General features: G+C 64.7%; 52 protein-coding genes and 1 pseudogene (2 of these 53 running past the window's edge). 38 read left to right on the forward strand and 15 right to left on the reverse strand.

Features of this window, described 5'->3' with window-relative positions:
* Both DM868_RS06745 and DM868_RS06750 read left to right on the forward strand, forming a co-directional pair.
* A protein-coding gene (locus DM868_RS06745) for a hydantoinase B/oxoprolinase family protein (protein WP_137276102.1) crosses the window boundary here: on the forward strand, positions 1 to 1,345 show its 3' portion. The gene continues 452 nt to the left of window position 1, outside the view; the window shows 1,345 of its 1,797 coding nt (coding positions 453-1,797); the start codon falls outside the window, past its left edge; it ends in the stop codon at positions 1,343 to 1,345.
* A gap of 43 nt (positions 1,346 to 1,388) precedes the next feature.
* Positions 1,389 to 2,156, forward strand: a complete 768-nt coding sequence (locus DM868_RS06750) for an enoyl-CoA hydratase/isomerase family protein (RefSeq protein WP_137276103.1) — start codon at positions 1,389 to 1,391, stop codon at positions 2,154 to 2,156.
* Between the two features lie 22 nt (positions 2,157 to 2,178).
* On the opposite strand, the gene DM868_RS06755 is transcribed toward DM868_RS06750, so the two are convergent.
* Positions 2,179 to 3,000 (reverse strand): enoyl-CoA hydratase/isomerase family protein, encoded by an 822-nt coding sequence (locus DM868_RS06755; protein ID WP_137276104.1) that lies wholly within the window; start codon positions 2,998 to 3,000, stop codon positions 2,179 to 2,181.
* Between the two features lie 130 nt (positions 3,001 to 3,130).
* Between DM868_RS06755 and DM868_RS06760 the strand changes: the two genes are divergently transcribed.
* From DM868_RS06760 to DM868_RS06770, 3 genes are all read left to right on the forward strand, one after another.
* Positions 3,131 to 4,507, forward strand: a complete 1,377-nt coding sequence (locus DM868_RS06760) for an FAD-dependent oxidoreductase (protein WP_137276105.1) — start codon at positions 3,131 to 3,133, stop codon at positions 4,505 to 4,507.
* Positions 4,508 to 4,963: 456 nt separating this feature from the next.
* The gene (locus DM868_RS06765) at positions 4,964 to 5,872 is read left to right on the forward strand and encodes a dihydrodipicolinate synthase family protein (RefSeq protein ID WP_137276106.1); all 909 of its coding nucleotides are present in this window, start codon (positions 4,964 to 4,966) and stop codon (positions 5,870 to 5,872) included.
* A complete protein-coding gene (locus DM868_RS06770; protein WP_137276107.1) occupies positions 5,872 to 6,591 on the forward strand; it encodes a maleate cis-trans isomerase family protein in 720 nt (239 codons plus the stop codon). The genes DM868_RS06765 and DM868_RS06770 overlap by 1 nt, the downstream gene beginning before the upstream one ends.
* A gap of 43 nt (positions 6,592 to 6,634) precedes the next feature.
* Here the strand turns inward: DM868_RS06770 and DM868_RS06775 are convergent, their stop codons facing one another.
* On the reverse strand, positions 6,635 to 7,399 hold the full coding sequence (locus DM868_RS06775) for an SDR family NAD(P)-dependent oxidoreductase (RefSeq protein WP_137276108.1): 765 nt from the start codon (positions 7,397 to 7,399) through the stop codon (positions 6,635 to 6,637).
* A gap of 123 nt (positions 7,400 to 7,522) precedes the next feature.
* On the opposite strand from DM868_RS06775, the gene DM868_RS06780 reads away from it, so the two are divergent.
* The 8 genes from DM868_RS06780 (at position 7,523) to DM868_RS06815 (ending at position 16,295) form a co-directional block, all read left to right on the forward strand.
* Positions 7,523 to 8,386, forward strand: coding sequence for a branched-chain amino acid ABC transporter permease (locus DM868_RS06780; RefSeq protein ID WP_137276109.1), 864 nt, complete (start codon positions 7,523 to 7,525; stop codon positions 8,384 to 8,386).
* A 4-nt stretch (positions 8,387 to 8,390) separates the two neighbouring features.
* Positions 8,391 to 9,401: a branched-chain amino acid ABC transporter permease gene (locus DM868_RS06785; protein ID WP_137276110.1), complete on the forward strand. Its 1,011-nt coding sequence runs from the start codon at positions 8,391 to 8,393 to the stop codon at positions 9,399 to 9,401.
* 93 nt (positions 9,402 to 9,494) lie between these two features.
* Positions 9,495 to 10,244 (forward strand): ABC transporter ATP-binding protein, encoded by a 750-nt coding sequence (locus tag DM868_RS06790; protein WP_137276111.1) that lies wholly within the window; start codon positions 9,495 to 9,497, stop codon positions 10,242 to 10,244.
* A complete protein-coding gene (locus DM868_RS06795) occupies positions 10,237 to 10,938 on the forward strand; it encodes an ABC transporter ATP-binding protein (RefSeq protein WP_137276112.1) in 702 nt (233 codons plus the stop codon). Before DM868_RS06790 ends, DM868_RS06795 begins: the two co-directional genes overlap by 8 nt.
* A 164-nt stretch (positions 10,939 to 11,102) precedes the next feature.
* Positions 11,103 to 12,422: a substrate-binding domain-containing protein gene (locus tag DM868_RS06800; RefSeq protein ID WP_137276113.1), complete on the forward strand. Its 1,320-nt coding sequence runs from the start codon at positions 11,103 to 11,105 to the stop codon at positions 12,420 to 12,422.
* A 115-nt stretch (positions 12,423 to 12,537) separates the two neighbouring features.
* The gene (locus tag DM868_RS06805; protein WP_137276114.1) at positions 12,538 to 14,190 is read left to right on the forward strand and encodes an AMP-binding protein; all 1,653 of its coding nucleotides are present in this window, start codon (positions 12,538 to 12,540) and stop codon (positions 14,188 to 14,190) included.
* Positions 14,191 to 14,249: 59 nt separating this feature from the next.
* The gene (locus DM868_RS06810) at positions 14,250 to 15,380 is read left to right on the forward strand and encodes an acyl-CoA dehydrogenase family protein (RefSeq protein ID WP_137276115.1); all 1,131 of its coding nucleotides are present in this window, start codon (positions 14,250 to 14,252) and stop codon (positions 15,378 to 15,380) included.
* A 147-nt stretch (positions 15,381 to 15,527) separates the two neighbouring features.
* Positions 15,528 to 16,295 (forward strand): SDR family NAD(P)-dependent oxidoreductase, encoded by a 768-nt coding sequence (locus tag DM868_RS06815; protein WP_137276116.1) that lies wholly within the window; start codon positions 15,528 to 15,530, stop codon positions 16,293 to 16,295.
* 51 nt (positions 16,296 to 16,346) lie between these two features.
* Here the strand turns inward: DM868_RS06815 and DM868_RS06820 are convergent, their stop codons facing one another.
* Positions 16,347 to 16,682, reverse strand: coding sequence for a HalOD1 output domain-containing protein (locus DM868_RS06820; RefSeq protein WP_137276117.1), 336 nt, complete (start codon positions 16,680 to 16,682; stop codon positions 16,347 to 16,349).
* Positions 16,683 to 16,882: 200 nt separating this feature from the next.
* Here DM868_RS06820 and DM868_RS06825 point away from each other — a divergent pair, with 200 nt between their 5' ends.
* The 4 genes from DM868_RS06825 to DM868_RS06840 all read left to right on the forward strand — a co-directional run bounded on the left by DM868_RS06825 (position 16,883) and on the right by DM868_RS06840 (position 22,028).
* A complete protein-coding gene (locus DM868_RS06825; RefSeq protein ID WP_137276118.1) occupies positions 16,883 to 18,085 on the forward strand; it encodes a CaiB/BaiF CoA transferase family protein in 1,203 nt (400 codons plus the stop codon).
* Positions 18,086 to 18,166: 81 nt separating this feature from the next.
* The gene (locus DM868_RS06830; protein WP_137276119.1) at positions 18,167 to 18,943 is read left to right on the forward strand and encodes an enoyl-CoA hydratase/isomerase family protein; all 777 of its coding nucleotides are present in this window, start codon (positions 18,167 to 18,169) and stop codon (positions 18,941 to 18,943) included.
* Between the two features lie 78 nt (positions 18,944 to 19,021).
* On the forward strand, positions 19,022 to 20,620 hold the full coding sequence (locus DM868_RS06835; protein ID WP_137276120.1) for a long-chain-fatty-acid--CoA ligase: 1,599 nt from the start codon (positions 19,022 to 19,024) through the stop codon (positions 20,618 to 20,620).
* 88 nt (positions 20,621 to 20,708) lie between these two features.
* Positions 20,709 to 22,028: an MmgE/PrpD family protein gene (locus tag DM868_RS06840; protein WP_137276121.1), complete on the forward strand. Its 1,320-nt coding sequence runs from the start codon at positions 20,709 to 20,711 to the stop codon at positions 22,026 to 22,028.
* A 10-nt stretch (positions 22,029 to 22,038) separates the two neighbouring features.
* Here DM868_RS06840 and DM868_RS06845 read toward each other — a convergent pair whose 3' ends face one another.
* The gene (locus DM868_RS06845) at positions 22,039 to 22,929 is read right to left on the reverse strand and encodes an NAD(P)-dependent oxidoreductase (RefSeq protein ID WP_170964441.1); all 891 of its coding nucleotides are present in this window, start codon (positions 22,927 to 22,929) and stop codon (positions 22,039 to 22,041) included.
* Positions 22,930 to 23,032: 103 nt separating this feature from the next.
* Here DM868_RS06845 and DM868_RS06850 point away from each other — a divergent pair, with 103 nt between their 5' ends.
* Positions 23,033 to 23,848 (forward strand): enoyl-CoA hydratase/isomerase family protein, encoded by an 816-nt coding sequence (locus DM868_RS06850; protein WP_137276123.1) that lies wholly within the window; start codon positions 23,033 to 23,035, stop codon positions 23,846 to 23,848.
* 39 nt (positions 23,849 to 23,887) lie between these two features.
* Positions 23,888 to 25,090, forward strand: coding sequence for an MFS transporter (locus DM868_RS06855; protein ID WP_137276124.1), 1,203 nt, complete (start codon positions 23,888 to 23,890; stop codon positions 25,088 to 25,090).
* 12 nt (positions 25,091 to 25,102) lie between these two features.
* Here DM868_RS06855 and DM868_RS06860 read toward each other — a convergent pair whose 3' ends face one another.
* Positions 25,103 to 25,756: a cyclase family protein gene (locus DM868_RS06860; RefSeq protein ID WP_137276125.1), complete on the reverse strand. Its 654-nt coding sequence runs from the start codon at positions 25,754 to 25,756 to the stop codon at positions 25,103 to 25,105.
* A 94-nt stretch (positions 25,757 to 25,850) separates the two neighbouring features.
* Here DM868_RS06860 and DM868_RS06865 point away from each other — a divergent pair, with 94 nt between their 5' ends.
* Positions 25,851 to 26,234 carry an SCP2 sterol-binding domain-containing protein gene (locus DM868_RS06865; protein ID WP_137276126.1) on the forward strand — a complete coding sequence of 128 codons (384 nt, stop codon included), beginning with the start codon at positions 25,851 to 25,853 and terminating at the stop codon, positions 26,232 to 26,234.
* A complete protein-coding gene (locus tag DM868_RS06870) occupies positions 26,231 to 27,127 on the forward strand; it encodes an alpha/beta fold hydrolase (protein WP_137276127.1) in 897 nt (298 codons plus the stop codon). The genes DM868_RS06865 and DM868_RS06870 overlap by 4 nt, the downstream gene beginning before the upstream one ends.
* A 246-nt stretch (positions 27,128 to 27,373) precedes the next feature.
* Here the strand turns inward: DM868_RS06870 and DM868_RS06875 are convergent, their stop codons facing one another.
* From DM868_RS06875 to DM868_RS06885, 3 genes are all read right to left on the reverse strand, one after another.
* A complete protein-coding gene (locus DM868_RS06875) occupies positions 27,374 to 28,255 on the reverse strand; it encodes a 3-hydroxyacyl-CoA dehydrogenase family protein (RefSeq protein WP_137276128.1) in 882 nt (293 codons plus the stop codon).
* 69 nt (positions 28,256 to 28,324) lie between these two features.
* The gene (locus DM868_RS06880; RefSeq protein ID WP_137276129.1) at positions 28,325 to 29,248 is read right to left on the reverse strand and encodes an NAD(P)-dependent oxidoreductase; all 924 of its coding nucleotides are present in this window, start codon (positions 29,246 to 29,248) and stop codon (positions 28,325 to 28,327) included.
* 55 nt (positions 29,249 to 29,303) lie between these two features.
* A complete protein-coding gene (locus DM868_RS06885; RefSeq protein WP_170964442.1) occupies positions 29,304 to 30,455 on the reverse strand; it encodes an iron-containing alcohol dehydrogenase family protein in 1,152 nt (383 codons plus the stop codon).
* Positions 30,456 to 30,579: 124 nt separating this feature from the next.
* Between DM868_RS06885 and DM868_RS06890 the strand changes: the two genes are divergently transcribed.
* The 9 genes from DM868_RS06890 (at position 30,580) to DM868_RS06930 (ending at position 39,861) form a co-directional block, all read left to right on the forward strand.
* Positions 30,580 to 31,689, forward strand: a complete 1,110-nt coding sequence (locus DM868_RS06890; protein ID WP_137276131.1) for a Gfo/Idh/MocA family protein — start codon at positions 30,580 to 30,582, stop codon at positions 31,687 to 31,689.
* A 62-nt stretch (positions 31,690 to 31,751) separates the two neighbouring features.
* On the forward strand, positions 31,752 to 32,963 hold the full coding sequence (locus tag DM868_RS06895) for a CaiB/BaiF CoA transferase family protein (RefSeq protein WP_137276132.1): 1,212 nt from the start codon (positions 31,752 to 31,754) through the stop codon (positions 32,961 to 32,963).
* 77 nt (positions 32,964 to 33,040) lie between these two features.
* Entirely contained in the window at positions 33,041 to 33,595 is a 555-nt protein-coding gene (locus tag DM868_RS06900) for a MaoC family dehydratase (protein ID WP_137276133.1), read from the forward strand.
* A 323-nt stretch (positions 33,596 to 33,918) separates the two neighbouring features.
* Positions 33,919 to 34,689, forward strand: a complete 771-nt coding sequence (locus DM868_RS06905; RefSeq protein WP_137276134.1) for an IclR family transcriptional regulator — start codon at positions 33,919 to 33,921, stop codon at positions 34,687 to 34,689.
* Positions 34,690 to 34,891: 202 nt separating this feature from the next.
* Complete coding sequence (locus tag DM868_RS06910; RefSeq protein WP_137276135.1) at positions 34,892 to 35,875, forward strand: LLM class flavin-dependent oxidoreductase; 984 nt, start codon at positions 34,892 to 34,894, stop codon at positions 35,873 to 35,875.
* An 86-nt stretch (positions 35,876 to 35,961) separates the two neighbouring features.
* Positions 35,962 to 36,699, forward strand: a complete 738-nt coding sequence (locus tag DM868_RS06915; RefSeq protein ID WP_137276136.1) for a polysaccharide deacetylase family protein — start codon at positions 35,962 to 35,964, stop codon at positions 36,697 to 36,699.
* 49 nt (positions 36,700 to 36,748) lie between these two features.
* Complete coding sequence (locus DM868_RS06920) at positions 36,749 to 37,879, forward strand: NAD(P)/FAD-dependent oxidoreductase (RefSeq protein ID WP_137276137.1); 1,131 nt, start codon at positions 36,749 to 36,751, stop codon at positions 37,877 to 37,879.
* A gap of 7 nt (positions 37,880 to 37,886) precedes the next feature.
* The gene (locus DM868_RS06925) at positions 37,887 to 39,038 is read left to right on the forward strand and encodes an NAD(P)/FAD-dependent oxidoreductase (RefSeq protein ID WP_137276138.1); all 1,152 of its coding nucleotides are present in this window, start codon (positions 37,887 to 37,889) and stop codon (positions 39,036 to 39,038) included.
* 55 nt (positions 39,039 to 39,093) lie between these two features.
* On the forward strand, positions 39,094 to 39,861 hold the full coding sequence (locus DM868_RS06930) for an MBL fold metallo-hydrolase (protein WP_137276139.1): 768 nt from the start codon (positions 39,094 to 39,096) through the stop codon (positions 39,859 to 39,861).
* An 11-nt stretch (positions 39,862 to 39,872) separates the two neighbouring features.
* Here the strand turns inward: DM868_RS06930 and DM868_RS06935 are convergent, their stop codons facing one another.
* On the reverse strand, positions 39,873 to 41,306 hold the full coding sequence (locus DM868_RS06935) for an FAD-dependent oxidoreductase (RefSeq protein WP_137276140.1): 1,434 nt from the start codon (positions 41,304 to 41,306) through the stop codon (positions 39,873 to 39,875).
* 122 nt (positions 41,307 to 41,428) lie between these two features.
* Between DM868_RS06935 and DM868_RS06940 the strand changes: the two genes are divergently transcribed.
* The 6 genes from DM868_RS06940 (at position 41,429) to DM868_RS06965 (ending at position 47,164) form a co-directional block, all read left to right on the forward strand.
* Complete coding sequence (locus tag DM868_RS06940; protein WP_137276141.1) at positions 41,429 to 42,526, forward strand: zinc-binding dehydrogenase; 1,098 nt, start codon at positions 41,429 to 41,431, stop codon at positions 42,524 to 42,526.
* Between the two features lie 452 nt (positions 42,527 to 42,978).
* Positions 42,979 to 43,761, forward strand: coding sequence for an SDR family NAD(P)-dependent oxidoreductase (locus DM868_RS06945; protein WP_137276142.1), 783 nt, complete (start codon positions 42,979 to 42,981; stop codon positions 43,759 to 43,761).
* Positions 43,762 to 43,800: 39 nt separating this feature from the next.
* Positions 43,801 to 44,259 (forward strand): MaoC family dehydratase, encoded by a 459-nt coding sequence (locus tag DM868_RS06950; RefSeq protein ID WP_137276143.1) that lies wholly within the window; start codon positions 43,801 to 43,803, stop codon positions 44,257 to 44,259.
* A gap of 76 nt (positions 44,260 to 44,335) precedes the next feature.
* Positions 44,336 to 44,719 carry a hypothetical protein gene (locus DM868_RS06955; RefSeq protein WP_137276144.1) on the forward strand — a complete coding sequence of 128 codons (384 nt, stop codon included), beginning with the start codon at positions 44,336 to 44,338 and terminating at the stop codon, positions 44,717 to 44,719.
* A complete protein-coding gene (locus DM868_RS06960; RefSeq protein ID WP_137276145.1) occupies positions 44,716 to 45,609 on the forward strand; it encodes an alpha/beta fold hydrolase in 894 nt (297 codons plus the stop codon). The genes DM868_RS06955 and DM868_RS06960 overlap by 4 nt, the downstream gene beginning before the upstream one ends.
* Positions 45,610 to 45,844: 235 nt before the next feature.
* Entirely contained in the window at positions 45,845 to 47,164 is a 1,320-nt protein-coding gene (locus DM868_RS06965) for an RNA-guided endonuclease InsQ/TnpB family protein (RefSeq protein WP_137276146.1), read from the forward strand.
* A gap of 59 nt (positions 47,165 to 47,223) precedes the next feature.
* On the opposite strand, the gene DM868_RS06970 is transcribed toward DM868_RS06965, so the two are convergent.
* Both DM868_RS06970 and DM868_RS06975 read right to left on the reverse strand, forming a co-directional pair.
* Positions 47,224 to 49,287 carry a hydantoinase/oxoprolinase family protein gene (locus DM868_RS06970; RefSeq protein ID WP_137276147.1) on the reverse strand — a complete coding sequence of 688 codons (2,064 nt, stop codon included), beginning with the start codon at positions 49,285 to 49,287 and terminating at the stop codon, positions 47,224 to 47,226.
* Positions 49,284 to 51,077 carry a hydantoinase B/oxoprolinase family protein gene (locus DM868_RS06975; RefSeq protein ID WP_170964443.1) on the reverse strand — a complete coding sequence of 598 codons (1,794 nt, stop codon included), beginning with the start codon at positions 51,075 to 51,077 and terminating at the stop codon, positions 49,284 to 49,286. The genes DM868_RS06970 and DM868_RS06975 overlap by 4 nt, the downstream gene beginning before the upstream one ends.
* 223 nt (positions 51,078 to 51,300) lie before the next feature.
* Between DM868_RS06975 and tcuA the strand changes: the two genes are divergently transcribed.
* Positions 51,301 to 52,704: an FAD-dependent tricarballylate dehydrogenase TcuA gene (gene tcuA / locus DM868_RS06980; RefSeq protein ID WP_137276149.1), complete on the forward strand. Its 1,404-nt coding sequence runs from the start codon at positions 51,301 to 51,303 to the stop codon at positions 52,702 to 52,704.
* 19 nt (positions 52,705 to 52,723) lie between these two features.
* On the opposite strand, the pseudogene DM868_RS15450 reads toward tcuA, so the two are convergent.
* Positions 52,724 to 53,053: pseudogene (locus DM868_RS15450) on the reverse strand (hypothetical protein); the annotation flags it as partial.
* Positions 53,054 to 53,330: 277 nt separating this feature from the next.
* Entirely contained in the window at positions 53,331 to 53,546 is a 216-nt protein-coding gene (locus DM868_RS06990) for a hypothetical protein (protein WP_137276150.1), read from the reverse strand.
* Positions 53,547 to 53,798: 252 nt separating this feature from the next.
* Between DM868_RS06990 and DM868_RS06995 the strand changes: the two genes are divergently transcribed.
* Positions 53,799 to 54,935 (forward strand): acyl-CoA dehydrogenase family protein, encoded by a 1,137-nt coding sequence (locus tag DM868_RS06995; protein WP_137276151.1) that lies wholly within the window; start codon positions 53,799 to 53,801, stop codon positions 54,933 to 54,935.
* A 22-nt stretch (positions 54,936 to 54,957) separates the two neighbouring features.
* Here DM868_RS06995 and DM868_RS07000 read toward each other — a convergent pair whose 3' ends face one another.
* Entirely contained in the window at positions 54,958 to 56,631 is a 1,674-nt protein-coding gene (locus DM868_RS07000) for an aldehyde ferredoxin oxidoreductase family protein (RefSeq protein ID WP_137276152.1), read from the reverse strand.
* Positions 56,632 to 56,730: 99 nt separating this feature from the next.
* Positions 56,731 to 57,092, reverse strand: partial view of a PaaI family thioesterase gene (locus DM868_RS07005; protein WP_137276153.1) — the 3' portion only. 37 nt of this gene lie beyond the right edge of the window; the window shows 362 of its 399 coding nt (coding positions 38-399); its start codon lies off the right edge, out of view; it ends in the stop codon at positions 56,731 to 56,733.

The raw sequence follows: 57,092 nt of genomic DNA on the forward strand, positions 1-57,092 counted from the left end.
CCGCGCCCACTGGGTCGACATCGGCGGCTCCTCGCCGACGAGTTACTCCACGGAGACCGGCGAGATCATCAAGGAGGGGCTGCGGGTGCCACCGGCGAAGTTGTACGACGGCGGCGAGCTGAACGCCGCCCTTCGGAACGTCATCCTCGCGAACACCCGCGACCGCGACGAGCGCGTCGGCGACATGAACGCCCAGATCTCGGGCGTCCGACGCGGCCACGACCGCCTCGTCGAACTCGCAGGCAAACACGGCGTCGAATCGCTTGCGGCGGCAATGGACACCGTGTTGAGCAACGACGAGCGCCTGATGCGAAACCGGATCGCCGAGCTCCCGGACGGGACCTACGAGGCGGCGGACTACCTCGACGGCGACGGGATGACCGACGAGCTCATTCGGATCGCCGCGAGTCTCGAAGTCGACGGCGACGAGATCTCGGTCGACTTCGCGGGCAGCGATCCGCAGGTCTTGGGCGGCGTCAACTCCCCCATCGCCTGCACGCGCACCGCGACGTACTACGCGGTGAAGGTGACGCTCGATCCCGGAAAGCCCGGAACCACGGGCTCGTATCGCCCGATATCGGTCAGCGCACCGTCTGGGTCGGTCGTCAACCCCGAGTATCCGGCTCCCGTCGTCGCCGGGAACCACGAGACCGCGACGCGCGTCCACGACGCGGTGCTGAAGGCGATCGTCGAGATCGACCCCGAACTCGGCTTCGGGGCGGGCGACGGGAGTTCGAACGTGTTCAACTACAGTTCCCTCGAAAGCGGCGCGCTCAACTACACCTGCATGGGCGGCGGGATGGGCGCGTGTCCCGGCCGCGACGGGATCAACGCGATCCGCTCGGGCGTCGGCAACACCGGAATCCAGATGATAGAGCGCGTCGAGGAGACCTACGACTTCGTCACGGTCGAAGAGTTCTCGCTCGTCACCGACACTGGCGGCCCCGGCCGGAATCGGGGCGGCTGCACCGTGCGACGGGTGCTCCGGTTCGACGATCCCACGATGGTCGTCACCACCGGCGAGCGCGCGAAGACGCAGCCATTCGGCGTCGACGGCGGCGAGGGCGGCGCGTCGGCCGTCCACCGACTGTTCCACCCCGACGGCAGGGAGGAAACGCTTCCCTCGAAGGTGACCCGCGAGGTCGCGCCCGGCTCGCGCGTCCACTTCCAGCCGGCCGGCGGCGGCGGCTTCGGCGACCCGACCGAGCGACCCCCGGAGAACGTGGCGGAGGACGTTCGGAACGGTTATGTGAGTCTCGCGGCCGCGCGCGAGGCGTACGGCGTCGTCCTCGACGAGGAGACGCTGGAGGTCGATCGGGAGGCGACCGAGGAACTGCGCGGATAGAAGTACCGTAAACCTTTATTTGTGGCTTTGCGGACCTGATGGTATGGGATTCGAACTCATAGAGACGAGCGTCGAGAACGGACAGTACCACGTCGACCTCGCGAACCCGGACAAGCCGAACCCGATCAACGACCAGTTGCAGGCCGAGCTGGGCGAGATCATCGACGAGATCGAAGCCGACGAGGACGCGAAGGTCCTCACGATCGCGAGCGCGGGCAAGCACTTCGCCGTCGGCGCGGACATCGCGCGGATGAACGAGTGGTTCCAAGAGGGCGAGTGGGACGAACTCATCACCTTTTTCGGGGCCGGCCAAGAGCTCATGAGCCGGATCGCCGAGCTCGACGTGGTCACGATCGCCGGCATCAACGGCTACGCGCTCGGCGGCGGGCTGGAACTCGGACTGGCCTGCGATATCCGCATCGCGGGCGAGTCGGCGACCGTCGGGTTCCCCGAAGTCGACCTGGGCATGATCCCCGGCTGGGGCGGCACCCAGCGGCTGCCCCGCGTGGCAGGCGAGAGCACGGCGAAGGAACTGCTCGTGACGGGCAGACACGTCGACGCCGACGAGGCGTTCGATCTCGGCATCATCGACCGCGTCGTCGCGGACGACGGGATCGGCGACGAACTGGCCGAGTACCGCGAGACGCTCGCCGAAAAGCCCGATCACATCCTGCCGTACTTACTCGACGCCGTCGAGACGGGCGCGGAGAGCCCGATGGAGACCGGGCTCAGCTACGAGCTCTTCTGCAACACCTTCGCGAGCTTCGACGAGGAGACGAGCGAGCTCATCGCCGAGTTCGCGGACCGATAAAAAGAGAGATCGAAGCGCCGATTCAGGCGTTGTCGCGGTCGGGCGACGAGCCCATGAACGGGAGCTGTTCGGCCTCCTCTTTCGCCATGAACGCCTCGGCGCGCTCTTGGAACTCCTTCGAGCGCCAGACAGAGGCGGTGAGTTCGCGCTGGGACTCCCAGCCGAGCATCGCGATGTTGCTCCACTGTTTCATGATGGACTTCATCACGCGGTAAGCCTGCGGGCTGCTGTTCTCGACGACGTCGAGCATGAGCTCGGTCGCCTCGTCCTCGACGTCGCCATCGTCGACCAGCCGGTTGATGAGGCCGATGTCGTAGGCCTCCTGCCCGTCGATCAGGCGGCCGGTGAGGAGGATCTCTCGGGCGCGGCGCTCGCCGACCATGAGCGGGAGCATCTGGAGGCCACCGCTGCCGGCCGTCGAGCCGACGAGGACCTCGGGCTGGCCGAACTTCGAGGACTCGCCGGCGACGATGAGATCGCAGCCCATGATGAGCTCTTGGCCGCCTGCGACGCAGGGGCCGGTGACGGCGGCGATCGTCGGTTTGCCGGTATCTTTCAGCACCTCGAGGTTGTCGTAGTAGGCGTTGAGCCAGCGTGTCCCCGTCTCGAGATCGCTGCCGGCGATCTCGCTGAGGTCAGCACCCGAGCAAAAGATGTCGCCGACGCTGCCGAGGATGATGCCGTCGACCTCGTCGTCGCGGTCGGCCGTGCGGAGCGCCTCGTTCAGATCGAGGATCGCCTCGAGGTCGAGGACGTTGTTCTTTTCTTCGTTGTCGATGCGGATGTAACAGATCGTCCGGTCGTCCGAATACTCGACGGAGACCTTGTCGTACTCAGCGGCCATCGTGCGCCAATCGACCGGACAGCTTCTTAAGTCTTTACAGCGCTCTCGGGGCGAGAGCGATCCGAGGCGACGCCGGCCGAGCGCCACGAACGGGGAGACAATTTAAGACGTCTCCGGGGAAGGTTTGGACATGGCAGACTCAGAGACAGCCGACGCGGTAGTCGTCGGTGCCGGCATGGCCGGCCTCGTCGCCGGACTCGAACTAGCCGAATCGGGCGCGGACGTGACCGTCCTCGAGAAAGCACCGACGCCGGGCGGCTCGATGCGGATCTCGAACGGCATCGTCTGGACGTACGGCTCCTTCGAGGAGCTTCGCGAGCGCTCGCCCGACGGGGAGCCGGCGCTGCAGCGGCTGCTCGTCGATCGGATCGAGGACGACCTGGCGTGGCTCGAATCAGTCGAAGCGGACCTGGTAACGCCGGAGTTCGACGTTCCCGGGCCGGGAAAGACGATCGATCCGCCGGCGTTCACCGACCACATGGTCGAGCGGATCGAGGCGGCGGGCGGCTCGGTGCGACTCGAAATGCCCCTCGACTCGCTGGCAGTCGAAGACGGGACGGTTGTCGGCGTCGAGGCCACCGGCCCCGACGGGAAGCGCGTGACGATCGATGCCGACGCCGTCGTCGTCGCGACCGGCGGCTTCCAGGGCAACGAACAGCTCGTCGAACAGCACGTCACCGACGCGACCGAGAATCTCTATCTGCGCTCGAACCCCTGGAGCACCGGCGACGGCCTGCTCGCGGCGACCGAGGTCGGTGGAAAGACGACGGCCGGGTTGGGAACGTTTTACGGACACACGATGGCCGCACCGCCCGCCGACATATCGCCGGACCGGTTCGCGGACGCGACGCAGTACTACGGCTTCGCGGCGGTCGCGCTCGACCGGACGGGCGAGCGGTTCACCGACGAGTCCGAATCGGCGCTGGAGGAGACGCTCACACAGGACATCGCGACCGAGACCGACGGCCGGGCGTACTACGTCTTCGACGAGACGATCGCGGACCGGGTCTTCGGCTCGAAGACCGCCGACGAGATATTCGAGACCGCTGGCGAGCTGGGCGGTCGAACCGCGCTCGTCGACTCGCTCTCGGAACTCGGCGCGACGCTTGACGAGTGGGGCGTCGACGGCGACCGGGCGATCGAGACGGTCGAGGCGTTCAACGACGCGATAGAGGGAGACGAGCGGTTGCACCCCTCCCGCGAGAACGAGCGTATCCCGATCGACGAGCCCCCCTACCGACTGGTCGAGGTCCAACCGAGCATCACGTTCACGATGGGCGGCGTCGCCGTCGACGAGTCGATGGCCGTCAAGCGGCGCTCCGCATCACCCTCTGGGATGGCGATCGGCGCGGACGATGCCGCGGACGGGACGGTCGAGGGACTGTTCGCGGCCGGCTCCGACGTCGGGGCCATCCACCGTCGGCGCTACGTCGGCGGGCTGGCGGTCGGACTCGTCAGCGGCCGGATCGCCGCGCGGAGCGCGCTCGAGCGGATCGGAAACGCGTAAAACGGGTGAAGCCAGCCGGCCGATCGCGGAGCCGTATATAAATGCGATCGGGGTTCGACCACACACGTATATAAACGCCGTCGGGTGGAGCGAGGAGAGATGTATACGCAGTCGGCGGGCAGATCGCGGATCAGCGTCGATAAACTATTTAAAAGCACACGGTGGCGCGCGCTCGGTGGCCGCCGTGAGCGACGGCGAGCGGCGGCCACGGACCCACGTGCGAGGGATGAGCGACGCGGAACGGCCAGTTCCGCGAGCGAATCGGCTAGGGAGGCGTGAGGCGGGGGCGGTCGCGGTCCGTGGATGTATATAAATACGCGCCGATAATATATAAACCCGCAAGAAGAGTTTATAAATACCGGACGATCGCGGCCACGAGAGCCATATATAAACGACCCACAAACGCCGCCCGTCGCGGGAGAATATCTATTACCCCTCGCCCGAGTGTGATAGGACATGACGATCGATCTATCCGGGGTCAACCCGGCGAACGTCGTCCCGATGACCGAAGACGGGGCGGCGATCGACGAACCGGGACTGAAACGGCACCTCGACGAACTCGCCGCGCTCGACTGCGTCGACGGGATCGTGACCAACGGCCACGCGGGCGAAGTGTACGCGCTCGACTCAGAGGAGCGCGCCCGCGTCACCGAACTGGCCGACGAGGCGACCGACGACGACACACCCGTCGTCTCCGGCGTGGTCGGCGGCTCAACGGCCGACGTGATAGCGGCGGCCGATCGGATGGAGGCCGCGGGCGCGGACGGCCTGCTCGTCGTGCCGCCGCACACCCCGATCCACACCCGCGAGGACGCCGCGATCGGCTTCTTCGAGGACCTGTCGGCGGGCACCGACCTCCCGCTCGTCATCTTCCAACACCCCCACTGGGCCGGCGGGAACTATCCGCCCGAACTGCTCGGGAAGCTCGCGCGGATCGACGGCGTCGCCGCGGTCAAAGACGCCGTCTGGGACGTCGATCACTTCCAGGAGGACCTGCGCGCGATCCGGGGCGCGGACGTCCAACTGCTCGTCGCCAACGACGAACATCTCCTGCCCTCCTTCGCGCTCGGCGGCGACGGAACGATCCTCGAACTCGCCGCGGTGATCCCCGAGCTGATCTCGGAGTTGTTCGAGGCGGTAGAGGATAGTGATATCGCGCGCGCAAGAGAAGCTTACGACCGGATGGAACCGTTCATCGACGCGATGTACGAGCCGCCGGTCAGCGATTCCCACACCCGGCTGAAGGTCGCCCTCGAGATCCGGGGAACGATCGACAGCGCCGCGCCGCGACCGCCGACCGCGCCAATCGGCGAGGCGGAGAAAGCGTCGATCGAGGCCGCGATGGATGCCTCGGGGGTGCTGTAATGTACGGCTGGCGCGCGCGGATCGGGCTGTTAGTCCCCTCCTCGAACACGACGAACGAACTGGAGTTCCAGCGGGTGCTCCCGGAGGGCGTCAGCCTCCACACCGGCCGGCTCCCGCTCGAAGACGTCAACGCCGACGAACTCGAACGGATGGCGGGGACCGCCGAGCGCATCGGCGAGCGGCTGAAACACGCCGCCGTCGACGTGATCTGCTACGGCTGCACCACCGGTAGCCTCGTGAAGGGCCACGGCTACGCCGAGGAGCTCGAATCGACGCTCGCGTCGGTGACCGACGTGCCGGCCGTGGCGACGGCGCTCTCGGTCGAGCGCGCCTTAGCGGCGCTCGACGCCGAGTCGGTGGCCGTCGTGACGCCCTACATCGACGACATCAACGAGCGCGAGCGGCGGTTCCTCGAGACGGGCGGCTTCGAGGTCGAGTCGATCTCGGGACACGGCATCGAACGGAACACACAGATCGGAGCGCTGACGCCCGAGGAGGCCTACCGGCAGGCCGTCGGCGCGATCGAGGAGTCGGGAACCGACGCCGATGCCGTTTTCATCTCCTGTACGAACTACCGGACCTTCGAGGCGATCGAACGGATCGAGGCCGACACCGGCGTCCCTGTCGTCACCTCGAATCAGGCGACGCTCTGGGACGCGATGACCAATCTCGAGATCGATCGGTCGGGGATGCCGCTCGGGCGGCTGTTCGAGACATAAAAGTCGAATCCGAGCCGTTTTTGCTTCGCGTTTTGCGACCGATTCAGCACATCGTCAGGCCGCCGCTGACGCTGAGGACCTGCCCGGTAATGTAGTCGGCGTCGCCGCTGGCGAAGAAGGCGACGCCGGCGGCGATGTCCTCCGGTTGGGCCTTCCGGCCGAGCGGGACCGCGTTCTCCATGCCCTCGTGGATCTTGCGCGCGATTTCGGTTTCGTGTTGCATCTCCTCGAGCAGCGGCGTATCGGTCGGCCCTGGCGCGACGACGTTACACTGGACATCGAAGCGGGCCAACTCGCGCGCGAGCGTCTTTGTGAAGCCGATGACGCCGGCTTTCGTCCCGGCGTAGACGGCCTCGCCCGTGCTGCCGACGCGGCCCGCATCGGAGGAGATCCCGATGATCTTGCCGCTCTCTTGGTCTATCATGTAATCGGTGACCGCGCGGGCGGAGTTGACCTGCCCCTTGTAGTTGATGTCGATGATCCGGTCCCACACCTCGGGATCGTTGTCCTTGAACAGCTCGACGCGGTCCCAGCCGGCGTTGTTGACCAGGATGTCGATGCGTCCCTGTTCGTCGACGATATCGTCGACGGTCGACTGCATGTTATCGAGATCGGTGACATCTGCCGGGGCTGCGATCGCGTCGTGACCCTCCTCGCGGAGCTCCGCGGCCGTCGTTTCCGCGCGTTCGGCGTCGATGTCGTTGATCGCGACCGTCGCGCCCTCTTCGGCCAGCCGTGTGGCGATTCCGCGCCCGATACCTCGTCCCGAACCGGTGACTAACGCAACGTTATCGCTAATGCCTCGCATGGTCGAAAAATCGATATCTGTCGATAAATAGGTTATGACATCGACCGCCACACGGTTCTGCCGTCTCGGGTTTCGCCGGACCGCAGAGTTAGATTCATATAGGGACCGGCTGATTGGCATTGTATGCCGGTTACAGCAGGCGAGATACTGGTTCAACTCCTCAATGGTATATCCATTGGCCTGTCGATCGCGTTGATCGCTGCAGGCCTCACACTCATATTCGGTGTCATGGACATCGTCAACTTCGCCCACGGTGAGTTCTACATGCTCGGTGCGTACGGGACCATCGTGATACTCCCGCTCGTTGGGAACTTCTGGCTCGGGCTCGTGCTCGCGGCCCTCGGCGTCGGGCTGTTCGGGGCGGCGCTCGAACGGCTCACGCTCAAACCGATCCGGGAACGGGATCCGCTCCAGTCGCTCATCGTCACGTTCGGATTCATTCTGGTGTTACAACAGCTCATCCTTGAGATCTTCGGGGGCTCCCCCCGAGGGATGCCGACGCCGATCAGCGGCACGATCAACGTCGCCGGCATCACCTACCCGTGGGTCCGGATCGCCGCGATCGTCGGGGCGCTCGCCGTGCTCGCGGCGCTCTTCGTGTTCCTCTCGAAGACCCGCCTCGGCATCCATATGCGCGCTTCCGCACAGGACCTCGACGCCGCCCGGACGCTGGGCGTTCGATCCGACCGAGTGTTCTCGACGAGTTTCGCGATCAGTACCGCGCTGGCCGCGCTCGCGGCCGGCTTCATGGCACCCATCCGCGGCGTCTCCCCGACGATGGGCGTCGGCGTCATCATCGACGCGTTCATCGTCGTCATCGTCGGCGGACTGGGAAGCGTCGTGGGCGCGATCGTGGCGGCGCTGATCATCGGGCTCACGCAGTCGATGACCGTGCTCGTGTTGCCGCCGTACATGTCCCAGATCATCGCGCTCGGACTGTTGGTGATCGTCCTGCTTGTCAAACCGACCGGTCTCTTCGGAGAGTGATACCATGTCAATGAAACAACGTCTCTCGGCGAAAGTTGCAGCGGTGAAAAACAACCCCCAACGGCTCGCGGTCTACCTGCTCCTCGGGGTGTTGTTCGTCTTCGTGTTGCCGGCCGTACTGCCCAACTCCCGGATCAATCTCCTGAACCGGATGCTCATCTGGGGACTGTTCGCGATGGCGTACGACTTCATGTACGGATACAGCGGCATGGTGAGTTTCGGTCACGCCGCCCTGTTCGGTCTCGGGGGGTACTCCGTCGCGATTCCGCTGAAGGAGTTCGGTGAGGTCAGCATCTGGGCGCTGCTCATCCTGGCGATGGTGGTCTCCGGTGTGTACGCGCTGATCGTCGGTACGATCGCGATCCGAACGCGAGAGGTGTACTTCGCGATCCTGACGCTCGCGTTCGGCGAAATGATCTACATCCTCGTGCTCAACTTTACTGATTTCACGGGCGGCTTCGACGGGATGACCATCCTCCTGCCACAGTTGACTGTCATCCCCGGCGTCATGCAGGTCTCGCTGTACGAGGCGGGCACGTACTACTACATGCTCATCGCCATCGTCGCGGCGGCGTACTTCATGCTGCGCCGACTGGCGAACTCGCCGATGGGAACGATCCTGCGCGGGGTTCGCGAGAACATCGAACGGCTGGAGTACATCGGCATCGACGAGCGCCGATATCGGATCGGGGCGTTCAGCATCTCCGGAGCGGTTTCGGGACTCGCCGGCGCGCTGTACGCGATCGATCTGAGTTTCATCGGCGCGGAGGCGCTCGAGGTCATCGTCTCCGGTGAGGTCATCGTCTGGACGATCCTCGGCGGCAAGGGGACGCTGCTCGGGCCGCTGTTCGGCGGCGCGGCCGTCTACGCCATCGAGGAGATCGCGAGCGGCATCATCACGTGGTGGCTCATCCCGGTCGGGATCCTGTTCATCCTGATCGTGATCTTCCTGCCGGACGGCGTGGCGGGACTGGTCAAGAGCGGTCTCAAGCGCATCCGAAACACCGACGCCTGAACCGGCGTTTCGTCGCTAAACAGCGCTTTTTCGGCCGTCGATCGGCGATCCATGCATGTAGTTTTATATCACTCCCCCTCATTCGGGAGAGACATGAGCGCGGTACTGCGCACGGAAGGCTTAACAAAAGAGTTCGGCGGACTGACCGCGGTCGAGGATGTTGACTTCGAACTCGAGGAGAACGAACTCCACTGCATCATCGGCCCCAACGGGGCTGGAAAAACGACGTTTTTCAACCTCATTACCGGTGGGTTGGAACCGACTGAAGGATCCGTCTATCTCAGCGGCGAGGACATCGTCGGAAAGGAGCCGAGGGAAATCGTCGATCAGGGGCTCGCACGTTCGTTCCAGATCTCGCAGCTGTTCAACGGACTGACCGTGATGGAGAACATCCGCCTCGCGCTGTTGGGTGCCAGAGAGCGCGGCTCGATCTTCAAGTTCCTGTTTTCGAACATCGAGAGCGACGAGGAACTGAAAGCGGAGGCGTACGATATCGTCGAGCGCGTACGCCTCGGAGAGGAGGCCGACAAGGAGGTCAGTTCGCTCGCACACGGCAAAAAGCGGAACCTGGAGATCGGCGTCGCGCTGAGTACGGGCGCGGATGTCCTGCTCCTCGACGAGCCGGCGGCCGGACTGACGACGGCGGAGACCGAGGAGCTGATGGACCTCATCCGGGAGATCGGAAAGGATCGGACGATCCTGCTCGTCGAGCACGACATGAATCTCGTGATGGGGCTCGCGGAGACGATCACCGTGCTGCACAACGGTCGCGTGCTCGCGCAGGGGTCGCCGGATACGATCCGGAGCGACGAGACGGTCAAGGAGGTGTATCTCGGTGAGTAACGATTTCCTCGACGTCAACTCGATCAACACCTACTACGGGGACGCACACGTCATTCACGACCTCTCGCTGGAGGTCGGGGAGGGCGAGGTCGTCGGGCTCGTAGGGCGAAACGGTGCCGGCAAGACGACGACGCTCAAATCGATCATCGGACTCCAGCCGCCACGAACCGGAGCGATCTCCTTCAAGGGCGAACAGATCAGTGGGATGGCCCCCGAGGACATCTACCGCAGGGGGATCGGCTACATCGCGGAGGACCGCAGCATCTTCCCGAAGCTCACGGTCCGCGAGAACCTGATCGTTGGATTGAGCTCGGGACAGGATCCCGAGTTCGACGAGATCTTCGACTACTTCCCGCGTCTCGAGGAGCGGTTGGACCAGAAGGCGGGCACCCTCTCCGGTGGCGAACAGCAGATGCTCGCGATCGGTCGGGTGCTGGTCTCGGATCCGGAGGTCCTGCTGATCGACGAGCCGACGGAGGGGCTGATGCCCACGCTCGTCGACAAGATCTCGGAGGTCGTCGCCCAGCTCAACGAGGACGGACAGACGATCCTCCTCGTCGAGCAGAACATCGATCTCGTCCTCAACAACGCCGACCGGGTCTACGTGATGAGCCACGGCGAGCGGCAGTTCACCGGAACGCCCGAGGAGCTGCGCGAGAACGAAGAGATCATCGACGAACACCTCGCGGTGTAACCGCCGTCGTACTCGTCGGTGCCGCCGTGATCGCACGCTTTGAATTATAAACCGACCTCTTTGACCGACGAATCGGGTGATTGAGGCCGCGCCGCCGCGTTATTTTCACAGAACGGTCGTCTTTTGCGAAATGTTTAAGCATAGTTAATGACTAAAGAGGTACGATGCGTCCTACAAACCGTCGAACATTCTTGAAAGGAGCAGGCGCGGCAGGAGCGATTACCCTGGCCGGCTGTACCGGTAACGGCAACGGTGGCAACGGCAACGGTGGCAACGGCAACGGTGGCAACGGCAACGGTGGCGGTAACGGCAACGGTGGCGGCGACGGCGGCGACACCATCCACATCGGGTTCGTCGAATCGCTGACCGGCCCGTTCGCTGCGCCCGGCCAACGGCGCCTGTGGGCGACGGAAGCCGCGGTCGACAAGGTAAACGAGGAAGGCGGGATCAACGGCCGACAGATCGAACTGCACGTCGAGGACACCGAGACGGACCCCGGCGTCGCGACGACGAAGGCCCAGCGACTGATCCAAAACGAGAACATCGAGCTGATGTGCGGGACGTTCTCGAGCAGTGTCTGTCTGGCACTCGCGCCGCTGTGTGCCCGAAACGAGATCCCGTACTCGGCCGGCTACTGTGCGACGGACCGACTGACCGGCGCGGACTGCACGCCGTACTCGTTCCGCGGCACACGGAACAACCCACCGAGCCAGTGGGCAGGGCTCGGCCCCTACCTCACCGACGAGGGCTACGAGTCTGCATCCATGCTGTACGCCGACTACGCGTGGGGCCAGTCCGAGCTCAACTACTTCCAGCAGTACTTCGGTGAGGAGGCGGGCGGGGAGATTCTGAGCGAAGTGCCGGTACCGGCCGGGACCTCCGACTTCAGTCAGTACCTGACGAACCTCGACACGTCCGCTGACATCATGGTGTTCATCCAGGCCGGCGGCGACTCGATCAATCTCCTGCAGGATGTCGGGTCGTTCGGTCTACAAGAGGAGTTCGATCGCATCGTCACCGTCGGTGCCGGTGTCGGTGAGTTCCTCGAAGAGGGCGGCGTCGACGAAGAGGTCGCCGACTCGCTGTACGGCATCAACTACTACCCGAAGGTCTTGTCCGGCCCCCTCGACAACCAGGCGAACCGCGAGTTCCACGAGATCTACTCGGAGTACGCCGACGAACCTGCCCCGACGCGATCGAGCTCGACGGGCTGGGAGGCCATCTGGCTGTTCAAGGCGATCGCCGAGGAGATCGACTACACCGGACCGAGCCAGTCGCGAGACTTCGTCGACACGTGGCGCGGCTTCGAAATGGAAGCGTCGCTCGAGTTCCCGCAGGGCGACAAGTACTACCGAGAGGACAACCAGACGATGCTCGAGCAGTACGTCTTCGACAACGACGGCTACACCGAGGAGATCGTCGGTACGATCCCGATCGACGTTGCCGAAGGGACCGAGATCACCTGCGAAGGCGACTGGATCTAATCCGGCTCGCGGGCGACCGACACGCACATTTTTATCGCGATCGCAACGGTGTGAGCCGTGGCCGCGTGCGGCGCACGAAGCAAGAGTTTTAGTCCGTCCTCGCCGAGCATCGACCATGCGACCCGATCGCTGGTCCGAGCAGCTACACGAACAGTTTACCGAAGCGGGACAGTGGGTCGACCGGACGCTTCTCGAGTACGTCGAGACGGCCGTCGAGTCGACGCCGGATCGAACCGCCATCGTCGACAGACGCGGGACACACACCTACGTGGAGATGGTCGAAGCCGCCGACGAACTCGCTCAAGGACTCGCCACGATGGGGGTCGGCACCGACGACGTGATCGCCTCACAGATTCCGAACCGCGCCGAGGGGGCGATTCTCCACCTCGCCGCGCTCAAACTCGGCGCGGTGTACAACCCGATCGTCTCGATCTATCGCGAGAGCGAGGTCGGCTACATGATCGAGAAGTTGGAAACCACGGTGTACGCGGCTCCGTCGTCGTTCAGCGGCTTCGAGTACGTCGAGATGGGCCTCGATCTGGCCGACGAACACGACTCGCTCGACCACGTCATCAGCGTCGGCGGCGAGATCGACGACGGCCGCGTGACGAGCTTCGAGTCGATCCAAGAGCGCGGCGGCGATGCCGACTCGATCGCCGCGTCCGACGCACTCGGACCGAACGATCTCGCGCTCATCCAGTTTACCTCGGGGACGACCGGCCAGCCGAAGGCGGCGATGCACACCGAGAACACGCTGTTGGCCTCCCAGAACGGCCAGATCGACCGACTCGGCCTCGAATCCGACGACGTCGTGTTCACCCCGTCGCCGATCGGCCACCTCACGGGGATCCAACACGGCTACCGGCTCGCGTTCATGCTGGGGACGACCTGCGTCTTCCAGGAGAAGTGGGACGCCGAAACCGGGCTCGAGTGGATCGAGTCGGAGGCCTGTACGTACATGGCCGGCGCGACCCCATTCGTCCGTGATCTCTCGCTGCACGAGGAGTTCGACGCCTACGACACGTCGAGTCTCCGGCGCATCATGACCGCCGGCGCGCCGTGTCCGGCGGAAGTGGTCCGACAGGCTCACGAGAACTTCGAGAACGTGACCGTCTGTCGCGGCTGGGGGCAAACCGAGAACACGCTGCCGACGGTCAACCCGCCGGACGCGCCCGCGGAGAAGCTGGAGACGACCGACGGCAAGCCCTACGGCGGTATGGAGGTCCGGATCAGAAAGCCCGGCGAGTTGGAGGACGCCCTCCCCGGCGAGGAGGGCGAACTGCAGGTCAGAGGGCCGTTCCTCTTTTTGGGTTACCTCGAGGATCCCGAACGGACCGCCGCCTCGTTCACCGACGACGAGTGGTTCAAGACGGGCGACAAGGCGATCGTCGACGACGACGGCTACGTGATGATCAAGGGACGGATCAAGGACATCATCATCCGCGGCGGGGAGAACATTCCCGTCCGGGAGATCGAGGAGTACCTTCACCAGCACCCGAAGGTCGCCGACGGCGCGATCGTCGCGATGCCGGACGAACGGCTGCAAGAGCGCGGCTGTGCGTACGTCCTCTCGACGGATCCGGACGATCCGCTGACGTTCGAGGAGATGGTCGAGTACCTCAAATCGCAGGGCATCGCGACCCAGAAGCTCCCAGAGCGGCTCGAGATCGTCGACGAGCTCCCGATGACCGCGAGCGGGAAGGTCCAGCGGTACAAGCTCCGCGAGGATATCGCCGACAAACTGGGCGTCGATCCGGTCGTCCGATAGCCGGACGCGAGGCGGCGACGGGACAGCGACTTTATTATCCCGAAGTCCCAACGTGTGGTATGACTGTTCCACTCGACGGAGAGTATCGCGCAGTGCGGCGGACAGCCCGCGATTTCGCGGAGAACGAGCTCCGACCGATCGTCGACGAATGGGAGGACAAAGGCGAATTCCCGAAGGAGGTCCTGAAGGGCCTCGCTGAGTACGACATGCGCGGCGCGCAGGTCGACTTCGAGTACGGCGGCGGCGGCATGGACATGCTGAGCCACGCCGTCGTCATGGAGGAGGTATCGAAGGTGTGGCCATCCGCAGGCATGAAACTCGACGAGGGGCTGCTCCGGTTCATTCGCCTGTTCGGCACCGACGAGCAGAAAGCGCGCTGGCTCCCGGGGCTGTGTTCGGGCGAACTCGTCGACGCGATCTCGCTGTCGGAGCCCGCGAACGGCTCCGACCTGGCCGGCATCTCCTCGACCGCCGAGCGGGAGGGCGACGGTTACGTCCTCAACGGCAACAAGATGTGGGTCACCGGGGCCGGCGCGGCCGATCTCGTCGCGGTGTTGGTGAAGACCGACCCCGGCGAGCGCTACCGCGGCATGAGCGTCTTCGTCGTTCCGACCGACAGCGAAGGGTTCGACGTGCAGGAACCCGAGGACCTGATGGGCTATCGGGCGTCGAACACCCACGAGGTCGTGTTGAACGACGTGTTCGTCCCCGAGGAGAACCTACTCGGCGAGGAGAACAAGGGATTCTACCACACGATGGAGATGCTCGAGGAGAACCGGATCGCCGTCGCCGCGCGCGGGCTCGGCGTCGCGGCCGGCGCTTACGAGGCCGCGAAACGCTACGTCGACGAGCGCGAGCAGTTCGACCAGAAGATCTCGGAGTTCCAAGCCATCCGCCACAAGGTCGCGGACATGGCCGTGGAGGTCGAAAACTGTAAGCACCTCGTCTACAACGCCGCGAAGCAGTGCGACGCCGGCGAGCCCTGCGAGACGGAGGCCTCGATGGCGAAGCTGTACACCTCCGAAGCGGCCCGCAGGGTGTCGAACCAGGCGGTCCAGGTCCACGGCGGCTACGGCTACACTCGCGATTTCCCCGTCGAGATGCTCTATCGGGACGCGAAGGGGCTCGAGATCTACGAGGGAACGAGCGAGATCCAGCGAAACATCCTCGCGGACAAAGTGCTCGACTGAGGCGGTCGACACATCGCTGACGGTGGGTTTCTGACGGCGAGCATCGGGTTATATGAGATCCCGTGTAGTAGCCTCGCCCATGTGCGCCGAATTGACTGCCGGAGCGGTATCGACGGGATCGAACGAGGAGAATCGGGAGGCCGACCGATGACGATCGCCGATCTCGGGATCACGGCCGATTTGGACGGACAGGTCGCGGCAGTGGTCGGCGGCACGACCGGTATCGGGCGGGCGATCGCGGAGGCGTTGGACGAGGCCGGTGCCGACGTCGTGCCGACGAGCCGAACCGAATCGAGCGTCCGCGAGGCCGCGGAGGCGGTCGACTGCGACGTGGTCTGTCCGACGGACGTGACAGACAGGGAGAGCGTCGAGGCGTTCTTCGAGCGCGTCGAGCGCGAGGTGGGCCCGATCAACGTCTTGGTCAACAGCGCGGGCGTCATCCAGGAGTCCCAACCCGTCGCTGACCTCACCGACGAGGAGTGGGAGCTGATCCTCGACACCAATCTCTACGGCGTGTTCATCGGCTCGCAGTTGGTCCCCGAGTACATGCCCGAGGAGGGGAACCGCGCGATCTTGAACGTGAGTTCGATGAATGGCGATCAGGCGGTCAAGGGGCTGACCGCGTACGTCGCGAGCAAGTTTGGCGTCAAGGGGCTCACCCAGAACTTCGCGCTGGAGTACGCCGGCGACGACATCCGCGTGAACGCGATCGGCCCCGGATACGTCGAAACCAGACAGAACGAGGCGGCGCTGAACGATCCCGACACCAAGGCGGCGATCCATGGTCGGACGCCGCTGTCGCGCTATGCGAACCTCGACGAGGTCGCCGTGAGCGCGCTGTACATGGTCTCGCCGGCCGCGTCGTTCATCACGGGCGAGACGCTGCTCATCGACGGTGGCTTCAGCCTGAAATAAGTACGCTCGCGTCGTCTCTTCTGTGGTGATCCGGTCGACGGTTCGTCGGATTCAGACCGTGGTACCGTCGAAGACCGGCTCCGGGTCCGTTGGACGAGTCACATCGCAGACACGGATTTTCCCGTCGGCGCGAACGAAGACGTTCCACGTGTCGATCGTGAAGCTGAGAAGCGCGTTCGTATCTCCGCCGTGGTTGTCGAAGAGATTGTTGAGCGCGTCGGGATCGACGAACTCGTACAGCGGCGGAAGATCGAGCGGGTCGACGCCGGCGGCGGTCGCGACCGCGTCGACGACGACTTCGGATGGTAGTTCGTTGTTCGATTTGTCGTACTCCGTGTCGAGAACCGGTGTGCAGCCACGAAGGACGATCCGGTCTGCCATCGTCATATCGCGTGATAGCGGGGACTCCGTTAAGAGAATACCGTTCGCGTCTCGCGAGCCGAAAGCATCGGTAGCACCCGTTTCGGGGCGTATCGGCACTTCTGAGGGGTTCCCATCGTGAACGTCTCGATTGCGGATAGCTCCCGAACATCGAGAACGTCGAGCCGAGCGAGGCCTTAATTACCCATCGCACAAAGGGGCAACTGATGACACGACTACCACTGGAAGGCGTTCGCGTGTTGGATCTCACGCGGCTGCTGCCCGGTCCGTATGCGACCCAGCTTCTCGGCGATCTCGGCGCGGACGTGATCAAGATCGAAGAGCCCCGAATGGGCGATTACTACCGCGAAGAAGAGCCGAAACTCGCCGACGGCAACAGCCGGATATTCGCGATGCTCAACCGCAACAAACGGAGCATCGCGCTCGATCTGAAGGACGAGCGCGGCCACGAGGCGTTCATGCAGCTCGCCGAAACCGCCGACGTGATCGTCGAGGGGTTCCGACCGGGCGTGGTCGGGCGGCTGAACATCGACTACGAGTCCGTCAAAGCGCGCAACGAATCCATCGTCTACTGCTCGCTGTCGGGGTACGGCCAGGACGGCCCCTACGAGCAGTGGGCCGGCCACGACGTGAACTACATCGGCATCGGCGGGCTGCTCCACATGACCGGCGAACCCGACGAGGACCCGGTCATCCCCGGTATACCGGTCGCCGACTTCGCGGGTGGCATGATGACGACGATCGGCGCGATGGTCGGCCTCCGGAGCGCCGAGGCGACCGGCGAGGGCGAGTACTTCGATCTCGCCATGACCGACATCATCGTCTCGTGGCTCACGCTGTACGCCCCCTACGTCTTCGACGAGACCGCCTCGCCGCCGGAGCGGGGCGGGACAATGCCCGCCGGCAAGTATCCCTGCTACGCCGTCTACGCGACTGCCGGCGGTGGCCACCTCACGCTCGGAGCGATGGAGTACAAGTTCTGGGAGGCGACCTGTGAGGCGCTCGGATTGGAGGAGTACGCGAACCCCGACGATCACTTCCCCGAGGGGAAACGGAGCGCGGAGATCCGCGCTGCGCTGGCTGAGGCGTTCGCCGAGCGCACCCGCGAGGAGTGGCTCGATCGGCTCGATCCCGAGGCGATCCCGGTCGCCCCGGTGAACGATGTCGGCGAGGTCTGGGACGATCCACAGGTCCGACACCGCGAGATGGTGACGGAGATGGAGACCGAGGACGAATCCGTGCCCGTCGTCAACACGCCGATCCGGCCCGAGGGCGATCACGACTACGTTCGCTCGGAGCACCCGGGGCTGGGCGAGCAGTCCGCGGAGCTGCTCGCGGAGCTGGACATCGACGGCGAGACGATCGAATCGATGTTCGAAGACGGCGTGACGACCGAGCCGGAGCGGTAGTCGACGCAGCCCCGTATCCGGCGAATCGACCGAGGAGAACGGGAAAGATGGCTTTTTATCATTCCCTGCTAACCCCTGTGTATGGTTAACGCCACATTCAGCGTCGCCGACGGTATCGGACGAATTAGCATCGAACGCGAAGAGGCGCTCAACTCGATCGATCTCGAGACGAAGGAGGCGATCATCGAGCGACTGTCAGACTACGAGGACGATGAGGACGTACGAGCCGTCCTCTTCGAAACCGAGGGCGACCGCGCGTTCACGGCGGGCGGCGATCTCAAGGAGGTCGTCGATCTGGACTTCGAGCTCGAACCGTTCACCGAGAGCTGGGATCGGTTGTTCACGCGGATGGTCACCCTCGACACGCCGACAGTCGCGAAGGTCGACGGGTTCACCTTCGGCGGCGGCTTCGATCTCGTGTTGCACACCGACATCGTCGTCGCCGCGGAGGACGTACAGATCGGCCAACCCGAGGTGAACCTCGGTATCGTCAACCACTTCAGCCCCGCCCTGCTGCCGGGGACCGTCGGGCTGAACAAGACGCTCGATCTGCTCTTGACCGGCGAGCCGATCACCGGAAAGCGCGCGGCCGAACTGGGGCTCGTCGCCCGCGCCGTCCCGGCCGATGAACTCGACGAGGAGGTCGAGTCGGTGCTCTCAGCGCTGAAGTCGCACAGCCCCGAGATCCTCTCGCGGATCAAGTCTGTCGTCTACGAGGGCACGGAGATGTCGCCGTCGGCAGCGCTGACCCACGCCGAGCGGGTCGCCCACGAGACGGGCGAAGGGCCGTGGATGCGTGAGGGCGTCGAGGCGCAACTGGAAAAACGCGATCCCGAATGGGCCTACGATGGGGAGTAACCCGGCGACAGCGGTCGGATGCGACCACCGGAATAGTCAAGTACGAACATACCACCATACACAGACGCACACCCGCACATGAACGTCCCAAACGTCACTCCGTCCTTTCTGGATCGTGCCGAGGAGTACTACTCGGACGTGGTCGGCGTCGTCGCCGACGACGGCACCGAGTACACTTACGGCGAGCTCACCGAACGCGTCAATCGGCTCTCGAACGCCCTCGCCGAGCTGGGCGTCGAACAGGGCGACCGGGTCGCGGCGATCAGCCCAAACACCCACTGGTACATCGAGACGGTGTTCGCGACCCAACAGCTCGGTGCCGTCGTCGCGCCGTTGAACTACCGACTCGTTCCGGACGACTACGAGTATCTGCTCTCCGACAGCGGGGCGACGGTCGCAATGGTCGACTACGAGTACGCCGACCTGATCGCCGACATCCGCGAAGACGTGCCGACCGACGCGTTCGTCTGCTACGAGGCGGACCGGGCCGACGGCGAGTGGCTCGACTACGAGGCGCTCCTCGCGGAGCACTCCCCCGAACCGCCCGAGCGCCCCGATATCGCCGAGACGGACCCCGCCGCGATCAACTACACCTCGGGGACGACCGGCGATCCGAAGGGCGTCGTCCGCTCGCACCGCACCGATTTCTTGAACGCCGTCAACCACGCGTACAACGCCGAGTTCAAGGACGACGGCGTGTATCTGTGGACGCTCCCGATGTTCCACGTCCACGGCTGGGGCGCGCTGTACATGGTCACCGGGACCGGCGGGACGCACGTCTGTCTGCGGAGTTTCTCCGCGGAGAAGGCCTTCGAGCGAATCCGCGAGTACGACGTCTCGTACCTGTCGGGCGCGCCGACCGTGTTGAACCGGCTGCTCGAACACAACCGCGAGACGGACGATCTCGTCTCCTCGGGGGCGAACCCGGTGACGATCTCGACCGCCGGTGCGCCCCCGCCGGCCGCGACCATCGAGGCCGTCGAGGACGACTTCGGCTGGGAGCTGTTCCACTTCTTCGGCCACACCGAGTCCGGCCCGTACACGACGAGTCACTCGCCGCGTCGGATCAAAGAGAAGGGTCGAATGCAGATCAAGCCGAAACAGGGTATCCCCGCGATGGGCAACTACATGCGCGTCGTCGACGAGCACGGCGAGGACGTCCCCCGCGACGACGAGACGATGGGCGAGGTCATCCTGAAGGGCAATCTCGTCTTCGATCGCTACTGGAACAAACCCGAGGAGACTAAGCAGGCGTTCAACGATCGCGTCGAGGGGTGGTTCCACAGCGGCGATCTCGGCACCGTCGACGAGAACGGCTTCGTGACGATCAAAGACCGAAAGAAGGACGTGATCATCTCCGGCGGCGAGAACATCTCCTCGATCGAACTCGAGGACGCGATCTACGACCTCGACGGCGTCTCGAAGGCGACGGTCATCCCCGTTCCCCACGAGGAGTGGGGCGAGACGCCGAAGGCGCTCATCGTCCTCCAACCGGGCGCGGATCTCACCGAGGAGGCCGTGATCGCCCACTGTAAGTCAGTGCTCGCGAGCTACAAAGCGCCCACCGCGGTCGAGTTCGTCGAGGAACTGCCGACGACCGCGACCGGCAAGGTCCAAAAGCACGTTCTGCGCCAGCGCGAGTGGGACGACGAGGACCGCATGATCGGCGGCGGATAATCGTGGCGGACCGTCGTCGATCGACCGCGCGTGAGTCAGATTTTTCGATCCTCCGTATTTAAGCCGGTGCGCTGGAAACACACGGTCGATGACCGAAACAGACGATCTCGTCGACCTCGTCGTATCGACCGACGAACTCGACTCGGCGCTCACGGAGCGGTCGATCCGCGCCGTGCGCGATTGGATCGGCGCCGCGATTCGCGGCGCAACGGGCGACACCGGCGACGTTCTACGGGCGTATGCGATGGCGTCGCCCGCCGATGGAAGCGCAATGACGTTCGACGGAACGACCGCCGGCCCCGAGCGCGCGTGTTTACTCAACGGCGCGTTCGGCCACACACTCGATTTCGACGACACCTTCTCGGCGTTCCCGCTGCACCCGACGACCGTCGTCACACCGGCGGCGCTGTCGGCCGGCGAACTGGCCGACGCCGACGGCGAAGCGTTCCTCCGCGCGTACGCGGTCGGCGTCGAGGTGCTCCACCGCGTCGGCAAGAGCGTCTTCCCGACGCAGTACGGCAGAGGGTTCCACAGCACGGCGGCGGTCGGACCGATCGGGGCGGCCGCTACCGCCGCGGTTGTCCTCGACCTCGACGAGGACGAACTCCGGAACGCGATCGGTATCGCGGCCTCGTCGGCTGGGGGGCTGCGAAAGAACTTCGGGACGACGACGAAGCCGCTACACGCCGGCTTCGCCGCCAGCGCTGGACTCAGAGCCGCCTTGCTCGCGCGCGAAGGCGCGACGGCGCACGAGAACGCGCTCGGGGGCGAGAGCGGCTACGGGGAAGCGATGGCCGGCGAGGCGTTCGATCCGTCGGAACTCGTCGGCGACGAGTTGTCCGGCGTCGCGGACATCGCGCTGAAGCTCTTCGCCTCGGCGCACATCACGCACGGCTCGATGGAGGCGCTGCGGCGACTGCGCGAGCGCGAGAGACTGTCGCCCGAGAGCGTCGCCTCGATGACCGCGACGATGCACCCGGGCGGTCGCGAGGTGTTGATCCACAGCGATCCGGACGACGCGCTCGAAGCCAAGTTCTCCATCGAGTTCTGTCTCGCCGCCGTGTTGCGGTCGGGGAAGGCCGGGCTCGAGGAGTTCACCGACGAGTACGTCACGGCCCCCGAGACGCGAGAGACGATGGAAACCGTCGAGGCGGTCTACGACGAAGCGGCGATCGAGGGGCTCGGCCGGTACGGCGGCCGAGTGACCGTCGAGACGACCGACGGCGAGACGTTCGAGGCGGCCGCCGCCGCCCCCGGAAGCCCCGACAATCCCGCAAGCGAGTCGCGACTCAGGGGGAAGTTCGACAGCTGCGTCGCCCCGACGAGCGTCGACGCTGAACCGTTGGCGGCGGCGATCGAGGGGCTCGCCGAGGGCGGGAGCGTTTCGGACGTTTTCGACGCGTTGTGAGTTGGACCGATCAGTCGTCGTCCGGTTCGATCCACCGCTGCATGAACTTGTACACCTCGCTCATGTCGGCCTCGCCGCCCAGGTCGGCCTTGGCGTAGCCGATCATGTTCGAGACGGTGTCGCCGAGCAGAACGGGGGCGTCGGATTCGTCGGCGAACCGCGAGAACAGCTTGATGTCCTTGTGCATGAGCGCGAGCGAGAAGCCGAGGTCGTAGTGGCCGGGGATGATCTGATTCGGGAACTTATCCTCGACGGCGGCGTTTCGACCGGTCGACCGGCTGAAGATATCGACCATTGTGTTCGGATCGAGCCCCGCGCGCTCCCCCAGCGCGACGGCCTCCGATGCGCCCACCATCCCGAGAAACGAGAGGTAGTTGTTCAGGAGTTTGACGACGTTCCCGTCGCCGGGTGAATCGCCCACGTGATAGGGGTCGTCGGCGTACGCCGAAAACAGCTCCAGACACGCGTCGTAGGTCGCGCGGTCGCCGCCGACCATCGTCGTGAGCGTCGCGTCTTGAGCTCCCGAAACGCCGCCGGAAACGGGTGCGCCGAGCACCGTCACGTCCCGCTCTGCGAGTTCCTCGGCGACGTCTTCCGTCGTCCCCGGCGTCGAGGTGGTCGTATCGACGAGCACCGATCCGGATTCGATACCGGACGCGACGCCGTCGTCGCCCAACACGACCGCCCGCACGGCGTCCGGCGTCGGCAGGGAGAGAAAGGTGACCTCGCTCTTCGCCGCCACGTCAGCCGGACGCTCCCCGACCTCGGCACCCGCGTCGGCGAGGGCCGTGCGAGCGTCGGGATCGAGATCGTAGACCGTCAGATCGTGGCCCGCGTCCAGGAGGTGGTTCGCCATCGGTCCGCCCATGTTTCCGAGTCCGATAAAGCCGACTGAGACCATGCCGCACCCACGTCGTGCGGTCGTATGATCCTTTGGATCGATTCCGGTTCGGGGGAGCGGTTCGAGGGCCGAATTTAATAGCCCCCGGGACGGTACCGCGAACATGGTAGAATCCGACACACCGTACGTCGATCTGGACCATCGAGGATCGATCGCGATCGTGACGATCAACCGGCCGGATCGGCTCAACGCGTATTCACCCTCCATGGCGGCGGCGATCGCGGATCTCTTCGACGATCTCGACGCCGATCCGGACACCAGAGCGGCGGTGTTCACCGGTGCGGGCGAGCGCGCCTTCTGTGCGGGGATGGATATCGAGACGTACCTCGAGTTGAGCGACGAGGAGGGCGTCGGCTCGGTCGACACGCTCCTCGAATCGACCCACGAAACCCACCGGATCGTGAAGACGATTCGGGCGGTCGAGCTGCCCGTCGTCGCCGCGGTCGCCGGCTACGCCTTCGGCGGCGGGATGGATCTCGCCTTGGCCTGTGATTTCCGGGTCGTCGGCCGAGACGCCGAGCTCGCCCAACAGTACGTCAACGTCGGGTTGGTCCCCGACGCCGGCTGTTACCTCCTCCCGCGGCTGATCGGCGAAGCGCGCGCGAAGGAACTGATCATGACCGGCGATCCGATCGGCGGCGAGGAAGCCGCGGACCTCGGCTTGGCGCGAGAGGCGATCGACGGCGACGATGAGGCCGTGCTGTCGGCCGCCCTCGAGTTCGCCGAACGGCTCGCCGACGGCCCGACCGTCGCCATCGGCACCGCGAAGGGGATGGTCAACGAGTCCTTCGAGGTGTCGATCGAGACGGCGCTGGCCCACGCGATCGACGGCGAGCGGACCTGTCACGAGACGCGCGATCACCACGAGGCGATACAGGCGTTCGACGAGAAGCGCGAGGCGGAGTTCGTCGGAGAGTGAGCGCAGAGTGAATCGCAGAGTGACGGATGGGGGGACGTCGTGAGCGGTAGCCATCGGCTCGGCGCGATCGGTGGCCCCTACGGGGTGTTGCTCGGGACGTTCCTGCTGTCGCTTTTCGTCTCGGCGCTGCAGATCATGCCCGCGAGCGTGCTGACGCTCATCATGGACGACATCGGTATCGGACCGACACAGGCCAGTTGGCTCGTGAGTCTGACGCTGCTGTCGCCGGCGGTCATGGCCCTACCGGTCGGGCTCACGCTCGATCGGTTCGACAACCGGGTGGTCCTGCTGGCCGGAACGACGCTCGTCGTCGCCTCCGGCGTCTGGAGCTGGCAGACGGCGCTAGATGGAGCCTACGTCCAGCTGACGCTCTCGCGACTGTTGATGGGCATCGGCATCGCAATGACGTGGACGGCCGGCGCGACCATCGTCAGCGCGGCGTTCGCGGGCGGACGGGCGGCGACGGCGACGGGGATATACACCGCGAGCGCACCGCTCGGATACGTCGTCGGCCAGGCGGTCCCGCCGTTCGTTTCGGGGTATGCGAGTTGGGAATCCAACTTCCTCCTGTTCGGGGCGGCGACGGGCGCGTCGTTCGTCCTCTTCGCGGTCGCCGGCTACCGCACCGCATCAGTCGCCGAGGCCGGCGAAACCCCCCGACTCAGCGACTTCAGACACGTCTTCACCCACCGCGGCGTGTGGGTCGTCGCGCTCATGTCCTTCGTCGCCTACTCGTTGAACCTCTTTTTCAACAGCTGGATGCCGACGTACCTCTCCACGGAGCTCGGCTTCAGTATCGCGGAGTCGGGGGTGCTCGTCGCCCTGTTCCCGGCGATGGGCGTGCTGGCGCGGACGAGCGGCGGCGTCATCTCCGATCGGTGGCTGGGCGGCCGGCGACGACCCGTCCCGCTCGGGGCGTTTCTCGTGACGGTGGTGCTCGTCGTCGTCGTCTCGATCGCCCAGACGCCACCCGTACTGGCCGCGCTCATGGTGCTCTCGGGGTACTTCGTTCAGTTGGGGATCGGTCTGTTCTACACGCACGTCCGCGAACTGGTCGACGACTTCGTGGCGGGCAGCGCCATCGCCGTGTTGACCATGGCGTCGTTCACCGGCGGCTTCAGCGCCCCGGCGATCGCCGGCTGGCTCATCGAGCGGACCGGCGCGTACCTGCCGACGTTCGGCTACGCGTTCGGACTGGCCGTCCTCGGCGTCGCGTTGGCGTGGATCGTCCCCGAACCGTGAGTTCGGAGAGGGCTACAATCGGCCGACGAAGCGCGCCTGCGCGCCGTCGCCGTTTCTGATCTTCAGCGGGAACGCGTAGATTTCGAGGCGCTCGCCGGCGACGGCGTCGAGCCCGCCGAGGTGTTCGGCGATCAACACGTCGTTTTCGAGCAGCGTCCGGTGGACCGGATACTCCGTCCACCCCTCCTCGCGGAACGGGCTCGCGAGGTCGGGCGTGATCGTGTCGAGACCCATCAACTCGACGTCGCGCTCGACGAGGTACTCCGCGACCTCCGTCGACAGCCACGGGTGCGGGTCGTAGTCGTCGTCGCCGTACTTGTGACACCAGCCGGTGTAAACGAGCACGATGTCGCCGTCCTCGACGTCGCCGGGTGCGTCCTCAAACTGCTCCAGCGTGATCTCGGTCGGCTCCTCGCGGGAGACGTCGACGACGACGCCCTCGCCGGCGAACGTCTCCAGCGGCAGCTCGTCGATCGTTTTCCCGCCGGGGACGAAATGCTTCGGCGCGTCGATGTGCGTCCCGACGTGGGTGACCGCGGTGAACTGCGTGACGTTGAACGTGTCCTCTTCGACGCAGCTGAGCGTCTCGAACGCCGGCGACGGATGGACGACCGAGTGGGGCATCCCCTCGTAGAAGTCCTGTGAGAGATCGTACCACTGTGGCATACCCTAAGCACGTTCTGGACGGGAAATAAACCTTCCTCCGGCGCGGTCGCTCGTGCGGCCAAAGAGGTATTAGGTGTGGCGGCGAGACGACGATATGGCGACGGTACTATCCGAAGACTGGTTACGGGACGCGGCACCGCGAGTCAACGACGACGACGGGTTCGGTCGCGTCTCGGAGGCGTTCGAGGCGACGGTCGTGTTCGGCGTCGACGGCGCGGACACGGCCGCGGCGTTTGCTGACGGTCACGTGACCGTCCTCGGCGATCCGGAGTACGAGACGTGGGACGTCGCGATGCGCGCACCAGAGGAGACGTGGGAGAAGATGCTCGCGGAGACGCCGCCGCCGAGACACCACGACCTGATCGGCGCGTGGCTGCAGGCCGACCTCGTTATCGAGGGCGACCTCCGGCTCGCGATGCGACACCTCCGCCCGCTGAAGCGGCTGGTGGCGGCCTTCCGGGAGGTCGAAACCAGATGAGCGACCACGAGCCGGGCGCGATCCGCGACCACGGCACCGAGGAACCGATCGAGGGCGGGTACGTCTGGATCGACGTGGACGACTGCCCCCACCGGATCTACTACGAGCGGGCGGGATCGGGCGAGCGACCGCTCGTCTGTCTGCACACCGCGGGGGCGGACTCCAGACAGTGGCGGCACGTCCTGAACGATCCCGAGATACTGGATCGGTTCACCGTCTACGCGTTCGATCTCCCGTGGCACGGACGCTCCTTCCCGCCGATGGACGAGCGGACGGACTGGCGCGACGACGCGTACCGGCTGACGACGGAGGCGTACGCTGACCACATCGTCTCCGTCGTGGAGACGCTCGATATCGAGGAGCCGGAACCGGCGGTGCTCGGATGCTCGATGGGCGGGGCGATCGTGCTCGAACTCGCTCACGCGCACGCCAACCGGTTCTGCGGCGTCGTCGGCGTCGAATCGACCGCGTTCGCCCCGAAGCGCGATCTGGGGTATCTGGGCGATCCGTCGATCAACGCCGAGGTGGTCCGCGGCGAGTGGGCCGAGGGGCTGCAGGCCCCGAACAGCCCCGACCGGTTCAAGCGGGAGAGCTGGTGGGTGTACGCCCAAGGCGGCCCGGGCGTCTACACGGGCGATCTGTACTTCTACGCGACCGACTGGGACGGGCGCGAGAAGATCACCGAGATCGACACCGACGCCTGTTCGGTCCACTTACTCACCGGGGAGTACGACTACTCCGCGCTCCCCGAGGACACCCGATCGGTCGCCGAGGAAATCGACGGCGCGACCGTCGAGATCATGGACGGCCTCGGCCACTTCCCGATGGTCGAAAATCCCTCGGCGTTCCGTGAGTACCTGCTGCCCGCGCTCGAATCGGTCGCCGCGGAGTGAGCTGCGGTTATAACCGCCATCGAGCGTTTCGACTCGATATATAAGTGTTTCAGGCCGCTCTGAGCGCCGATGGACGGCGTTCAGTTATAAATGATCGAGCGTCGCTCGCTCGTTTCTCGCGTCGCGTCCGCGCCCCATATATAAACGAGCCACCGTCGAGACCCGATCGACGCGGTTCTCTGAGGCACGTTTATAAATGGGCAGCTCGTTCGCGGAGCCCCGCCGCCGTTTATAACCGACCGAGTATCACTCGTCGCTCCAGAGTTCGCTCACGCCGACCGCCTCGCCGTCCTCCCAGACGTAGAATCCCTCGCCGGACTTCTTGCCGGTCTCGCCGGCGCGGACCTTCTGCTTGAGGATCTGCGGCGGTCGGAACCGGTCGCCGAGTTCCTCGGAGAGGTATTCGAGGATGTCAAGTCGAACGTCCAACCCGACGACGTCGGTGAGCTTCAGCGGCCCCATCGGGTGGTTGTAGCCGATCTCCATCACCGTGTCGATGGCCTCGGGTGAGGCGACGCCCTGTTCGACCATCCGCATCGCCTCGACGCCCAGCGTGACACCGAGTCGCGAGGACGCGAAGCCGGGAAAATCGCGGACGACGGCCGGCTCTTTGTCCATCTCCTCGACCAACGCGATCGCCGTCGCGAGCGTGTCGTCGTCGGTCTGGGCCGCGACGACGACCTCGACGATCGGCATGATGTGGACGGGGTTGAAAAAGTGGATGCCGACGGCGCGCTCGGGGCGATCGAGTACCGACGCGATCTCGGTGACCGAAAGCGACGACGTGTTCGTCGCGATGATCGCGTCGTCGTCGACGATCGCCTCCACGTCGGAGAACGTGTCGCGTTTGAGCTCCATCCGTTCGGGGACGGCCTCGATGACGAGGTCCGCGCCGCCGCAGGCGTCCTCGAGATCCGCCGTTCCGGAGAGTCGGTCGAGCGTCGCCTCCATCGTCTCGCGGTCGACGCCGTGTTCGAGCCCGTCCTCGAGGTTCGCCTCGATCTGTTCGAGCCCGTCCTCGACGAATTCCGATTCGATGTCGTAGAGGACGACCTCGTGGCCGGCCATCGCGCTGACTTGAGCGATACCGTGACCCATGGTCCCGGCACCGAGAACTGCTATCTGCATACGTCTCGATACTTTCCGTACGGGGACAAAACCTTTTTCGTCAGCGGCCGGCGGCGTTCGGGTCGCCGATCAGTACCCGCCGTAGGACTCATCGACGTGCTCGCCGGCTTCGATCAGCTCGTCACTCTCGAAGAGCTTCGCGACGGCGACGGCGTCCTCGTCGCCGTATCCCTCCGAGATCGCTTTCGTGTACAGCTGATAGATGATCGCGGTGACCGGCATCGAATGGTCGGTGTCCTCGCCGGTGTCGAGGGCGAGCCCGATGTCCTTGCGGGCGAGCGAGACGGGGAACCCGGGGTCGAAGTTTCGGTTGAGCGCGCGCGGCATCCGCTTTTCGAACTGGTTCGAGGACCCGCCGCCGTTTCGAAGCGCCTCGAGGAGCCGTTCGCCGTCCAACCCGCGCTCGGTCCCGAGCGAGACGGCCTCCATCGCCAACATGAGGTTGCCCATCGACATCACGTTGTTGAGCAGTTTGGCGGTGTGCCCGGCTCCAGACTGGCCGACGTGGAACGATTTGTTCGAGATCGCATCGAGCACTGGTTTGGCCGGCGGACTCGAAACGGCGTCGTCGGCACCGCCGACGAAGATCGTCAGCGTCCCCGACGCGGCACCCTCCGGACCGCCCGAAACCGGCGAATCGATCAGCGTGACGCCCCGTTCGGCCGCCACGAGTGCGACCTCCTCGGTCGTCGCCGGATCGATCGTACTCGCCTCGATCGCCACGAGGTCGTCCGCCCCCGCAGCGATCCCGTTCTCGCCGAGGTAGCTCTCGCGGACGGTGTCCGGGTTCGGGAGCGACGTGAGGACGACGTCGCTCGCTGCGGCGAGGTCGGCCGCGCTCGGATACGGTTCGATACCCCCTTCGGCGGCCCGCTCGCGAGCCTCCGGGACGACGTCGTAGCCGCGAACGTCGAATCCCGAATCGAGGAGGTGGCCGGCCATCGCGCTGCCCATACGACCCAGCCCGACGACTCCCACGGTCGGTTGTGACATGGATCTGCTTGCTTACGGTGGAGGATAAAGATTCGCCTGCGACGCGACGGAATCCTCAGAGCAACTCCGAGAGCAGTTCGAGGGCGTCGTCGACGTCCATGGAGCGGGGGCTGGCGCGGAGGTGTCGTTCGGAGGCGAGTGATGCTTCCGCGAGCGCGTCGAGATCGCCCTCCGCCGCGCCGAGTGCAGTGAGGTCGCCGTCGAACCCGACGTCGTCGCGCAGGGATCGGACGCCGGCGACGAACGTCGCGGCGCGGTGTCGCCTGGAGCCGGACGCGTCGTACAGGCGGTCGCCGAGAGAGGCGAACCGATCGAGCGCGGCGGGCGCGTTGTACTCGAGCACCGCCGGCATGACCGCGGCGATGGCTTCTGCGTGCGGGACGTGGTAGAGCGCGCCGACGCCGTAGGCGACCGAGTGGATCGCCGACTTCCCGCCGTTGACGCGGCCCAACATCGCCAGCGTGGCGGCCATCGACATCCCGACGCGCGCCTCGGGAGCATCGCCGCCGTAGAAGGTGGCATCACGGAGGTGCGTCTCGACCAGGTCCATCGCCCGCAGACACAGCGCGTCGGCGAACTCGTTCGAATCGGTCGAGATGTACGAACCGACCGCGTGGGCGAACGCATCGAGGCCGGTGCCGGCGGTCAGCCGGGACGGCAACTGCATCGAGAGGTCGGGATCGACGAGGGCGACGTCGGCGAACAGTACCGGATCGATGAGCCCTCGCTTCTCGCCGTCGTCGTCGAACAGGACGGCGGCCGGCGACACCTCGCTCCCGGTTCCGGACGTCGTCGGCAGCAAAATCGTCGGCGCGCTGTCCGCGAGCGGATCGTCCGATTCGAGCAGTTCGAGGAGGGAGCGATCGGACGCGACGGTCGCGGCGGCGGCTTTCGTCACGTCCATCGGGCTCCCGCCGCCCAGCCCCACTATGACGTCGGATTGGGCGGCCGCCTCGGCGGCGGCATGCGCGACCGAAACGGACGGGTCGGACTCGATCCCGTCGAAGATCTCGACGTCCAGTCCGGCGGTTTCGAGCGAGTCGACGACCGACTCGGCCAGCCCGGCTGCCCGAACGCCGGGATCGGTCACGAGCAACGCCCGGTCGCCGAATCGCGCGGCGCAGTCGCCCGTTTCCGCCACCCGTCCACGACCGAAGCGGAGCGCGTCCGGACCGCGAAGGTCGAACGCCTGGTCAAGCAGTGACATACGTTCCGGTGGGATCCAGACGGGCATAGTGGTTACTGTCCGGGCGTCGACGACGAGAGCGATCATCGTCTGGGGCGAAGCGGTCGACAGGTGGATTTATTTTCGACGGCGAAGACGAGCTACCATGTCGCAAACGAAAGTCGGCTACATCGGCGTCGACCACCATCACCGGGACCCCTACCTCCAGCTGTCCGCCCAGCTGCCGGTCGAGATGGTGGCGCTGTGCGAGCCGGGGAAGGAGTACACGGCGGCGGACATTCAGCCGCACACCGACCGGCCCGACGAGATCGCCACCGACGGCGCGGACATCGGCGAAATCGCGGACCGAGCGGCGATCTACGCCGATCCGACGGAACTGATCGCCGACGCCGGCGTGGACGTCATCTGGGTGACCTACCGAAACGACGAGGTGCCGGGCTTCATCGACGCGGCGATCGACCACGGCGTCGACGTGATCTGTGAGAAACCGCTGGCCCGAACCGCGGCCGACCTCCGGCCGCTGGCCGAGCGCGCCGACGAGGCCGACGTGACGATCGGCGTCAACTACATCTACCGCTACGCGGCTGCCGCCCAAGCCCTCAAAGCGCGGGTCGACGACGGGTTCTTCGGCGATATCTGGTCCGTCGACGGGCGCTACATCGGGAGCAAACTCGACTACCGGAATCGGTCGCACTACATCTACGACGACGCGATCAGCCGCGGCGGCTCGCTGCAGTGGATCGGGCTCCACTGGATCGACCTGTTCATGTACGTGTTGGGCGAGCCGATCACGTCGGTGTGTGCGCGGTCGAGAACGCCCGCAGACGGCGACATCGACGAGGGGATGGCCGTCCAGTTCGAGACCGAGTCGGGGATCATGGGCACCTTCCAGACGGGGTACTATCTCGGCGAACCCGAGAAGGACACGCGGTTCGCGGTCTACGGCGAGAACGCAACGGCGGACACGCCGCTCCACCACAACCGCGCGCGCCGATCGACCGTCCCGCTCGACATCGTCTCGGACGGTGACGCCTGGGCGACGGCTCCGAAACGCGGCACCGAGTTCGAGTACGGCTACGAGCGGTTCCCAGCGTGGGGCGACTACGTCTGGAAGTTCTTCGCCCACTACTTCGAGGGGCGCGAGTCCGGGGCGATTCCGGCGGACGTTCACGACGCGGTTCGGGTCCTGTCGGTGTTGGATGCGGCCTACGAATCCGCGGCGGGCGGCGGTTGGGTCGCGGTCGAGGACGTCTGAATCGAGCACGAAACTCCACAGTATCAACAAGGTTATTATCGGACGCAAGAGATGTACGACCAATGCCTCTCTCGGACATCAGTGTCGTCGACTTGAGCCAAGCCGTGGCCGGGCCGATCTGCGCCACGTTCATGGCGGATCTCGGGGCGGACGTGGTCAAGATCGAACGGCCCTCGGGCGACGTCTACCGGATCAATCGACGCGAGTTCAACGGAAAGCCGTTCAATCCGCCGTTCGAACTGTACAACCGAAACAAGCGGGCGCTCGGTCTCGATCTCAAATCGGACGACGGGAAGGAGATCTTCTACGACCTCGTCGAGAAAGCAGACGTTGTCCTGCAGAATTGGCCCCCCGGCGTCGCCAAGAAGTTGGGAGCGGACTACGAGACGTTGACCGAGTACAACGACGAACTCATCTACGTGCACGTTACCGGGTACGGCGAGACCGGCCCGGACGCCCGAAAACCCGCGATGGACACGATCATTCAGCACCTCTCCGGGTTTTCGAGCATTCTGGGATACGACGACGATCGACCGCCAATCCGTTCGCAGTCGTCGCTCGCGGACTTCTACGCAGGATACAACGCGACGATCGCGACAATGGGCGCGATCCGCTATCGCGACAAGGGCAACGGTGGTCAGAAGATCGACATTTCGCTGCTCGAATCGATGATGCACAACATGGATGGCGCGTTCGAGTACTACACGAACCTCGACGAGGAGCCACAGAAAGGGCGAGGGAACGCCTTTTTCAATCCGGACATGCTCTACGGCGCGGCGAAGGCCGAGGACGAGTGGATCTGCGTCGCCCTCCTGTTGTACTCCGAGCGCGTGTGGGAAGGGATGTGCCGAATCCTCGATCGACCGGATCTCTACGAGAAACCCGAGTATGAAGACGACGGCGCGCGCGTCGAGGACGCGGAGTACCTGACCGGACTGTTCGAGGAGTGGCTGGCGACACAACAGGCCGACGAGGCGGTCGAGACGCTCCTCGAGCACGGCATCCCCGCGGCTCGTCACAACTCGATCAAGGACACGGCGGAACTCGAACAGGTGGCTGCGCGAGAGGTCTTCGTCGACGTCGAACACCCGCGATACGGTGATCTTACGCTCACGGACACGCCGATTCGGATGTCGAAGTCCGAGCCGTCGATCGATCGACCCGCACCCTTGCTCGGCCAGCACAACCGCGAAGTCCTCGAAGAACACGGCTACTCCGAGGAGGAGATCGAATCGCTGATCGAGCGCGGCGTGTTGGTCTCCGAAGAGCCGTAGGCGATCGTTCACGCCGATAGATCGCGAGAGACGCACCACGAAAGGTTTAGAACGGTATCGGGCGTTGTTCGGTCCGTATGACGGAAACAGATCACGAGCGGCGTATCGTTGGCGGTTGGGAGGGTCGATACTACGAGGATTTCGAGGTCGGGGACGTGTACAAACACCCGTACGGGCGGACGGTGACGGAGACGGACAACGTCTGGTTCACCAATCTGACGATGAACCTCAATCCGATGCACTTCAACGAGCCGTACGCCGCGGAGACGGAGTTCGGCGAGCGACTCGTCGACGGCACCTTCGTCATCGCGTTGGCGGTCGGGATGAGCGTCATCGACATCACGCAGAACGCGACGGCGAACCTCGGGTACGACGACATTCGTCATCACGCGCCTGTGTATCACGGTGATACGATCTTCGCCGAGAGCGAGGTGCTCGAAAAGCGCGAGAGCAGCTCCCGCGACCACGTCGGCATCGTCACCACGGAACTCCGCGCGTACAACGAGGACGACGAGAAAGTGCTCTCGCTGAAGCGCACGCCGATGGTGCTCAAACGCGAGTTCGCCCAGCCGTCCGCCGAGCAACCCACCGGCTGGCCAGAAGGCATCGGCACGCAGTCAGAGGACCTGTAACGGGGAATACGGCTTCCCACATGTCGAACCGGTAAATTTGAGCCGCTACAGGCTCATATACATCAGGTTAGTCCGTTATCCACTCGTACGGTTCGTCACGGACCGCACACAGTCATTCGCGAGGCGCGAATGGCCATTCGCGGCACGATCGATTCGATCGAGTACCTACGAGACACGCTCAGTGCGTGCATGCCGGTGTAGTGCGGTATATGCGGACTCACTGGGAAACGATGGTCGATCTGCGCCGGCTTATCGCGGACAGTTCTGCGAATCTGAATTCGTGAGGCGGGAATTATATACGTGTGCGACGTTATATCACGGCTATGGCAGCAACCCCCAACCGCCGAACGCTCGCCACGACCGAGACGTCGCTTCGGGTCATCGAGGCGCTCAAAGACGTCGGCGGGGCCCGCGTGACCGAACTCGCAGAGGAGATGGATCTGGCCGCGAGCACCGTGTACAGCCACCTCGCGACGCTCGAAGACGCCGAATACGTGATCAAAGACGGTGACACGTACCGCCTCGGATTGATGTTCTTGGATCTCGGCGAGCACGTCCGAAAGAGCAACGAGTACTTTTCGCTCGCCGAATCGAAGGTCGAACAGCTGGCGGAGGAAACAGGGGGCCGAGCACACTTCATCGTCGAGGAGCACGGACAGGGGGTCTACGTTTACACGAAATCTGGCAAACACGCCGTGAAGACGTTTTCGCGGGACGGTCGGCGGTTGGGGCTGCACCGGACGGCGGCCGGGAAGGCGATCCTCGCGGCGCTTCCGCGACGTTGCACCGAGGAGATCATCGACAAACACGGGCTGCCGCGGCGGACGAGCAACACGATCACCGACCCCGACGTGCTGTTCGCGGAACTCGAAACGATCCGAGAGCGGGACGGGATCGCGTTCAACAAAGAGGAACAGCTCCGCGGCGTCCGGGCGGCCGGCGCGCCGGTCCGCGGACCGAACGGCTCGGTGATCGGCGCGCTCAGCGTTTCCGGGCCAACCCATCGGATGAAGGACGAACGGCTCCACGAGGAGGTCCCGAACGTCATTCTCGGGACGGCGAACGAGCTCGAGCTCGAGATCGAGTACGCGTGATTACAAACAAAATTAATATTGTTATAGAAAGGACCAGGGAAGGACGAAGTTCAAAATAATAGCATTAATTTTGTTAGTGTTTGCGAAACACGAATGCCTCGTGTAAACATATGACGTGATAAGGACACTCCCGCTCGGTCCACCGAGCGGAGACCCGTCCGTTGCCAATCAACTATAAGTGCGAGAGGCCGAAACGACGCGCATGAAGTTCGGGATCTTCCCCACGGAGGGAGGCACCAGCTGGGAGGGCGTCACTGAGCAATGCCGGACCGCGGAGGCCCTCGGCTTCGAATCGTGCTGGGTCAACGACCACCAGGTGACCGAAGACGACAACTACTGGCCGGCCCCCCTGATGCGCCTCGCGAGCGTCGGGACGGCGACGAATTTGGAGCTCGTCACCTCGGTGTTGATCCTCCCGCTATATCACCCGTTGCACGTCGCCCAGCAGGCAGCGATGCTCGATGTCATCTCGGACGGTCGGCTCACGCTCGGTGTCAGTCTCGGCTACGTCGAAAAGGAGTTCGAGGCGCTCGACGTGCCGATGGACGAGCGTGCCGGTCGGCTGATCGAAGGGGTCCGATTCCTCGACGAGTTCTTCACGGTCGAGGAGTCGATCAGTTTCGAGTGTCCGTTCTTTTCGATCGATGACTGGGAACCGATGCCGCAGACGGTCCAAAAGCCCCGACCACCGATCTGGATCGGCGGATGGGGCGACAAACAGATCGGCCGCTCGGTGCGGTTCGGCGACGCGTGGGTTCCCGGCGTGGTCGCGGACCTCGACGAACTCGCGGTTCGCAAGGAGAAACAGCGCTCGCTGATCGGCGACGAGGACGCGTGGGGCGAGATCGACCATCCGCTCATGAGAGAGGCGGTCATCGCCGAAACCCACGAGGAAGCCGTCGAACTCGGCGAGAAGTACCTCCACACCTCCTACGCGGCGGAGTACAGCGGCGCGTTCTCGCATCCGCTCTTGGATCCCGAGGACGTTCGCGACTTCGAGCGACTCGCGGAGGAACGCTTCTTCGTCGGTACTCCGGAGGAGGTGATCGAACAGATCGAGGCGATGCGCGATCGGATCCCGCTCGATCACCTCGCGCTCAGGTTCCACCACAGCGGCATGGACCACGAGACGGTGCTCGAACAGATCGAACTGTTCGGCGACGAGGTCATCCCGGCGTTCGGCTAGCTCGACAAGTCGCTCACGTGGAGTGAGTGACCGAGCCGAGGCGGGGGAAAGACCAATACTTTCCGCGCCTTCAGTGCAGGGGAGTCATGCGAGAAGCCGAAACACCGACACTTCGAGAGTTCGAGACGTGGCTGAGCCTCTTTAGCGACGGTCCGATTCCGGAGGAACACCGATGGCGGGCGTGGTTCTGCGTCGCCGAGTACGAACTCGACGACTTCGAGGCACTCTCGGAGACGCTCACGAATAACGACGCGTCTGGAAGCTTCGCGTTTCTGGGCCGCGACGCCGACGAGCAGGCGGCGATCATCGAGACGCTCGACGCCGATAGCCACGAGATCGCCTTTCACTCCCACCGCCACCACACCTACGCCGATCTCTCCTACGACGACGCTCACGACGCTATCGCCACCGGCATGACCGCCATCGAGAACGCCACCGGTATCACCCCCGACGGCTTCTTCGTCCCGTTTCTGACGGTGAGTGAAGGCGCGGTCACGGCCATCGAGGAGATCGGCTTCGAGTGGATGCTAGGCCGTCCCGAACGCGACCCGGCGGGCGTCGAGGTGCTCGATCCCGTCACCCCGTTCGACACGAGACGGCTGGAGCGGCACGATCCCGAGGAGGCGCTGGCACAACTCCAAGCGGAGGCCGAAGCGGGCGACGCCCCGTTCCTGTTCCACCCGCCCGTCGTGGAGTACCACGACGGGCTTGAGGCCTTCGAGGAGTGGATCGAAACCGTTCGGCCGGTCACCGTCGCCGAGCAGTTGGCGAGCGGCGGGACCGGCGTGGTCCTGGACTGTGTCCGCCCCGTTCGGATCCAGTAGGCTGGGACGAAGTGGCATCGTTTATTCTAATCGGTCACGAAGTGCGCGCATGGACGAGACGGTAACGATCATCGGCGGCGGTATCGCGGGTGCCAGCGTGGCCTATCACCTCAGTGAACACACCGAGGCGTCGATCACGGTGTTCGAGCGAAACGCCATCGGAGCGGAGACGACCGCCAGATCGACGGCCGTGTTCCGGCAGATGGGCGACTCGGAACTCGATCCGATGAAGCGATATGCGATGCGGCTGTACAACGAGTTTCTGGCCGACCCGAGGGCGACGCCGCGATACGATCCGATCGGACGGCTCGAACTGGCGACGGACGACGAGCACGCGGCCCCGTTGCGGGCGGCCGAGCCGTCAGTCGGCGCGTACGTCGAGGGCGAGGAGCTAGCAGCCATCACGCCCGTTCCGGAGCTCGAAACCGACGCCGTCACCGGCGCGCTGTACGACCCCAACGCGGGGATCTTCAGCCCCGTCGAACTCACCCACGAGTTCGTCGAGCGCGCCCGCGAGAACGGCGTCGAGTTTCTGTCGAACACCGAGGTCACCGACATCGAGACCGACGACGGTGGCGTGACGGCGGTCCGAACCGTGTCGGAACGACATCCGACGACGCGGGTCGTCTGTGCTGCCGGTCCCTGGAACCTCGCGCTCGGCCGACTCGTCGGGCTCGAACTCCCGCTCCGACACACGCTCGCGCCGATCGCCCGTCTGGAGCCGACGGAGGCGCTCCCCCACCCGCTCCCCAACATCAAACACGGCGCGTCGGGGTACTACTTCCTCGGCCAGCCCGATGGCACGGTGTTGGTCGGGCACTCGCCGGGGAGCTACGCGGACGCGGGCACGGAGTACGACCCGGAGACGGTTCCGGAGACGGTTCCCGAGGAAGTCCGGTCTGGGATGACGGACGCCATCGAGCGGTTCCTCCCGTCGCTGTTGGACGCCGAGATCGTCGAGGAGTGGGTCGGCGTTCGATCGCTCACGCCAGATGGCCACCCGATCGTCGGTCCGACGGCCGTCGACGGCTTCTCGATCGTCGCGTTCAATTCCGAGGGGATCCAACTCGCGCCGGCGACCGGTCGGGTGATCGCGGCGAACGTCGCTGACGAAACGCAACCCGGCTACGCCGAGGCCGTGTCACCCGCTCGGTTCGACGGCGACTGGACGGGGGAGTGATCGACGGATGAACGTACTCGTCATCGGGGGCGGGATCGTCGGCACCAGCGTCGCCTACCATCTGAGTCGACGTGACGGCGTGGACGTGACGCTGTTCGAGCGAGGCGAAACGCTGGGGTGCGAAACGACCGGCAAGTCGAGTGTTGGGCTCCGTCAGTACGGCACCGACGAGACGCAGCTTCGGATGAAGCGGTACGGAAAGCGACTCTACAACGAGTTCATGGCCGAGGCGTCGGACATGCGGTACGAGCCGACGGAGGTCATCCACGTCGCGACGAGCGAGGCGGGACGCGAGACGATCGAGCGCACGCGAGCGAGCGAGCATCCGATGGGGTCGCCCTCGGAGCTCGTCGAGGGATCGGAGCTTCACGACGTGCTCGTCGTCCCGGAGATCCGAGAGGGGTCGATCGAGTCGGCTCTGTATCGACCGAACGGGGGCTACTTCCGATCACCGGAATCGCTCGTCCACGCCTTCGCGGACCGCGCGGCATCCGCCGGTGCGACCGTCGCGACCGGGACGGAGATAACGGATATCACGGTCCGAGAAGGTCGCGTCGAGGGCGCGGTGGCCGACGGTGAACGGCACGCGGGTGCTGTCGTCTGTGCGGCGGGGCCCTGGAACAACGCGATCGCCGACATGGCCGGCGTCGATCTCCCCGTCCGCCAGGAGCGACTCCATCTGCTCGAACTGGAACCGTCCGAACCGCTCACCCGGACGCTCCCGAAGATTCGTCACGTCGAAACCGGGATCACGTTTCGAGGCCGGCCGAACGGCCGCGTCTTGGTGTATCACGCCGAGCCAGCCGAAGACCCCTACGCCGCCGCGGACGTGGTCGATCCGGACGAGCCCGCCGAAGTTCCGGAGTCGGTCACGTATTCGATACTCGAGTCCGTCGAGTCGATCGCTCCGACTCTCTCGGACGCCGAAGTCGTCCACGAGGACGTCGCGTACACCTCTCGGACCCCCGATGGGAACCCGGTCGTCGGCTGGACCGACACGCCCGGGTTCTCGATCGCGGCGCTGCACTCGCGGGGGGTCCAGTACGCGCCCGCGATCGGCGACGTCATCACCAGACAGCTTGTCAACGACGACCCGACGACGCACTACCCGGACATCTCCATCAGCCGATTCGACGGCTATGCCGACGACCGCCCGTAGGGCATGGGGCGGTCGGCCACCGTAGGTATTTGTAGAATCCGACCGATTGTGCGGTATGGTCACTATCGATCTGCTCTTGGGCGGTATTCCTGGGCGAACTGACGAGGGGTATCTCGGGCAGTCCTCGGTCGCGTTGCTCGACGGTGAAACGATCGTCGACACCGGCTCGCTCGCCCGCCGACCGATGCTCGTCGACGCACTCGAAACGGCGGGCGTCGATCCCGCGGACGTCTCCGACGTGCTGTTGACGCATCTGCACTTCGATCACGTCGACAACGTGGACCTGTTCTCGAATGCGACGGTACACGTCTACGACCCGGAACTCGAGCGCGCCGAGAACGGGGGGTTCGACTGGGCGACACCCCGGTCGGTCGCTGGACTGCTCGATGGGCGCGACGTCGTCCGATTCACCGAGGGCGAGGTACTCGACGGTATCGAAGCGGTCCACACTCCCGGCCACGTCGAACACCACGTCTCGTTTATCGTCGAGGACGGGATGACCTACGGACTGACCGGCGACGCCGTCAAGAACGTCCGGGAGTTCGAGACGCGGAACCCGTTCACCATCTACGACGACGGGATCGGCCGCGAGACGCTCGACGCGCTGGCCGAGCGCCTCGATTTCGTCGTTCCCGGTCACGATGTTCCCTTCTACGTGACCGAATCGGGCGGAGCCGCCCCCTGCGGGGACGTCGACCTCACAGTTCGGCTCCAACTCGGCGCGGACAGCGAGACGCACGTCGGTATCAGAAGCGATCGATCGGACGTTCGAGCGTTACCCGACGGAGTCCGGGAAGTCGGCTCGAAACAGTCGTTCGAGTAGCGCCGACTGAATCAGGCGTCGCCGACGCTGTCAGCCGCCTCGATTCCCGCGGTCCGACCCGAGGTGAACAGCCACAGGTGGTGATGGCCGTGGCCGAATCGGAGCGGACCGGCCGCCGTGTCGCCCACGGCGTACAGCCCGTCGATCGGCGCACCATCCCCATCGAGCGCCTCCGAGCGCGTGTTCACCGCGACCCCGCCGTCGGTGATGAGCGAGTACGGGTGGATCGGGCCGAGCGCGTAGTACGGGGCCGAGCGGAGTTCGCCAGCGAAATCCGTTCGTCCGTATCGATCGATGCGTTCGCCGGTCGCGGCGGCGTTGTACTGATCGAGCGTCGCGGTGAGCATGTCGGCGTCCATACCGGCCTCGTCGGCCAGTTTCGCCGGATCTGTCGCCGAGACCAGATACTCGGTTTCGGCGTAGTCGCCGACGTAAGCGTACGCGGACCCGGGGAACGTCGAGACGTAGTCGGGCCACGACGAGAACGCGTCGGCGACGTCGGCGTCGAAGACGAGATAGCAGGCACCGTCGGCCGCCAGATGCGTCGACGAGAACAGCTGGTCGTAGTCGACTAGTTCGTTGACGTACCGGCTGCCGTCGCCGTCGACGAGGATCGCCCCGGCGTCGGTCAGCGCGGGCACGTTTGGCTCCGTCCACAGCGGCTCGCCGACCCGGAACGACAGCCACTGGAGGTCCATGTTCCGGAGCGCCGCGCCGGCGTCCCTGGCCATCCGGTGGCCCGCGCCGGAGCCGTGCTCGCTGACCGCCGTCGCGTGGTGGTCCGTCGTGAACGTCCGTCTGAGCTCCCGGTCAGCGACGAAACCGCCGGTCGCCAGCACGACGCCACCTCGCGATTCGACGACGGCGTCGTCAGTGCGAACGCCGACGACCCTGTCGCCGTCGGTCACCAGTTCCGCGACCGGCGTGTCGGTTCGAACGTCGACGCCGGTCTCGCGGACGGCGGCACCCAAAACCTCGGCGTAGGCGTCCGTGTTCGGTTGGACGTTGTGCATCCGCGGGACTCGGTGTGGCGGCTCGGGATACGGCCCCTCGAACCGCAAGCCCTGCTCGCAGAGCCACTCGAAGGTGTCCGCGCCGCGTTCGACCATCGCCCGTCGGAGCGCGAGGTCGTCCTTTGCGAGCAGGTCGCCCTGCCGGTCGAGGTTGAGGTGGCGGGGCGATTCGAGCGCCTGCTCGACGAACTTCCCGATATCTTCGACGTGGGCGTCGACGGAGTCAACGATCCCGGCGTCGGCCTGCAGTTCGGTCCCCGTCGCCGAGTAGCTCCCGATCGACATAGCGGTCGCGCCGCCCAGTTCACCGGTGCGTTCGAGAAGAAGCACGTCAGCATCCGTCTCGCGCGCCGACAGCGCGGCCGCCATCCCGGCCCCGCCGCCGCCGACGACGATCACGTCGATCGTTTCCGCTGCACTCGCCTGAGTCATGTCGGACCCAACCACCGAGCGCACTTAGCTGTGGCCCCGCCGTCGCGATGCGTCGGGCGTCGGACCGACCGTCACCGGCGGCCGGCAGTAGGTTGAAGGGGGCGCGCCACGACGCTTCGCGCATGACCGACGAACGAACCGGGAAGTTATCGTACATGGTGGAGCCGGAGAACGTCCAGATCAAGGAGTATCCGGTTCCCGATCCGGAGCCGGGCGCGGTACTGACCGAGGTCGAACGGGCGAACGTCTGTGGCTCCGAACTCCACATCTGGCGTGGACACCATCCGGAGGTCAAAGACGGCGCGCTCGGACACGAGGCGCTCTGTCGGATCGAAGAACTCGGCGAGGGCGTCGAGACGGACTACGCGGGGAACCCGATCGAACCGGGCGATCTGGTCGCCCCCGCGTACTTCATCACGTGTCGAAAGTGTCCGGCCTGTCAGAACGGGCAGTTCAACCTCTGTGAGAACGCGTACAAGCACTGGTCGAAATCGCCCGAGGAGCCACCGCACTTCCACGGCACCTTCGGCACGCACTACTACATCAACCCGGACCAGTACTTCTACAAAGTGCCGGAGGGGTTGGACGAGAACATCGCCGCGGGTGCGAACTGCGCGCTGTCGCAGATGATCTTCGGGATCGACAAGGTCGACCTCTCGGAGGGCGAGACGGTCGTCGTGCAGGGAGCCGGTGGGCTCGGGCTCAACACCATCGCCGTGGCGAAAGAGCGCGGCGCGAACGTGATCGTCATCGAGGGCGTCGATGGGCGACTGGAGCGCGCCGAGGCGTTCGGTGCCGACCACACGATCGACTTCCGCGAGTACGAGACCGTCGACGCACGCGCGGAGCGAGTCAAAGAGTTGACCGACGGCGTGGGTGCCGACGTCGGGGTCGAGGTCGCGGGTGTGCCTCCGGCCTTCTCGGAGGGGATCCATCTCGTCAGGAAGGGCGGTCGGTACCTCGAAATCGGCAACGTCAGCCCGGGCCACACCACGGAGTTCGATCCCGGACTGCTCACTCGGCGGGCCATCGAGATCAACCCGGTCGTCCGGTACGATCCGTGGTACCTGCGGCGCGCCCTCGAATTCCTCGACGAACACGCCGAGGACTACCCCTACGATCAACTGATCGACACGGAGTTCGACCTCTTGGACGTCTCCGAGGCGCTCGAGCGTTCCGATAGCCGCGAGGTCACGCGGGCAACGCTGCTGCCGCACTAACCGCCGGTACGTCTCGGTAGACGTGTTTCGCAGTGTCGAACGTGAACTGGAAGCTCGTCTATTGATCCGAAATAAGCGGACAGGGAACGGTTGAAGGGGAAGTCGGAGACACCGCTCCAGTGGCCGATCCACGGACGGCCGCTCTTTGCACGTGTCGCTCCCGATCGTTCCGAGGCCTTTTTGCAGCACACGCTGTGGTCGCCGAAAGACGTCTCGACCCGGTCTAGGAACCACTCGTCGTGGTAGACCTGCCCGATCCTACCCCACGAGTGAGCCAGTGAACACGGGCCCGATCGACAGTGAGAATCCTCACGCACGGCCGCATTTGATGGCGATGTTGTCCGAAATGTCCGGACACAGAACCCAGTTCGTCCGCAACCCCGACAGACATCAGAATCGCCGGCACCGAACACGGGGGCACGCTTAATACGTCGGTGGGCGACCCATCCGATATGTCGAACGTCACATACGATTTCGACGGAGACACCGTCATCATCACGGGCGGAAGCTCCGGAATCGGCAGACGGATCGCGCTGGATTTCGGAGCCGCCAGCGCGACGGTGTTGATCGCGGACATCGACGAGAAGCCGGGCGACGGCTCCGAGCCGACGCACGTCGCGATCGAGGACGCGGGCGGGACCGCAGCGTTCGTCGAGACGGACGTCTCCGATCCGGATCGGATCGCGGCGGTCGTCGAGGCGGCGCGCGACTACGGCGGCGTCGACGTGATGGTCAACAACGCGGGGACCATCGCCCGTAAGGGCGTCTTGGACGCGACTCCCGAGGAGTACGACCGCGTCCAGGCGATTAACGCACGAGCCGTCCTCCTCGGTTGTCAGTACGCCGCCGCGGACATGATCGACCGGGGCGTCGAGGGGACGATCCTCAACACGTCCTCGATAAGCTCCGAACACTCGCTGCACGATCACATCAGCTACGACGCTTCGAAGGGCGCGGTCCGGATGATCACGCGGACGGCCGCGCTCGATCTCGCCGAGTACGGCATTCGGGTGAACGCGATCGCCCCCGGATTCACCGCGACGCAGCTCTCGGCGTCGGGGCCAGAGGGCGTCCGAGAGGCCGTCGAGTCGGGCGAGATCATGAAGCCGGTCCCGATCGGCCGGGCGGCCGAGCCCGAGGAGATCGCCGCCGGCGCGCTCTTTTTGTGCAGCGACGCGGCCTCGTACGTGACCGGCGAGCAGCTCTACGTCGACGGCGGCTACCAGATACTCTGAACCCCAAGAGCCAAGATTCGGACGGCGCTACGACGGGCAATGACGCTGTATTTCGAGGATCTGTCGATCGGCGATCGATACGAGGTCGGCGAGTACACAGTCGCGAAAGACGAGATCATCGCCTTCGCCGAGCAGTTCGACCCGCAGCCGTTCCACACGGACGAAGAAGCCGCGAAGGACTCGGTGTTCGGCGAACTTGTCGCGAGCGGACTCCACACGCTGTGTCTGTCGGTCCGGCTGTTCGTCGCGGAGTTCGTCAACCGCGAGGATGGGCTCGCCAACATGGGCGGGTTGGGCATGGACGACCTCCGGTGGCACGCGCCCGTTCGCCCGGGCGAGACGCTCCGCGTCGAGGTGGAGGTGGCCGAAAAGAACCCCTCAGAGAGCCACGACGATCGCGGCTACGTCGAGTTCGAGCGGCACGTCTACACCGACGACACCGAGGTCATGACCGTCCGCTCGTACAACATCGTTCGGCGGCGGTCGGCGGTCGAGTGAACGCTGCCGGGGGCGGCGACGGAGCGACGACGCCCACCCCGAGAGCTATTACCGCGGGTTTCGAACGAGTTGACGCATGTCCGACTTTCCAAGCGACGAATGGGCACAGGAGGTCGCAGCGACCGTGAACGACGACGCGGAGTTCGCCCGAATCGCCCGCGAGTTCGACGCGACCGTCCGCTTCGATTTCGGCGACGACGCGTACGCGTTCGAACTCGGTGACGGGGGGGTCCGATCGGTCCGCGACGCAACGGCGTTTTCGAGCTGGGACCTCGTCTTGCGGGCCCCGATGGGGACCTGGGAGACGTTCCTCTCTGAGTCCCCGCCGCCGTTCTACAACGACCTCCGGAGCGTCTGGACCCAACACGACATGACGATCGAGGGCGACGTACTGACGGCGATCCAACACTGGCGACCGCTGAAGTATCTGGTCGAGGTGTTCGGGGAGGTACGCCGATGACGCTCGGCGAGGACGTCGAGAACGGACACCACGACCCGATCGAGGGGCGATACGTGTGGCTCGAGTTCGACGACGAGACGTATCGAACATTCTACGAGGTGGCCGGCGACGGCGATGTGCCCCTGATCGTCCTCCACACGGCGGGCGCTGACTCACGGGAGTATCGCCACCTACTCTGCGACGAGCGACTCGGCGAGCAGTTCACCATCTACGCGTTCGACATGCCGTGGCACGGGCGGAGCTATCCGCCGCTCGCGGATCGGTGGTGGGAGCGCGATTACCGGCTCACCACGGACTTCTACGCGGGCTTCATCGTCCACTTTGCGCGCACGCTCGGACTCGACGACCCGGTCGTGATGGGCTGTTCGATGGGCGGGGAGATCATCCTCGAGTTGGCGAGCACGTACGCCGAGGAGGTCCGCGCCGTGATCGGCCTCGAGACGACTGACTTCGTGCCGAGTGATCGAGGATACATCGACGACCTTCAGACCATTCTCACGCACCCGGAGGTAGATCAGGAGGTGTTCCGTCCGGAGTGGATCCACGGACTGCAAGCGCCACAGAGTCCCGAACACAACAAGCGCGAGACGTGGTGGATATACAGCCAGGCGGGCCACGGCGTCTACGCCGGCGACATCGACTTCTACGCCCGCGAGTGGGACGCCAGAGAGCAGGTCGCCAATATCGACACCGACGAGTGCGGTGTGTACCTCTTGACTGGCGAGTACGACTTCTCCGGTCGCCCGGAAGACACAGAGCGCGTGGCCGAGCGGATCGACGGCGCGACGATCGAGATCATGGACGAAATGGGCCACTTCCCGCCGGTCGAGAACCCCGAGGCGTTCCGCGAGTACCTGTACCCGATCGCCGAGGAGATCGTCGAGGAGTAGCGGCCCGAACGGACGTTGATCTGAAGAGATCTCGTAGCCGACCGAGTATACGCGATCCGCAGGCCGGGGTCAGAGGACGTTATAAAGAGCAAGGAGAATACCCGCGCCTTTAGGCGCGGGATGAATCCGACAACCCCTCCACAATCCACCGTCGATAGCCCGACTGGATATTCCACGCTCGAATCCAAACTTTAACCACGAAACACCACATAACCAGTTATGGAAGCGTTTCACGATGCACATCCACCGCACCTACCGAGCGAAAATCCTCAACCATCAGCAGGTAGAGGACTCGCTCGAACGGCACGGGTGGAGTGCGTCGAAACTCTGGAACGTTGCAAACTATCATTCCCGCCAAGTGTGGGATGAGACGGGCGAGATCCCCGACGATTCGGACTTGAAGAGCGAGTTGAAGACTCACAACAAGTACAAAGGACTGCACAGTCAGTCCAGTCAGCGCGTTCTGGAGGAACTCGCTGAAGCCTTCAACTCGTGGTACGAAACAAGGAAGTCTGATGATCGTGCAAATCCGCCCGGCTACCGCAAGAAAAACTACTACGACTCAGAAGGCCGCCGTGTCCACGAAGAACACCGGCGTAGCACGGTGACGTGGAAGCAGAAAGGCATTCGTCACGATACCAACAACGGGCGAGTGCGCCTCTCTAAAGGAGCGAATCACAAGGACCACCCCCGAGCATGGGAATACATCCTTGTTGAATACGAAACGCGCCCCGGAGTTACCGTCGAGAACCTGCAACAAGTCAGGGCCGTCTACGACAAGGCGAAAAGGCGCTGGGAACTGCACTTAGTGTGTAAGCACGAAGTGGAGACGCCCGACTCTCCCGGTGACGAGACGGCGGGTATCGACCTTGGTATCCGCAACTTCGCCGCTGTCGCGTACAGTACCGAGGAAGCCGACTTGTACCCCGGCAATCGTCTGAAACAGGACGGGTACTACTTCCCGAAAGAAATCGCAAAGTGTGACGATTCAGACGGCCAAGAAGCCACTCGATTGCACTCGAAGTGGTCGGAGCGTCGAACCCACTTCTTCCACTCCTTAGCCAAACACATCGTTGAACGATGTGTCGAGCAAGAAGTGGGTCGAATCAACTTCGGGGAACTTGCTGGTGTTCGAGAAGACGGGAACGGCGAGTCAAAGAACTGGGGGAAGCACGGCAACCTCGACTTGCACGGGTGGGCATTCGACCGGTTCTCGAACATCCTCGAATATAAGGCGAAAGTCAAGGGCATCGAAGTCGTAGAAGTATCCGAGAGCGACACGAGCAAGACGTGTTGTGTTTGCGGTAAGAAAGACGACAGTCAGCGTGTTGAGCGTGGTCTATACGTCTGCGAGACGTGTGATGCGGCGTTCAACGCTGACGTGAACGGGGCGGAGAACATCCGTCTCGAGATCAACGATGAAAGTAACTCTGAGTCTGCACCCAATTTGGGTAGGGATAGGAGTACCGGCTGGTTGGCACAGCCCGGAGTCTACCTTCACGACTTGTCCAGCGGATTCCAACCGAGGGAACAAGTGGTAGACTGCAAACCCTAATATCCCAATCCAGCGGCGCGGTGCCGTGGGATTCCTCCGCGTTCACGCGGAGGAGGATGTCAAGTCCGGATGAGATAGTTGCCTGCGTCGGTTACCGTTGCCTCACTATCCGGTGGGAGCACTATCGTGGTGTTTTCATCGTCGATGAACGCCGGACCGTCGATCGAGCAGTCGGCCGTGAGTCGCTCGGAGCGATATGCGGGGCAGGTAAGCATCGACTCTCCGAAGTATGCCTCCCGCTCGGCGTACGGTGCCGGATCGGAGGCGTCTGACGTCGGCGAGACGGGTGTCGAGAGCGGGTCTCCATCGTCGGTCGACCCCCTCGCATCGACCCGCCACTTGAGAAACTCGACGCTCTCGTCGGGCATGGCGTACCCGAACGTGGAGTCGTGTCGGTCGTGGAACCGCTCGACGAGTCGCTGTTCGTCGTCAGCACCGACCCGTGAAACCGGGAGCTCGATCTGCAGTTCGTCCATCTGTTGTGGATATCGAGCATCGGCGTAAAACGACAGTGACTGATCCGCTCGTTCGATTCCAGCTCGGTCGAAGAAGGCGCGGGCATCCGATTCGAGGTCGACGAGCGTGTCGTTGACCGCGTCGTGATCGAAGTGCTCGCTGTCGGTGAAGACGCTCGAAACGAAGTCCTGACGGATGTCAGAAGAGAGGCCACCGATCGAACTGACGACGCCAGCGTCCTTCGGAAGCGCGATCTCGTCGATCTGCAGTTGACGGGCGAGTTCGACCACGAACGTCCCGAGCGCACCGCCGCCGCCGCTGAGGACGTAGTTCCGTGGATCGATCCCCTGTTCTATCGTCACGGTTTTGATGCCGTTCACCATGTCCTGGATCGTGGTTCCGTAGATCGAGTAGGCGGCTTCGAGCGGGGGCAGACCCAATCTGGAACCGATCCGCTCTCGAATGGCTCGGTCGGCTGCTTGTCGATCGAGTTTCATCTCGCCGCCCAGAAAATACTCGGGATTCAGATATCCGAGAACGAGCGCGGCGTCAGTGACTGTCGGTGCTTCGTTTCCGCGGCGATAACACACCGGACCGGGATCGGCACCGGCGCTTTCAGGTCCGACCCGGAGGAGGTTCCCGTCGTCCACCCACGCGATAGAGCCGCCGCCGGAGCCGATGCTCTTTATCCCGACTTTGTCGATGCCGAGCATGTAGTGGTCGCCGACGACCGCATCAGTGCTCCGGGGGATCGATCCGTCGGTGACGACGCACATGTCCAGACTGGTGCCGCCCATATCGAGCGCGATAACGTCGTTCGAATCCAGTTCGCTCTTCGCCAACTGTCGGGTGGCGACGGGGAGCATCGTTGGGCCGGCGTCGACTGTCCAGATCGGACTGTCGGCGACCTCTTCACTTCCCATCACCCCGCCGTTTGCGGTGATGATGAGGGGATCGCCCTCGAAGCCCCGGGACCGAAGTTCGTGCGAGAGACGGGAGAGATAGGAGTTCACTAGCTCGTACACCGCGGCGTCTAGCGCGGTCGAAGACGTCCGCCGGTGTTCTCTGATCGTAGGGTTGACTTCGTGACTGAGCGCGTAGTGTAGCTCCGGTGCGAGCTCGTCCAACAGCTCTCCGATCCGTTTCTCGTGGGCGGAGTTCGTATGCGACCACAACAGCGAGACGGCGACGGCGGTAACGTCGTCGTCGCGGATTTGCTCGATGATATCCCGAAGCTGCGTTTCGTCGAGTTCGGTTTCGATATCGCCCTCGGCCGTGATTCGCTCGGTAACGCCGTACGTCGACTCCCTGGGAACGAACGGATCCGGGAACGGACGCCACTCGTAGGTGTTCTTTTGGATTTCGGGGCGAAGCCAGAGGATATCACGGAAGCCCGCCGTCGTGATCAACGCCGTGTCCCGAGTGGTCCCTTCAATAATCGCGTTGGTCGAAACCGTCGTTCCGTGGACGAACTGCTCCGTGTCTGCGAGGAGCTCTCGAACAGTCACGCCGTAGCTGTCCGCGGCTTTTTCCACGCTGTTGACGATCCCCAGTGTGAAGTCGTCGGGCGTGGTCGAGGTCTTGAACGAGTCCGCGTTACCGGATTCAGCGCGGAGATAGAGGTCGGTGAACGTCCCACCGACGTCGACGCAGATTCGGTACGTCATCGCGTTTCCCCCTGTTCGTCGCGCAGCGAGTGCGTCGCTTCGTCGTCTATTTCGAATCGAGACTCGGTCTCGGAAATCGCAACGCCGTACGCCGTACGGGCTCGATCAGGGCTGATTAACCCGCTCTCGACATCCGCCAACACTCGGTGTCGGTCCCGCGAAAACGGATCGCCGTATCCACCGGATCCGGAATCTTCGATCACGACAGTCTCGTTCGGCTCGATCTCTTCGACGCCGAAATACGGGAGGTCGATCTCGCGCCCGTCGCTCGTGATTTTCCGAAGCCGCGAGCACGCGGCCTCGTCGCCGCCGAGGATTCCGCGAGCAGGGGAATCGCGGTGGTTCCCCGTATACGCCAAGTTCATCGAGCGTCGGCGAGGTTCGATCACGTTGATCGATCCGGGGGCTCCGCGCCACCTGCCTGCCCCTTCGGAGTCGGGACGAAGTTCGCTCCTCCTGATGAGGATCGGGAATTTCCCCTCGTCGAGTTCGACGCTGTCGCGGTTGGGAACTGCGCCGCCGCCCGGCGACGTGTAGGTCAACCATCCGTCGAACCCGGAGCCAGCCGGGCCGCCGCCGGCGGTGAGAAAGATCTGGTTGATGTACTCCTCGTCGTCGCGGCGAAAGTCCGTCCCCGAGATCACGGGATAGTCGAGGATCCCGGTCGTCGCCTCGCTCAGTCCGTGCGGCTCCCCGAGTTCACCGAATGCAGCCTGGACCGCGTTGATGAGCACGTGACAGACCTCGGTGGTCGCGACAGCGGTTCCGGCTGGATACGTCTGTTTGCCGATTATTTTGCCCTCGTCCATCTCAATCTGAATCGGTTCGATTGCACCGTGATTGTGCGGAATATCCGTGTCGAGGTTGTTGAAAATTCCCGCATACACGGCGGCCGTCGTCGTCGCTTCGGAGAGATTGAACCCCGAGGGGACCGATTCCATATTCTCCGTGACGTCGACCGAGATCTGTTCCGCTTTCGGATCGATAGATAGTGTCACCCGAACCTCGACCCCATCCGGAGCGCCGGGGATCGGATCGTGATACGCCGCGTATTCGAGCTCTCGTTCCGGAAGGTCAGCGATGTGCTTTCGCATCATTCGATTGCCGTATTCGAGCCACGCGTCCACGAAATCTCGAATTCGGTCGACGCCGTACTCCTCGCAGATCTCTTGGAGCCGCGCCTCTCCTTTACGGACGGCCGCAACCTGTCCCCGATAGTCACCGAGCCACTGTGTCTCACCGAGGCGGACGTTGAGCGCTATCATTCGGACGATATCCGCACGGTCCTCGAAGCCCTCCTGAATACGCACGGCCGGGAAATGGGGTCCCTCCTGGTAGATGTTCGCCGCTTCGGCCGGGTACGTCGTTGGCTCGGGCGCGCCGACGTCGGCCTGGTGGGCTCGGTTTATCACCCAAAACAGCGGTTCGCCTTCGTAAAAAACCGGAACGGACAGCGTGTAGTCGGCGTGGTGTGTCGAACCGGCGTACGGCGAATTGGTGAGAAAACAATCACCGGGGGAGATGTCGTCGAAATGCTCGAGGATGTATTCCGGCGTTAAATGCAGATTCGCGGCATGCACGGGAAGGCCCTCGTCGATCATGAACTGACGGCCGTCGAAGAGGGTGAAGCCGGACGAGAAGTCTCGCGCCTGTGCGATAACGCCCGATCTGGCGGATTTTTGCAGCACCTGCGAAACCTCGCGAGTGGCCATCTCGAATTTCTTCGAGAGCACGCTCATTTCGAACGGATCGATTCCGTAATCTACCTCCGGTCCGCGTTCCGCGTTCATCTTGCTGAACGATAGCATTGACCGTATTTATCCCTTTGTTTATCCGGAGGCACCCACGGAGGCCCGAAACCGGGACACCGAGGCGAGGCTATCGAGACTAATTAGTGAAACCGGTCGGGAGACGAATTCCCCGGCTACGAAGCGATTAAGTGTGCGAGGTGCATTCAGTTCTCAACGTGACATTCCCAGTCTCGATCCGTCGCGAACGGCGGTGGAACCGATCATGAACGAAGAACGCTACGACGTCGTCATCGTCGGCTGTGGCGTCGCCGGCCTGACGGCCGGACTCCGTGCGTCTGAACTGGGCGCGTCGGTGTGCGTCCTCGAGAAGTCCCCGAAGAAACATCGCGGTGGACACACGCGCTTTACCGAATCGTTCCGCATCCCCGCCGCCGACATCGACCTCGACGTCGAGTTCAACGTCCCCGATTACACGAGCTCGGATTTCTACAGCGACATCATGAACGTCACCGACTACCGAGCGGACCCGGACCTCGCTGAGGAGGTCGCGAACGGCTCGGCGGAGACGTTCGAGTGGCTCACGGCGCACGGCATCGACTGGGAGTACCAAGCGCCCCACCCCGGCTACACCGCGGGCCGCGTCTGGCTCGACGGTGAACAGTTCGTCGACGAACTCGTCGAGTTGGTCGAGGACGAGGGCGGCGAGTTCTTCTACGAGGCCGAGGCCCGATCGCTCCTCCGCAACGACGCCGGGCGCACCGTCGGCGTCGAAGCCAGAGTCGAGGGGGAGGCGACGCGCTTCGAGGGCGAGGCGGTTATCTTGGCGGCGGGCGACTACGGCTCCAGCAAGGAAAAGCGCACCCGGTATTACGGCCCCGGATACGGCAACATGAAGGTGCGCGGCAGCCGGTACAACACCGGCGAGGCGATCGAGGCCGCGATGGACGTCGGCGCGAAGTCCGACGGCGAGTGGGGCGACGCCCACATGGCGCTCATCGACGCCGGCTCGCCGGACGTCGAGGGCGGGATCACCCGCATCGACGGCTACCAGTACGGGCTCATCATCAATCACGACGGCGAGCGGTTCGTCGACGAGGGCGAGGACGCCCGAGCGCACACCTACGCCAAATTCGGCCGACGCATCTTCGAGCAGCCCTACCACGAGGCGTTCATCATCGTCGACTCGAAGGTCGTCGACGATGTCGCCCACATGGGCCCCTCACGGGCGATCACGGGCGATACGATCGAGTCGCTCGCGAACCGCCTCGGGATCGAGAAGGTCGATAAGGCGGTCGAGACCGTCGAAGCGTACAACGCGGCCTGCGACCCGGACGCCGTCGACAGCTACGACGCGAACAGTCTCGATGGCAACGCTACGGAAGGGCTGGACCTGCCGAAGTCGAACTGGGCGCTCGCTCTCGACGAACCGCCGTACACCGGCTATCCCGTCACGGGCGGGATGACGTTCGCCTTCGGCGGCGTCGCGACCAACACGGACGCCGAGGTGCTCGACACCCGCGACGATCCGATCCCGGGGCTGTACGGCGCGGGGAACGCGACCGGTGGGCTGTTCTACGGGAACTACCCCGGCGGGACCGGCCTCACGAACGCTGCGGTCTTCGGGAAGATCGCCGCCGAAAACGCGGTCGACGACGTGCAGAAGTAAACTACCCCATCCTACTCGCTCACGGCTTCTTCTCGCGGGCCGGAGGCCCGCTCGAATGGTCCGCGGAACTTCGTTCCGCGCTATCGCCGTTCGCTTCGTTGAGGGTGGGGCTTTCGCGTGGACTCCCGCTCTGGCCGGACTCTCCGGCAGGAGGTTCATACTCTCCGTTCACGTTCAACGTCCCGCGATTCAAGCGCACGCCTACGGGTGCGCCGCCGCCGTCCCCAGTTTGGTTACGGCGGAGATACCGCAGTCCAATATTCTTCGCGGCGTGGTTCTCGTAGCCACATTTCAGGCACGCGAAGTCCTCGCCGTCACGGTTGTCTAGGTGCGTGAATCCACACGTCGAGTTTCACCGGGACAGTTCGCCGCACCTCCATACGTCAGACGTATGCTTGGCGATTTATAAACACTTGGGGGAAAGGGCGGCTACAGTCCGCGGTTTGTGTCGGAGTTGTCGGCTTCTGCGCGCGGGCCGCAGGCCCGCTCGCACGGCCCGAGGCGCGCAGCGCCTCGCTGTCCTCTCCGGCCGACTCGCGTCGTCCTTCCGACCGGGGGCGGAAGGCCTCGCTCCTTGAGGCCGGAGGCTCCGCCTCCAAACTGCTGACGCTCGATCTGTCGGTGTTTCACGACGGTAGATCGATCGGATCGCCCCTCGGCGGATACGTCTCGTCGGGGGCCGGGGTCGGTGCGTCGCGAACGTTTCTGTCGCTCGTCTCGAAGACGACGCCGTTGAGTTCCTCGCCCGTGTCGAAGTACCAGAAGGTACCGTCGTGGATGGAACCAGATTGGAGGACGGACATCCCGGCCGCCTCGAACCAGAAACACGCGAGGTGGTGCATTCCCCCGCCGTGCTCGTCGAGGTGGTCCGCGTGGATGTTCGGTCCCCTCGTCGGGCCCGACGTTCGGATGGGCCGATCGGAGGGAGTCGACGGCCTCGGTCAGCGCCGTTTTGAACTCGGTGTCGGAAGGCACGGTCACAGTCGCCGGTCGAGACGATTACTTGTTGGCCATCCGCCCAGATCGAGCCCGTATCACGGCGGCCGAGAGTGTCTGACCGCACGTTTTTCACGGATGGCGAAGAACGGTCGGATATGAGATTCGAACCGACGGACGTTCAACGGGCGTTGCGCGAGGAAGTGCGGTCGTTCGCGAGCGAGGAGGTCGCCCCGATCGCCGCGGAGTGCGATCGCAGCGGGGAGTTCCCCGAGGACGTGCTCGCGAACCTGAGTGAGCTGGGACTGACGGGGCTGACCCTCCCCGAGGAGTACGGCGGGGAAGGAGCGGGGCTCGTCGAACTCGTCATCGCCATCGAGGAACTCTCTGCGGCGATGATGCCCGCCGCGAGCGCGCTCGCGCTGCATCTCGGCGTCGCCACCGTCGTCGAGCGGTTCGGCACCGACGAACAGAGAGACGAACTGCTCGCCGACATGGCGAGCTACGACACCGTCGGCGCGCTCGGGTACTCCGAGGACGACGCCGGCAGCGACAAGAGCCACATGGAGACGACGGCCGAGCGCGACGGCGACGAGTGGGTCATCGACGGCCACAAGCGCTGGGTGACGAACTTCTTCGGCGCGGACTACGTCCTCACGTACGCGAAGACCGGACCGGAAGCCGACGCGCCGAACGACGTGAGCGCCTTCCTCGTCCCGACCGAGGCGTTCGAAGTCGACCACGTCTGGGACACCCTCGGTGCGCGAGCGCTCAAGTCGCCGCGGGTCACGCTCTCGAACGTTCGCATTCCCGACGACCGCCGCGTCGGCGACGTCGGCTCAGCCGCGGTCGACCGCGGAACCGTCTACAACGGCGTCAACGTCCCCGCTCGGGCGGTGGGGATCGCACGGGCCGCCCTCGAGGAGACGATCGAGTATACGGCCGATCGCGAGCAGTTCGACCGGCCGATCGGGGAGTTTCAGGGCGTCCGCTGGCGGGTCGCTGAGCTGGCCCGCGATGTCGACGCCGCGCGGCTGTTGACGCTTCGCGCAGCCGATCTGGCCGACCGCGGGCGCGATGCCAGACGGGAGCTCGCGATGGCGAAGATCGACGCCACGGAGACGGCCGTCGACGTGACGAACGAAGCGCTCCAGCTCCACGGCGGCGTCGGCTACACGGCTTCGAGAGACGTCGAGCGGTACCTCCGGGACGCGAGGCTGTTGACGATCGCGGGCGGCCCGAACGAGCTACACCGCGACTCGCTGGGGGATGCGGTGTACGGCGGAGGAAACTGACTGATTGCCGTCTCGCGGCGAGTTACGCCGCCAGCGGATCGTCCGGCAGCGCCTCGTCGGGGACGACGCCGTCGTTCCAGCCCCGAAGTTCGTAGTACTCCTCGATCCCGCGGTCCAGTTCGGGGATCTCGTAGGGTAGCACGTCGTCCGAGTCGTCGAAGCCGCGCTGGTTGTTGAAATGGCGTTCGAGCGTGACGGTTTGCGCGCCGACCTCGAGTAACTCCTCGAAGTCCGCGCCGAAGAGCGCCTCGTAGCGCTCTTCGTTCATGTAGTCGCGGGAGAACTTACAGACGATGCCGCTGTCGTTGAGCGCCATCAGGTTCTCGCGTTCGATGAGGCGTTCGGCCTTGCCGTCCATGCCGATGGGTTCCATCGCCTCGCTGGCCTCGACGAGCGGATACTCGACGGAGTAGAAGGTTGCGTACATGTGGTCCGCTCCGCGGTTCGCGACCGCGTACGAGAGCGCCTGGCCGTGCAGAACGCGTCCCTCGTGGGCCGCGAAGTCCATTCCCTTGACCGACCAGTTACCGACCCCCAGCTCCTCGTGTGCGCGGGCGATTCCTTCGGCGAGCGTGTCGCCGATCCCCTCGCGGTAGGCGATCTTCTCGACGAGGTCGTGGATGAGGTCGGTGTTTCCGAACTCGTCCTCGCTGTCGAGGTACGCGGCGATCGTGTTGCCGGCCGAGATCGAGTCGAGGCCGTAGCGATCGCAGAGTTCGTTCGAGATCATCACGTCGACGATGTCGTCGACGCCGCTGTTGGAGCCGAACGCCATCGCCACCTCGAACTCCGGCCCCTCCGTCTCGACGCCGCGCTCCTCGTCTCGCGTCGGAAGCTTGCAGGCGAACGCGCAGGACGAACAGGTCCCCTTCTTGTACTTCTTCCGCTCGACGGCGTCGCCGTTGATACCTTCGACGCCCTCGAAGGACTGCTCGGAGAAGTAGTACGACGGGAGGCCGTCCATCTCGTTCGCGAGATCCATCACGGCGACGGTACCCTGTCGCTTCATGATGTGATCGTCCGTAGCCGCCTCGCGGTGGATCTCCATCTGCGTCGCGGGGATCTCGAGCTCGAGTCGGGAGTCACCCTCGACGGTGAGCGCCTTGACGTTCTTCGATCCCATGACGGCACCCAGCCCGCCGCGGCCGAACGCGCGCTCCTCGGTCGTCATGATCGAGGCGAACCGGACCCCGTTCTCGCCGGCCGGGCCGATGATCGCCGTCTTGTCGCTCTCGATGCCGTGTTCGGATTCGAGATACGCGGCCGTCTCGGGGACGGTCGCGCCTTCGAGGTCCGGCACCGCCTCGAACTCGACGCCCTCGTCGGTGACGTGGACGATGGTGAGCTCGTCGGCGCGGCCGGTGAACTCGATCGCGCCGTAGCCCGTGTCGGCGAAGTTTCGCGACATGAACCCGCCGGCGTTCGAGGAGACGAGCCCGTCGGTCAGCGGCGAGACGGCCGTGCAGTTCATCCGGCCGGTGAAGCTCATCGTCGCGGTCTGCATCGGCCCAGTGGTGAAGATGAGCCGGTTCTCCGGGCCGAGCGGGTCGGCGTCGAACGGGATGCGGTCGTGGGCGAGTTTCGTCGCGAGCCCCCGACCCCCGATGTATCGCTCGGAGGCGGCTTCGATATCCGTCTCTACGGTGGTCGACCCCTCCAGATCGACCGTCAACAGCGGACTCGGGTTGTGTAGCATACGCGTAGGTCCGTCCTGCCTCGGAATAAATGTTGATACGACAGCGACACCGGTGGCCGCGGTTTCCGGGCGCGTCGGCCGGCCGGATCCGACGGCCGACTACCCGGTTCGGTAGCTTCCCCGGGCGACCGCGACCGCCTCGCCGTCCTCGTCCTCGACGACGATGTCGGCGACGGCGACGGATCCGCCGAACCGAAGCACCTCGGCCTCGCCGAACAGGTCGCTCGTGGCCGCGGCGAGATAATCGATCCGCAGATCGATCGTGAACGCCGGCCGCGTCTCCTCGAAGTGCGACATGACCGCCGCCGCGCCGACGTTGTCCGCGAGCGCGAAGCTCGCCGCGCCGTGCATCGTGACGAATCGGCCGGTGTCGAACGTGAGCTCCTCGCGGAAGGGCAATCGAGCCTTCGCGTGGCCGTCGTCGGCTTCGGTGATCTCCATACCGAGAAACTCGGTCATGG

Origin of the sequence: Natronomonas salsuginis (assembly GCF_005239135.1) — an archaeon.
GTDB lineage: Archaea > Halobacteriota > Halobacteria > Halobacteriales > Haloarculaceae > Natronomonas > Natronomonas salsuginis.

Coding starts and splice junctions, on each gene's coding strand:
- DM868_RS06750 (WP_137276103.1), top strand. CDS start 1,389: ATGGGATTCGAACTCATAGAGACGAGCGTCGAGAACGGACAGTACCAC.
- DM868_RS06755 (WP_137276104.1), bottom strand. CDS start 3,000: ATGGCCGCTGAGTACGACAAGGTCTCCGTCGAGTATTCGGACGACCGG.
- DM868_RS06760 (WP_137276105.1), top strand. CDS start 3,131: ATGGCAGACTCAGAGACAGCCGACGCGGTAGTCGTCGGTGCCGGCATG.
- DM868_RS06765 (WP_137276106.1), top strand. CDS start 4,964: ATGACGATCGATCTATCCGGGGTCAACCCGGCGAACGTCGTCCCGATG.
- DM868_RS06770 (WP_137276107.1), top strand. CDS start 5,872: ATGTACGGCTGGCGCGCGCGGATCGGGCTGTTAGTCCCCTCCTCGAAC.
- DM868_RS06775 (WP_137276108.1), bottom strand. CDS start 7,399: ATGCGAGGCATTAGCGATAACGTTGCGTTAGTCACCGGTTCGGGACGA.
- DM868_RS06780 (WP_137276109.1), top strand. CDS start 7,523: ATGCCGGTTACAGCAGGCGAGATACTGGTTCAACTCCTCAATGGTATA.
- DM868_RS06785 (WP_137276110.1), top strand. CDS start 8,391: ATGTCAATGAAACAACGTCTCTCGGCGAAAGTTGCAGCGGTGAAAAAC.
- DM868_RS06790 (WP_137276111.1), top strand. CDS start 9,495: ATGAGCGCGGTACTGCGCACGGAAGGCTTAACAAAAGAGTTCGGCGGA.
- DM868_RS06800 (WP_137276113.1), top strand. CDS start 11,103: ATGCGTCCTACAAACCGTCGAACATTCTTGAAAGGAGCAGGCGCGGCA.
- DM868_RS06805 (WP_137276114.1), top strand. CDS start 12,538: ATGCGACCCGATCGCTGGTCCGAGCAGCTACACGAACAGTTTACCGAA.
- DM868_RS06810 (WP_137276115.1), top strand. CDS start 14,250: ATGACTGTTCCACTCGACGGAGAGTATCGCGCAGTGCGGCGGACAGCC.
- DM868_RS06815 (WP_137276116.1), top strand. CDS start 15,528: ATGACGATCGCCGATCTCGGGATCACGGCCGATTTGGACGGACAGGTC.
- DM868_RS06820 (WP_137276117.1), bottom strand. CDS start 16,682: ATGACGATGGCAGACCGGATCGTCCTTCGTGGCTGCACACCGGTTCTC.
- DM868_RS06825 (WP_137276118.1), top strand. CDS start 16,883: ATGACACGACTACCACTGGAAGGCGTTCGCGTGTTGGATCTCACGCGG.
- DM868_RS06830 (WP_137276119.1), top strand. CDS start 18,167: ATGGTTAACGCCACATTCAGCGTCGCCGACGGTATCGGACGAATTAGC.
- DM868_RS06835 (WP_137276120.1), top strand. CDS start 19,022: ATGAACGTCCCAAACGTCACTCCGTCCTTTCTGGATCGTGCCGAGGAG.
- DM868_RS06840 (WP_137276121.1), top strand. CDS start 20,709: ATGACCGAAACAGACGATCTCGTCGACCTCGTCGTATCGACCGACGAA.
- DM868_RS06845 (WP_170964441.1), bottom strand. CDS start 22,929: ATGGTCTCAGTCGGCTTTATCGGACTCGGAAACATGGGCGGACCGATG.
- DM868_RS06850 (WP_137276123.1), top strand. CDS start 23,033: ATGGTAGAATCCGACACACCGTACGTCGATCTGGACCATCGAGGATCG.
- DM868_RS06860 (WP_137276125.1), bottom strand. CDS start 25,756: ATGCCACAGTGGTACGATCTCTCACAGGACTTCTACGAGGGGATGCCC.
- DM868_RS06865 (WP_137276126.1), top strand. CDS start 25,851: ATGGCGACGGTACTATCCGAAGACTGGTTACGGGACGCGGCACCGCGA.
- DM868_RS06870 (WP_137276127.1), top strand. CDS start 26,231: ATGAGCGACCACGAGCCGGGCGCGATCCGCGACCACGGCACCGAGGAA.
- DM868_RS06875 (WP_137276128.1), bottom strand. CDS start 28,255: ATGCAGATAGCAGTTCTCGGTGCCGGGACCATGGGTCACGGTATCGCT.
- DM868_RS06880 (WP_137276129.1), bottom strand. CDS start 29,248: ATGTCACAACCGACCGTGGGAGTCGTCGGGCTGGGTCGTATGGGCAGC.
- DM868_RS06885 (WP_170964442.1), bottom strand. CDS start 30,455: ATGTCACTGCTTGACCAGGCGTTCGACCTTCGCGGTCCGGACGCGCTC.
- DM868_RS06890 (WP_137276131.1), top strand. CDS start 30,580: ATGTCGCAAACGAAAGTCGGCTACATCGGCGTCGACCACCATCACCGG.
- DM868_RS06895 (WP_137276132.1), top strand. CDS start 31,752: ATGCCTCTCTCGGACATCAGTGTCGTCGACTTGAGCCAAGCCGTGGCC.
- DM868_RS06900 (WP_137276133.1), top strand. CDS start 33,041: ATGACGGAAACAGATCACGAGCGGCGTATCGTTGGCGGTTGGGAGGGT.
- DM868_RS06905 (WP_137276134.1), top strand. CDS start 33,919: ATGGCAGCAACCCCCAACCGCCGAACGCTCGCCACGACCGAGACGTCG.
- DM868_RS06910 (WP_137276135.1), top strand. CDS start 34,892: ATGAAGTTCGGGATCTTCCCCACGGAGGGAGGCACCAGCTGGGAGGGC.
- DM868_RS06915 (WP_137276136.1), top strand. CDS start 35,962: ATGCGAGAAGCCGAAACACCGACACTTCGAGAGTTCGAGACGTGGCTG.
- DM868_RS06920 (WP_137276137.1), top strand. CDS start 36,749: ATGGACGAGACGGTAACGATCATCGGCGGCGGTATCGCGGGTGCCAGC.
- DM868_RS06925 (WP_137276138.1), top strand. CDS start 37,887: ATGAACGTACTCGTCATCGGGGGCGGGATCGTCGGCACCAGCGTCGCC.
- DM868_RS06930 (WP_137276139.1), top strand. CDS start 39,094: ATGGTCACTATCGATCTGCTCTTGGGCGGTATTCCTGGGCGAACTGAC.
- DM868_RS06935 (WP_137276140.1), bottom strand. CDS start 41,306: ATGACTCAGGCGAGTGCAGCGGAAACGATCGACGTGATCGTCGTCGGC.
- DM868_RS06940 (WP_137276141.1), top strand. CDS start 41,429: ATGACCGACGAACGAACCGGGAAGTTATCGTACATGGTGGAGCCGGAG.
- DM868_RS06945 (WP_137276142.1), top strand. CDS start 42,979: ATGTCGAACGTCACATACGATTTCGACGGAGACACCGTCATCATCACG.
- DM868_RS06950 (WP_137276143.1), top strand. CDS start 43,801: ATGACGCTGTATTTCGAGGATCTGTCGATCGGCGATCGATACGAGGTC.
- DM868_RS06955 (WP_137276144.1), top strand. CDS start 44,336: ATGTCCGACTTTCCAAGCGACGAATGGGCACAGGAGGTCGCAGCGACC.
- DM868_RS06960 (WP_137276145.1), top strand. CDS start 44,716: ATGACGCTCGGCGAGGACGTCGAGAACGGACACCACGACCCGATCGAG.
- DM868_RS06965 (WP_137276146.1), top strand. CDS start 45,845: ATGCACATCCACCGCACCTACCGAGCGAAAATCCTCAACCATCAGCAG.
- DM868_RS06970 (WP_137276147.1), bottom strand. CDS start 49,287: ATGACGTACCGAATCTGCGTCGACGTCGGTGGGACGTTCACCGACCTC.
- DM868_RS06975 (WP_170964443.1), bottom strand. CDS start 51,077: ATGAACGCGGAACGCGGACCGGAGGTAGATTACGGAATCGATCCGTTC.
- tcuA (WP_137276149.1), top strand. CDS start 51,301: ATGAACGAAGAACGCTACGACGTCGTCATCGTCGGCTGTGGCGTCGCC.
- DM868_RS06990 (WP_137276150.1), bottom strand. CDS start 53,546: ATGCACCACCTCGCGTGTTTCTGGTTCGAGGCGGCCGGGATGTCCGTC.
- DM868_RS06995 (WP_137276151.1), top strand. CDS start 53,799: ATGAGATTCGAACCGACGGACGTTCAACGGGCGTTGCGCGAGGAAGTG.
- DM868_RS07000 (WP_137276152.1), bottom strand. CDS start 56,631: ATGCTACACAACCCGAGTCCGCTGTTGACGGTCGATCTGGAGGGGTCG.